This window comes from Brevibacterium sp. FAM 24630, from assembly GCF_049804075.1.
Taxonomy (GTDB): domain Bacteria; phylum Actinomycetota; class Actinomycetes; order Actinomycetales; family Brevibacteriaceae; genus Brevibacterium.
In genome coordinates this window covers 1-53,441 of sequence record NZ_JBNBZD010000025.1, presented here as the reverse complement: position 1 = coordinate 53,441, position 53,441 = coordinate 1, and the positions used below count along the sequence as shown (strand labels likewise).

Below are 53,441 nucleotides of genomic sequence, written 5' to 3'. Positions count from 1 at the left end.
TGAGTGAGGGGAAGACGAAGAAGGAGACGATTCGGTGTATGAAGCGTAGCTTGGCGCGTCATGTGTATCGGATTCTCGAGGCCACGAACCCGATCGGTAAAGCCGCTTGACAGACATAGAAGGATCCCGACGGCGGCCCAGCAACCTCGCGCGAGGTTGCTGGGCCGCCGTCACGTAGCAATGGGGGAGGGCGAGGGAGAAAAGTCCGCGCTAAACTGTTGGCGATGAGCAAAATGTCGAAGTCCAAACGGAAGGTGCTGACCACCAAGAACTCTGCGCGCTCGAATTCGCGGCGCCACAGAGAGTACTTCGACAGCCATGCGGTCTACGAACACGACGCTCATCACGTCTCCGAACATCCCATCCGGCTCGGCCTGTCGAGTTCCTCCGTGTCCCCGATGACCGTCGAGGAGACTTTCACACAAGCGGCGAAGCACGGCTACGACGGTGTCGAGATCATGGTCACCCACAATGCCGAGACACGAGATGTCGACCTCATCAACGGACTTTCCGCCGAGACGGGACTCGAGGTCATGTCCCTGCACGCACCGACGCTGCTCTTCCTGCCGCGCGTGCTTCACAAAGACCATTGGGAGAAGCTGCGGATCACCGCGAACCTTGCCAAGGCAGTCAACGCCGAGACCGTCGTCCTCCACCCGCCGTTCAGGTGGCAGGGGGACTACGCGCTGGGATTCGTCGACGGCGTTCGGGAGGTCTCCCGCGAGACCGGTGTGAGCTTGGCTGTGGAGAACATGTATCCCTGGCGGGCGGGCCTGCGCGAAGTCCAGGTCTACTATCCCGACTGGAACCCGCTGGACGAAGACTATGACGACCTCACCTTCGACTTCTCCCACGCTTCGACGGCCGGTGTGAATGCGCTGGAGACCGTGGCCGAGATCTTCGACCGACTCCGCCACGTCCACCTCACCGACGGGTCCGGATCCCTCAAAGACGAGCACCTCGTCCCCGGCGCCGGCAATATGCCCGTGGCCGAGACTCTGCAGTACCTGGCCAAACACAACTGGGCCGGTGACGTCGTGGTCGAGGTCAACACTCGTTTCGTGCGCAAGCAGTCGACCCGTGAGAAGATGCTCGCCGAGTCCATCGCCTTTGCCCGCCAACACCTCGGACTCAACGAGGATGCCCCGCGGCGAAACGGACACAGCCACAGCCGCACCTCGGAACGCCCTCGCTCCTCCGGGAACTGACCCGCATCATCACCGACGGCGCCTGCCGCGACCGCGCACCCGCCCCACCGACGCATGACAATCACTACGAAAGGTTGGTTCGCTTTGACCACTCTCGCCTCCATCGGAACCGGCAACATGGGCACGGCGCTGATCCAGGGAATCCTCAGCGCCGACGCGACCATCGCTGTTCGCGCGACGACTCACTCGGCCGCCTCAGCACAGCGTCTGAGCCGCGACCTGCCGTCGGCGACGGTGACTTCGGTCGAAGACGATGCGGAGGCGAACCGGAAGGCCGCGGCCGAAGCTGATTTCGTCCTCCTCGGCGTCAAACCCTGGATGATGGCCGAGACCCTGGCCGCTCTGGCCCCCGAGCTGGAGTCGAACACGGTGCTCGTGTCCATGGCCGCCGGAGTCTCGTCCGCCGACCTCGCGAAGCTCGCCCCGAAGAATCCCATCGTGCGGATCATGCCGAACACGCCGAGTTCGATCGGCCACGGCGTCATCGCGTTCGCCCCCGACGCCGAGGTGCCCGCCGACAGCGTCGATACACTCAAGACTCTGCTGTCCGGGGCCGGGCTCGTCGTCGACCTCGACGAATCCCAGATCCCGGCCATGACCGGCATCTCCGGGTCCGGAGTCGCTTACTTCTTCCTCCTCGCCGAGGCGATGATCGCCGCCGGAGTCAAGCAGGGGCTGAGCGAGGACACCGCTCGCCAGATGGTCGTCGCCACCGCCGACGGCGCCGGGCGGCTGCTGAGCGCGAAGCCCGACCCGGCCGCTCAGCGGCAAGCCGTGAGCAGCAAGGGCGGTACGACCTTGGCGGGCCTCCAGCAGTTCATCGACGCGGGGATCTTCGACATCGCCGAGGCGGCCGCGCAGGCGGCAGCGAATCGTTCCCTGGAGATGGAACGGGAGAATTCCGAGACCATCAACGGCTGAACGGAACCGTCCCCCGAGACGGAATCCGACCCCGGCAGGCACCGTGTGAGCGGCGTCGGCCGGGGTCGACTCGTTCGCGCTCAGGGCAGGACGTTCGACGACCGAGCGATCGACACCGCTTCATGCCGGGTGCGGGCCGAGAGCTTGACCATGGCGGTGTTGAGGTAGGACTTCACCGTGGACTCGCGCAGGCTCAGTGTTTCGGCGATGCGCGCATTCGACCAGCCCAGAGCCACATGGGAGAGGATGTCCGTCTCCCTGGGGGACAGGCGAACCGCCGGGACCGGTGTCTGGAAGTCATCCGGGTTGTGCCCGGAGAGGATATCGGCCAGCCGGGTCTCGACGACGGTGAGCTTCTCCCGCGTCTCCTCATCGAGGATGCCCGACCGGATGGCGCGCAGCTCGGCATAGGTATGGCGCAGCGCCTCCCGTCCCGAGGAATCCAAGTCGGGGTAGAGCCGCTCGGCGACGGGGACCGGCTGCGGTTCCCGTCGATAGCCGAGCCGAGCGAGATCGACCGAGAGCTGTCGGACTCGTCGGACGAGGTCTCCCGTCTGCGGGGCAGCGGCGTCGTAGTCCGTGCGGTGGCCGCAGTAGACCATGCCCGTGACTTCACCGCCGTGCAGGGTGGGGACGGCGACGAGGACCCGGATGCCTTCGCCGAGGACCTCTTCGTCGTAGTGGTGGGTGATGAGCGGGTCGACCTCATAGTCCCGGGTCAGCTGCGGAGTGCCTTCGGTCAGGGCTCGACCGCCGAGGCCCCGTCCGGTGCTGACGATGAGGGAGGAGAGCAGACCCTTGCCGGCACCGGCGACGGCTTCGACGTCGACCGCACCCCCGTCGACCATGCCGCCGAAGACGACATCGCCCGTACCGGCCTGATGCAGAGAATCGACGGCTTCGACGAATAGGCGGCGGGTCTCGGCCTTGAGAGCCCGCGTGTGCTTCGCATGCGCGTTCATGTGAACAAGCTACCAACTTTCGGTGGTATTCCCTAGTGCATGCTGAACGTTACCTTTGGACATGTGATTCAGGACACTGAAGTTCTGTCCATTCAAAGGAGAAAGAATGACTGACAATGTCAGCCTCGGGGTTGATTTCCTTGAGGAAGAGGAAAATCCCCAATTCAAAGCGCTCAAGCGCAAGAGGTTCTCGGTGGTGATCCCGCTGTCGATCGCGTTCCTCGTCTGGTACTTCCTCTACGTCATCCTCAGCACCTACGCCCACGATTTCATGTCCACCAAGGTGGTCGGTGAGATCAATGTGGGACTGGTGTTCGGACTGCTGCAGTTCGTGACGACGTTCGCGATCACGATGTTCTATGTCTCATTCGCCAACAAGAAGCTCGATCCTCCAGCGCAGGAGATCCGTGAGCGTCTCGAAGCCCAGTCGGGAGGACTGCATTCATGAGCACTCTGGCAATCGGCGACATGCTCGCCTCCGGCAAAGACCTGCTGACCGCGGCGACGACCGAGGTCGAGAACAACCCCGTCCTCAACATCGCGATCTTCGCTGCCTTCGTCGGGGTGACGATGTTCATCGTGCTGCGCGCCAGCCGGAACAACAAGACCGCCTCCGACTACTACGCAGGAGGCCGGTCCTTCACCGGTCCGCAGAACGGTTTCGCCATCTCCGGTGACTACCTCTCGGCCGCTTCTTTCCTCGGCATCTGCGGTGCGATCGCCGTCAACGGCTACGACGGATTCCTCTATTCGATCGGCTTCCTCGTCGCGTGGCTCGTGGCTCTGCTCATCGTCGCCGAACTCATGCGCAACACCGGCAAGTTCACCATGGCCGATGTGCTCTCCTTCCGGCTCAAGCAGCGTCCCGTGCGCATGGCCGCGGCCCTGTCGACCCTGGCCGTGTGCTTCTTCTACCTGCTCGCTCAGATGGCCGGCGCCGGCGGACTCGTCTCCCTGCTCATGGGAATCGACGGCAAGGTCGGTCAGTCCCTGGTCATCGCCGTCGTCGGTGCGCTGATGATCATCTACGTCCTCGTCGGCGGAATGAAGGGCACCACCTGGGTGCAGATCGTCAAGGCGATCCTGCTCATCGCCGGAGCCTTCGCCATGACCATCTGGGTGCTCGCACTCAACGGCTTCAACCTCTCGACTCTGCTCGCCTCGGCGGTGGAGAACGCGGCCGAAGGCGTCGGGGAAGGAGTCCTCAACCCGGGCCTGCAGTACGGTGAGAATCCGCTCGACTTCATCTCCCTGGCTCTGGCCCTGGTGCTGGGCACCGCGGGCCTGCCGCACGTGCTCATGCGCTTCTACACCGTTCCCACGGCGAAAGAGGCCCGCCGTTCGGTGGTGTGGGCGATCTGGCTCATCGGCGCCTTCTACATCTTCACCCTCATCCTCGGCTACGGCGCGGCCGCACTCGTCGGCGCCGATGAGATCAAGAACGCTCCCGGCGGCGTGAACTCGGCGGCACCGCTGCTCGCGCTCCACCTCGGCGGACCCATCCTCATGGGCTTCATCTCCGCGGTCGCGTTCGCGACGATCCTTGCCGTGGTGGCAGGCCTGGCGATCACCGCCGCGGCCTCGTTCGCCCACGACATCTACGCCAACGTCATCAAGAAGGGCAAGGTCGAGGACTCCGAGGCGGAGGTCAAGATCGCCCGTCGCACGGTCATCGTCATCGGTGCGATCGCGATCATCGGCGGAATCGGTGTGCAGGGGCAGAACATCGCGTTCCTCGTGGCCCTGGCCTTCGCCGTGGCCGCCAGCGCGAACCTGCCCACGATCCTGTACTCGCTGTTCTGGAAGGGCTTCACCACCCGCGGAGCCGTGTGGTCGATCTACGGCGGCCTGATCTCGGCGATGGTGCTCATCACGTTCTCGCCGGTCGTCTCCGGGTCCGAGACCGCGATGATCCCCGGTGCCGACTTCGCGATCTTCCCGCTGGCCAACCCGGGAATCATCTCGATTCCGCTGGGCTTCCTCCTCGGCTGGATCGCTTCGATCACCGACCGGACGGTGGAGAGTCCCGAGCTCGCAGCCGAGATGGATGTCCGAGCCCATACCGGGTTCGGCGCCGAGGAGGCCGTCGAGCACTGATCCGAACGTGACCCGATCACGTGGCGGGGACTCGAGATCGGACGTCGCTGGGTGTCCGTCGACCCGACACGCAGGAGGAGGGGCGGCTGCGGCCGCCCCTCCTCCTGCGTCGTGGGTGCCGGGCAGGGGAGGTGCCTGCGGTGAGAGACGGGGCGGGGGATGCGTGTGCGGTGAGACGAGGTACACTGGTTCGAGTCGCCGATCACGGCACGTCCTGACCGGGGTTCACCTGGGCAGACAGCTGCTGATCTGAGGTGACATGCGGGCGTAGCTTAATGGTAAAGCTTCGGCTTCCCAAGCCGATGACGCGGGTTCGATTCCCGTCGCCCGCTCTCTTTGTGCCCACTGCTCGGACGGTTTCCCGCCTCGTCCGTGACCGCAGTCCGTGACCGCAGAAGGGGCGGAATCTGCAGCCTACGGCCGACCGGCGAACCGTCCCAGCAGCTCCACGTGGCCGGCGACGATGAGCAGATCCTGTTTGCCCACCCGGGTCGTCGGGTCCGCATAGGTGAAGTCGCGGCCGGGACTCTTGATGCCCACGATCGTGACGCCGTATTTGTCGCGGACTCCGGATTCACTGAGCGTGAAGCCCTGGATCTCCCGCGGCGGACGCATCTTGACCACCGCGAAGTGGCCTTCGTCGAACTCGATGTACTCCATCATCCGCGAACTGACGAGGTGAGCCACACGGCGTCCGGCATCCGACTCCGGGTAGAGGACGTGGTGGGCTCCGATGCGGTGGAGGATCTTGCCGTGGGAGGGGGAGATCGCCTTCGCCCATACCTGCCCGACGCCGAGGTCGACGAGGTTCGCAGTCGTCAGCACGCTGTCTTCGATCGAGGTGCCGATGCCGACGACGGCTGTCGAGAAGTCACCGGCACCGACCTGGCGCAGCGCGTCGATGTTCGTCGAATCGGCTTCGACGACGTGGGTGAGCTTGCCGGACCAGTCCCTGACGAGCTCGGGGTTGTGCTCGATCGCCATGACCTCACGTCCCAGCCGGGCCAGGGTGGCCGCCGTCGAGGACCCGAAACGTCCCAGTCCGATGACGAGGATGGAGCTGTGTTCGTTAGCCAACGACGGGCCTTTCCTCGGGGTAGCGGTACAGGCGCACCGAATCCTGCATGGACAGTGCAGCCGCAAGTGTAATCGTACCGAGTCGGCCGATGAGCATGATCACCGACAGAACATAGAGCCCCGCATGCGGTGACGACGCGGACACCCCGGAGCTCAAACCCACCGTGCCGAAGGCCGAGATCACCTCGAACAGCACGCGGTCGAGCGGTTCGGCACTGATCTGCAGCATCGTCAGCGTGCCGACGAAGACGATCATCGCACCGGTGAGCAGGATCGAGATCGAGAGTTTGATCGTCGAGGAGGTCAGCCGCCGACCGAACACGTGGACATCCTGCAGGCCTCGGGCCTCCGCAAATGCGGCGAGGACGAGCACGGCCACGGTCGTGACCTTGATGCCGCCGGCTGTCGAGGACGAACCGCCGCCGATGAACATCATGAGATCCATGAGCAGGTGCGAGGCCTGACTCATGTCCGCGACGTCCATCGTCGCGAAACCCCCAGACCGGGGCATGACGGCCATGAACAGCACCTCGACGAAGGTGTGCCCGGCGTTCTTGTCGCCGAGCGTCGCCGGGTTCGCCGACTCGAACAGCGCCAACAGCAGCAGGCCGACCGCCAGCACCGTCGTCGTGGTCGTCAGCGTCAGCTTCGTGTGCAGGTCCCAGCGGCTCGGCCGATTCCAGAACATCGCGACCATGAGCACGACGGGAAAGCCGAGAGACCCGACGAACACACCGGCCATGAGCAGAGACAGGATCCACGGATCCGCAGCGAAATACGCGGCCCCGCCGGGGTGGATGGTGAAACCGGCGTTGTTGAATGCCGAAATCGAGTAGAACACCGAATACCAGGTCGCATCGCCGAAGGACTCCCCGCGCATGAGGAAGCGCGGGAACAGCAGCACAGCGAGGATCGATTCGGCCGTGAAGATCGTGATGACCACGGTCTTGAGCAGGGAGCCGACCTGACCCAGATTGAGCGCCGAGGTGGCCTGCTGGGCGATGAGCCGCTGCCGGACCCCCAGCCGACGTGAGACCGCCATGCCCAGCACCGAGGCGAGGGTGAGGATGCCGAGACCACCGACCTGGATGCCGGCGGTGATCACCGAGATCCCGAAATCCGACCAGTACTCCTCCGTCACGACCGGGCTGAGCCCGGTCACACACACCGCCGAGACCGCGACGAAGACGGAGTTCGCGATGTGCGTGACCCGATCCACCGAGCCCGGGTCGCGCATGCTTGCCGGCAGGATCAGCAGGATCGCGAAGAGAGCGACGACGGCGATGAACGAGCCGATCGCCAACCGGGCGGGCGAGGCGACGGCGAGGTCGTCGACGAAGTCACGGACCCACCGTCCCGGCCGCAGCAGCCGATCGAAGCGCGGTGCGGAATTCTTGGACACAAGCACCATGGTAGATCCGCAGGCCCCGGAACCGGTGCAGGTGAGCTGTGCCATATAGCATGGTGGGCATGGCCGAAAATGATGTCTATGTCGTGTGGGACGAAACGGTGACCGGTTACAACTTCGGTCCCAGCCACCCCATGCACCCCTTCAGGCTCGACCTGACGGCGAAGCTTGCCCTCGATTTCGGGCTCTTCGACGCCGAGAACGTCCACGTCCACCCGATCGATGACATCGACGAGGCCAAGCTCGCCCGACTCCACGACTCCGACTTCATCGCCGCCGTCAAACAGGCAGGAACCCCCGAGGGCCTCAGCGAAGAGGACGCGGACCGCTACGGCATCGGCACCGAGGATGTTCCCGGCTTCGAGAACATGCACACCGCCTCGGCACTGCTGTTCCAAGGCAACATCGATGCCGCCGACGCCATCATCTCCGGCGGCTACCGGCGCGCCGTGAACTTCTGCGGCGGAATGCACCACTCGATGCCGGGCAAGGCCAGCGGGTTCTGCGTGTACAACGATGCCGCCGCCGGAATCACCGAATTCCTCGACGCCGGCTTCGAGCGCATCGTCTACCTCGACCTCGACGCCCACCACGGTGACGGTGTGGAGACGTTCTTCTGGGACGATCCGCGGGTGCTGACCATTTCGATCCACGAATCGGGGAAGTTCCTCTTTCCCGGCACGGGCTATCCCGCGGACATCGGGGGACTGAAGGCGGCCGCCTCGGCGATGAATGTCGCTCTGCCCCCGCGCACCGGGGACGCGGACTGGCTGCGGGCCTTCGACGCCACGGTCCCGCAGGTCGTCGCTGCCTTCGAACCGCAGGTCATCGTCTCCCAGCACGGCTGCGACGGTCACCGCAGCGACCCGCTGACGCATATGCGGCTGAGCGTGGATGCGATGCGCATCGCCGCCGAACGGGTCCGGGACCTCGCGGTCGAACACGCGGAGGGGAGATGGCTGTCCGTCGGCGGCGGCGGGTACGCGATCATCGACGTCGTGCCCCGCGTATGGACGAATCTGTTGGCCATCGCCGCCGGCCGCGACATCGAACCCGGCGCCCGCATCCCGGGTCGCTGGGCGAACTACGCGCAGACGAAGACCGGGCGCGAAGCGCCGCTGTCGATGACCGACGGATTCGACGGAGCCTTCGAGCCGTGGTCGAAGGGATTCGACCCCGAAGCCGAGCTCGACAGGACCGTGATGGGAACACGGAAGAACATCTTCCCCTTCTTCGGACTCGACCCGTACTTCGACTGAGCCGCGAGCCCGCAGCTCACGCCCCGACCGGGCCGGCACCCCGCGGTGACGCGGCTGAGTCTTCCGGCCGCTGTGGATCTCGACACAGTTTTGGGAAAGCAGGCCGGCAGGCGATAGAATTGCACGGTTAGTTCAATGGGTGGGCACCTGGTGTTCACCCTCCACCGACAAGCACAAGGGGTACCCGAGTGGGCTCAGTCATCAAGAAGCGCCGCAAGCGTATGTCGAAGAAGAAGCACCGCAAGCAGCTTCGCAAGACACGTCACCAGCGTCGCAACAAGAAGTAAGACCCGACGGTCCTACGCCCCCGCTCGAGTGATTTCTCGGCGGGGTTTGTTGCACCCGATGAGGAGTGAGCCATGGTCGAGCTGACCTTCCTCACGCGCGTCGACTGCCATCTGTGCGCTCAGGCGCTGCAGACCGTCACCGAGGTGGCCGCCGGCAGAGACGTGAACGTGACCGAGATCGATATCGACACCGATGACGACCTGGCCGCGCAGTACGGCTGGGACGTTCCGGTCGTGCTCCTCAACGGGCGCCAGCACAGTTTTCATCGAGTCGAGAAGGATCGGCTGTCCAAGGCCCTCACGGCACTGGGCGCATGAGATCGATTGAAGGAGTGAGACGGATTCGTGGGCGAGATTCTGTCCGCCAACAGGATTGAGGGTGTTGTTCGCAAGGACGTACCCGAGCGCGTGATCTCCCGACTTCCGATCTACCTGCAGACCGTCGAGACCATCGCCGCAACAGGCCAGGAGACAGTGTCTTCGGATGACCTCGCTGCTCGCAGCGGGGTGTCCCCGTCGATCCTGCGCAAGGACCTGTCCCAGCTGGGACGCTCCGGCACCCGCGGCGTCGGCTACTCCTGCCCGGAACTGGCTGCGACCCTGCGGACCTTCCTCGGTCTCGACCGGGACCGCAGCGTCGCCATCATCGGCGCCGGTCGTCTCGGCTCCGCACTGGCCGACTACGCCGGATTCCGCCGACGCGGTCTGCGTCTGACCGCCATCTTCGATATCGACGAGGAGAAGATCGGCACCGCCATCGGCACACTGACCGTCTCCTCTCTGGACGAGCTGACCACCTGGCCCGAACACATCGACCTGGTGGTCATGGCCGTCCCCGCAGCCGCGGCACCCGCGGCGGCCCACACGGCCGTCGAAGCGGGTGTGCGCGGCATTCTCAATTTCTCACCCACCGTGCTCGACGCCCCGGACACCGTCCGTGTCCACCAAGTCGATCTGGCCAGTGAGCTGCAAGTACTCGCATACTATTCGGCGCTGGATACGGCACCGCTCAACCCTGGTTTTGAGGAGCACAGGAATTGACTCTCTTGGTTCTCGGCATTTCCCATCAGTCGGCCCCGATCGACATGCTCGACAAGCTGGCCTTCAGCGCCGGCGAGGTCGGCACCCTGCGAACTGATGCTCTGGCGGGAGACAACGTCGACGGACTTGCGGTGCTCTCCACCTGCAACCGGCTCGAACTCATCGCCGACGTCTCCGCCTTCCACGGGGGACTGGCCGACCTCGGCAACGCTCTGGTGTCCTCGATCGACAAAGAGTGGTCGGACATCGCCGGCCACTTCTATGCCCACTATGACAACCAGGCCATGGAGCATCTGCTCAAGGTCGCCTGCGGGCTCGACTCGATGGCCATCGGCGAGGCTCAGATCCTCGGCCAGCTGCGCTCGGCCTTCACCGATTCGCAGACTGACAAGGCACTGACCTCGGAACTGTCCCAGGCCCTCCAGCAGGCGCTGCGCGTGGGCAAACGCGCTCACTCGGAGACCGACCTCGGCGAGGTCGCCCGTTCGCTCTTCGGCGCGGCACTCGAAGCCTCGGCCGGACACATCGGTTCGCTGCGCGCGGCCAACGCCCTGGTCATCGGCGCCGGAGCGATGTCCGGTCTCGTCGTGTCCGGGCTGCACAGGGAAGGCGTCGGACGCATCACCGTGCTCAACCGCACCCTGGAGAAGGCCGAACGCCTCGTGGCCGAAGTGGGCGGGCGTGCCCGCGAACTGACCCCGCGTGTGATGGCCGAAGAGATCGCCGACGCCGACCTCATCGTCTCCTGCACCGGTGCCCGCGGCGTCGTCGTCTCCCGCGACGACATCGTCGCCGGCCTGTCCCAGAACCCCAAGGGTGCGGCGAACAAGGCCTTCATCGACCTCGCCCTGCCACACGACATCGACCCCAGCGTGCGCGAATTCGAGCACGTCGCCCTGTTCGGTCTCGGCGAGATCCGGGAGCTGCTGAAGAACTCTGACAAGGAACGCGATGCGAAGGTCGCCGGCACCGTCGACGCGGTTCGCACCATCATCGCCGCCGAAATCGAGAACATCGCCACCGGCAACAAGGAACGCTCGGTCGCCCCGACGGTGACCGCTCTGCGCACCCACGCCAAGGACGTGCTCGCCGCGGAGACGCAGCGTCTGGAGAAGAAGCTCGGTGCGGCCGTGGACGAGAAATCCTTCGCCGAGATCCGCAAGTCCCTGCACCGGGTGGCCGAGAAGCTCATCCACACCCCGACCGTGAAGGTCAAGGAACTGGCTGTGACCGAGTCCGAGGTCGACTACGCTCAGGCGCTCATGCAGCTGTTCGATCTGCCCGTGAACAAGGTCGCCCACGCCATGACCCCACCGGAGACGAAGGTCGCGAAGGCCGCCAGCGTCCACCATGTCGAGGCCGACGGTATCCGCCCGGTCGCCGATCACACGCTCGACATCGTCGAACCCGAACACTTCAGCGGCCGCACCGTGCGACTGGGCACCCGCCGGTCTCAGCTGGCCCGCTCCCAGTCCACGGCGATCGCCCACCAGATCGCCGCGCTCACCGGCTGGCGGGTCGAGATCGTCGAAGTCGTCACCGAGGGTGATGTCAACATGTCCCCGCTGGCCGGCTTCGGCGGCACCGGGGTCTTCGTCTCCGCCGTCCGTCAGGCCCTGCACCAGGGCAAGATCGACCTCGCCGTGCACTCGCTCAAGGACCTGCCCACCACCCCCGAGGCGGGCATCCAGATGGCGGCCATCCCGCCGCGCGTCGATCCTGCCGATGTGCTCATCGGCCGTGACGGTCTGAGCCTGGCTCAGCTGCCGGCAGGTTCCGTCATCGGCACCGGGTCGCCGCGCCGAGCCGTGCAGCTGCGTGCCGCCCGCCCCGATATCGAGGTCCGCGGGGTGCGCGGCAACGTCGACACCCGCATCGCCCACGTCCGCGACGGACGCCTCGACGCTGTCGTACTCGCCGCTGCCGGTGTGCGCCGCATCGGTCGTCTGGCCGAAGCCACCGATTCGATCGACTTCGATGTCATGCTGCCCGCCCCCGGCCAAGGCGCCCTGGCCGTGGAGACTCGCAGCGCCGACAGCAACTTCGCGAACACCGAAGGCATCCTCAACGCCGATGCCGAAGTGCGTGCCGCGCTGCGGCGCATCCACGACCAGACCACGGACCTGTCCGTCACGTGCGAACGGGCGATCCTCTCCCGCGCCGAGGCAGGATGTTCGGCACCGATCGGTGCCCTCGCGAAGATCGAAGGCACCACGTTCATCGTCGACGCCGTCATGGCCGACGACGACGGCAAGCTCGCCCGCACCCGACAGAGCACCGAACTGCCTGCCGTCCCGGATGTCGACTGGTCCGCCGGAACACAGCAGCAGCTGACCGTGGCCGCGAAGGAACTCGCCCGCGTCGCCGACGAACTCGGCACCGCAGCCGCCGAAGACCTGCTCGATCGGCTCGGCATCGACCCGGCGGCCAGCGCCGATCACCTCACCCCCGTCAAGGCACAGGAGCAGGGATGACCAACGCACCGACCACGGGCCGGGTCCAGCCCCGCCGACTCCTGCCGGCCGCACCGCGTGTCGTCTTCATCGGCAGCGGCCCCGGCGAATCCGGGCTGATGACGATGCGCGGGGCAGAGATCCTCGCCACCGCGGAGACCGTCGTCTACGACGCCGATGTGCACTCGGAGATCGTCACCGCGTATGTGCCGCAGGCGGCGAAGCTCATCGACGCCGCCGATCTCGGTGTCGCCGCGTCGACCCGCGGCCGCCGCCTGGCCGGACTCGCCCGCCCCGACAACACGGTGGTGCGGCTGAGCTCGGATGACGGGATCATCTTCACCACGACGACCGCCGAGGCCGCTGTGTGCCGCAAGGAACAGGTCGAGGTGGAGATCGTGCCCGGCGTCGGACTGTCCGCCTCGACGGCGGCCTTCACCGGCACCGCGCTGACGACGAACCGGGTGCGTTCGGTGCGCTTCATCGAAGCCGGACCGCAGACGCATGTCGACGTCTCCCGTCACCGCAACACCACTCATGTGCTCACCGGCTCCGCTGCCGCTCATGAACAGGCTATCGAAGCACTGCTGGCCGACGGCTGGGACGAGGACACGAAGGTCCTCCTCGGCTGGGGGATCTCCACGATCGAGCAGACGAGTGTGGAGACCACCCTGAAGCAGGCGCTGTCCATGGCTCAGACAGGTTCGGATCGTATGGTGGTGATCATGGGACAGGGAGTGGAATCCAGAGGAGAACTCAGCTGGTTCGAATCCAAACCCCTCTTCGGCTGGCAGGTGCTCATCCCGCGGACGAAGGAACAGGGAACCTCCACTGCCGAGGCGCTGGCCGAGCTCGGTGCCGTCGGCACCGTCGTCCCCACCATCGCCGTGCAGCCCCCGCGCACACCGACCCAAATGGAGAAGGCGATCCGCGGCCTCGTCGACGGGTCCTACGAATGGGTCGGCTTCACCTCGGTCAACGCCGTGCGTGCGGTGCGCATGTGGTTCGAGGACTTCGGACTCGACTCCCGGTCGATGGCCGGAGTCAAGGTCGCGGCCGTGGGCGGCCGCACCGCCGCCGCGCTCGTCGACTGGGGCATCACCCCCGATCTCGTCCCCGACGGTGAGCACTCGGCGCGTGGCCTGGCCGCGGCCTGGCCCGACTTCGTCGATGACATCGACCCGATGAACACCGTGCTGCTGCCCCGTGCCGACATCGCCACCGAGGTGCTCGTGGCCGGACTGCTGGAGAAGGGGTGGGACCCCGACGACGTCACCGCCTACCGCACAGTGCGGGCCTCCCCGCCGCCGGCGCCGATCCGCGAATCGATCAAGGCCGGCGACTTCGATGCCTTCCTCTTCACCTCCTCCTCCACGGTGCGCAACCTCGTCGGCATCGCCGGCAAACCCGCCCCCACCTCGGTGATCTGCTGCATCGGCCCGGCGACCGCGAACACCGCGGAAGAACACGGACTGCGCGTCGACGTCCTCGCCGAGGAAGCCAACCTCACTTCGCTCATCGACGGACTCGTCGAATTCGCTCTCACCAAGCGGGCTGAAGACGTGGACGCCGGGGTCTCCCCGAAGCGTCCGAGCCAGAAGCGCCGCAGAAGGAAGGCCTGACATGTCATTGGTTCCCGGATCCGTTCGTCCCCGCCGGCTGCGCACGACCCCGGCGCTGCGCCGCCTCGTCTCCGAGGTCCGCCTCCACCCCGCCGACCTCGTCCTGCCGATGTTCGTCAAAGAGGAGCTGAGCGAACCGGCTCCCTTGGGCGGGATGCCCGGAGTCGTCCAGCACACAGTGGACTCGCTGCTCGACGCCGCCCGCGAAGCCGTCGCAGCCGGAGTCGGCGGACTCATGCTCTTCGGGATCCCCGAACACAAGGATCCGATCGGCTCCCAGGCCGACGCGCCCGAGGGGATCCTCAACCGTGCGCTCGCGCTTCTGCACGAGCACCTCGGCGAGGACACGGTCATCATGTCCGATCTGTGCCTCGACGAGTTCACCTCGCACGGTCACTGCGGAGTCCTCGACGACTCCGGAGCCGTCGACAACGACGCGACCCTCGACCGCTACGCGTCGATGGCGCTGGCACAGGCTCGCGCCGGAGCCGAGGTGCTCGGACTCTCCGGCATGATGGACGGTCAGGTCGCCTACTGTCGGGAGGCACTCGACGCGGCCGGGTTCACTGACACCGTCATCATGGGCTACACCGCGAAGTACGCCTCCGCCTTCTACGGGCCGTTCCGCGAAGCCGTGGATTCCGAACTCCAGGGCGATCGCAAGACTTACCAGCAGGATCCCGCCAACGGCCGCGAGGCGATGCGCGAACTCGGCCTCGACCTCGCCGAGGGTGCTGACGTCGTCATGGTCAAGCCCGGACTGCCCTACCTCGACGTTCTCGCCGAAGTCGCCCGCGAATCCATCGTGCCCGTGTGGACCTACCAGGTCTCGGGGGAGTACGCGATGATCGAATTCGCGGCCGCGGCCGGAGCCATCGACCGTGAGAAGGCGATCGAGGAATCCCTCATCTCCTTCAAACGGGCCGGCACCGATGCGATCCTCACCTACTGGGCCACCGAGGTCGCCCAGCGCCTCCAGACCGAAGCCGCCGGCACCACCGCGTCAGGCGCAGCCGTCGGGGCGGCGACCGGAGCCCGGCGATGACCGAACCCCGCTGGCTCAATCCTGCGGACCAGAAGGCGTGGCGCAGCTACCTGAGCGGCTCCCAGCTGCTGAGCGCGCAGCTGGACAAGGAGCTGCGGGAGAAGCACGGCATCGGTCTGCCCGAGTACGAGATCCTGGTGCGCCTGTCCGAACACGAGGACAGAACGATGCGCATGGCCCTGCTCGCCACGGACACGACGATGTCGAGGTCCCGGCTGACGCACAGTGTGGCCCGGATGGAGAAGCGCGGACTGCTCGAACGCTCGGCCATCCCCGAGGACGGACGCGGAGTCAACTGCGTGATGACGGCAGCCGGATGGCAGCTGCTGAGCACCGCGGCCCCCGACCATGTCGCGGGAGTCCGCAACCACCTCGTCGACCTTCTCGAACCCGAGGAGATGGCGGCGCTGGGCCGCGTCTTCACCAAAGTCTTCGAGCATTTGAGCCACACCGGCGAGACCGACCACACTGGTGAGAACGTCCACACCGGCGAGACCGGCGGCGCCTGAGGCGCACCGACCGCGTATCCGACCACGATCCGTGACGACACCGACCCGGCCAGACGCACCGACCCGGGCAGAAGCAGAGGAGACCCCATGACGACAGCACCGACGAACTCTCACCCCACCGATGAGTCAGCCGCCCTGTTCACCCGCGCCGAGGCGGTCATCCCCGGCGGAGTCAACTCCCCGGTCCGCGCGTTCAAAGCCGTCGGCGGCACCCCCCGATTCATCACCGAGGCGACCGGAGCGTGGCTGCGCGACGTCGACGGCAACGACTACATCGACCTCATCGGATCCTGGGGCCCGATGATCATGGGCCACTCACGCCCCGAGGTCGTCGCGGCCGTGCAGGAAGCCGCGGTCAAGGGCTTCTCCTTCGGCACCCCCTCGACCGGTGAGGTCGAACTCGCCGAGGAGATCGTCTCCCGCATCGACCCCGTCGACCAGGTGCGACTCGTGTCCTCGGGCACCGAGGCGACCATGTCCGCGATCCGACTGGCCCGCGGGTACACGGGCCGGTCCAAGGTCGTGAAGTTCGCCGGCTGCTACCACGGCCACGTCGATTCGCTGTTGGCCCAGGCCGGATCCGGTCTGGCCACGTTCTCCCTGCCCGACACCCCCGGAGTCACCGGAGCTCAGGCGCAGGACACCATCGTCGTCGACTACAACGATGCCGCGGGGCTCGAAGCCGTCTTCGCCGAGCATGGTGAGGACATCGCCTGTGTCATCACGGAAGCCAGCCCCGGAAACATGGGCGTCGTCCCTCCCCGCGACGGGTTCACCACCACCATCCGCCGACTGACGAAGGCTCACGGTGCGCTCATGATCAGCGACGAAGTGATGACCGGATTCCGCGTCTCCGCGGCGGGCTGGTACGGTTTCGAATCCGAGTCCCTGGGCTACCCGGAGGGACCGGCCGACCTGTTCACCTTCGGCAAGGTCATGGGCGGCGGATTCCCCGCCGCGGCCTTCGGCGGTCGCACCGAGATCATGGCCCACCTGGCACCCGCCGGGCCCGTCTACCAGGCGGGAACGCTCTCGGGAAACCCGGTGGCCACCGCCGCCGGCCTCGCCACGCTCAAACTCACCACCGAACTCGACGTGTACTCCCACATCGAACGGGCCGCGGACGTTCTGCGCCCGGCCGTCGCGTCCGCGCTCGAGGCCGAAGGCGTCGCCCACGTCATCCAGTCCGCGAACTCGATGTTCTCCGTGTTCTTCACCGACAAGGACGTGACGAACTACGACGATGCCCGCAGCCAGAACGTCGACCGCTACTCCGCGTTCTTCAACGCCATGCTCGACCAGGGCATCCACATGCCGCCGTCCGCGTTCGAAGCCTGGTTCCTGTCCTACGCTCACACCGATGAGATCCTCGACCGGATCATCTCCGCCCTGCCCGCAGCGGCGAAGGCGGCGGCCGGAGTGCCGGAGACCGAGAAAGCGCAGTCATGAGCACCATCCACCTGGTCCGACACGGAGAGGTCGACAATCCCGAGGGGATCCTCTACGGGCGGCTGCCGCACTTCGGGCTGACCGACCGCGGGCACGAGATGGCCGCCCGCGTGGCGAGGCATTTCGCCGAGACGGCCACGACCCCCGTCGAACTCGTCGCCTCCCCGCTGCTGCGGACTCAGCAGACCATCGCGCCCTTGGCCACGAGCCTCGACCTGCCGGTGTTCACCGATGACCGGGTCATCGAAGCCGCGAACTCCTTCGAAGGACAGAAGGTGGGGGTGCGTCACCTCGCCGAGCCGAAGAACCTCGTGCGGCTGTACAACCCGCTCACGCCCTCCTGGGGTGAGCCGTACAAGCAGATCGTGCTGCGGATGCGCGCGGCGATCGCCAGCCTGCGTGCGAAGCTCTCCCACCACGGTCCCGACGCCGAAGGCGTCATCGTCTCCCACCAGCTGCCGATCTGGATGACCCGTCTGTCGGGGGAAGGCCGGTCCCTCGTCCACGACCCGCGTCGCCGCGAATGTGACCTGGCTTCTATCACGAGTTTCACATTCGATTCCTCCACACTGGTGTCCGTGAGTTACGAAAGCATCTGCGCCGATCTGCAGCCCGGCACCCCGGTGGCAGGAGCATGAGTTCCGATCGCCCACTGAACCGCCGCGCGCTCTTCACCTCGGCCCTCGCCGTCGGCTCGGCCCTGGTGCTCAGCGCCTGCAGCGAGAACGATGACCTAGCCGATCAGGCCGGCTCCGACCAGGGCTATGTGTCCGGTTCGGGAGTCGTCTCGCAGGTGGCCGCGAAGGATCGCGGACAGCCCCTGGACCTCGAGTTCGAAACCTTGGACGGCAAGAAGATGTCCCTGGCCGATCTGCGGCCGACTCCGGTGGTCATCAACCTCTGGTACGCGGCCTGCCCGCCGTGCCGGAAGGAAGCCCCGGACCTGAAGTCCGTGTCGGAGGGCTTCGGAGACAAGGCCCAGTTCATCGGCGTCAACGTCCGTGACCAGGCGGCCGCGGCGAATGCGTTCGTCCAGAACTACCAGGTCCCGTACCCGAACATGCTCGACAGCGACGGGGACATGGTTGCCCTGCTCTCGGGAATCCTGCCGCCGCAGGCCACCCCGTCGACCGTCGTCCTCGACGGCAAGGGCCGTGCCGCGGCCCGGGTCGTCGGTGAGATCGATGCCTCGACGCTCAAGGGACTCATCGAGGACGTGCGATCCGAGTGAGTGGGCTCGGGGCGGAGTTCGCCCAGACCATCCTCTCGGGCCCGCTGCTGCTGGCCGCCGGTGCGGCGGCTCTGGCGGGTCTCGTCTCGTTCGTCTCCCCGTGTGTGCTCCCGCTCGTGCCCGGTTACGTCGGGTACGTCACCGGTCTGTCCGGATCCTCGCTGAGAGACAAAGAGACATGGCGCGTGGTCGTGGGCATCGGCTTGTTCGTGCTCGGATTCACCGTCGTGTTCGTACTGCTGGGGACCGGCTTCTCCGCGCTCGGGGCGCTGTTCTCCCAATGGCAGTCGGTCATCATTCGCATCCTCGGCATCATCGTCATCCTCGCCGGCTTCGTGTTCATGGGCGGGTTCGGTCTGCTCCAGAACGAACACCGGATCCGGGCCAAGCCGAAAGCGGGGCTGTGGGGCGCACCTGTCCTCGGCGCGACCTTCGCCCTCGGCTGGGCCCCCTGTGTCGGCCCGACTCTGTCGGCCGTGCTGAGCATGTCGGTGAGCTTCGGCGGTGACGGGATGATCTGGCGCGGTGCCTTCCTCGCCTTCGTCTACTGTCTGGGACTCGGCGTGCCATTCATCCTCTTGGCGGTGGCGATCCACAAGGGTGCGGGGCGACTCGAATGGGTCCGGAAGCACCAGACCTCGATCGTGCGCGCCGGGGGCATCATGCTCATCGTCCTCGGTGTGCTCATGGCCAGCGGCGTATGGAATATGTGGATGACCTCTCTGCAAGGTCTGATCAATGGATTTGAAGTGGTGATCTAGTGACGGGCAGGACCGAAGGCTCGGAGAACACGCAGGCGGACGCGCACACGACCGCGAACGCCGGTGCCGAGCCGACCGCGAAGCAGGGGGCGAAGTCGTCCGCGAAGTCGACCGTGACACAGCCGCAGCTGGGCTTCTTCGGCATGTGCCGGTGGGCCTGGACGCAGCTGACGACGATGCGCGTGGCACTCATCCTGCTGCTCGTCCTCGCTCTCGCCGCGATCCCCGGTTCTCTGCTGCCGCAGCGCATCCAGGACCCGGGACGGGTGAATACGTTCCTTGAGGCCAACGGTGCGTGGGGCAGGTTCCTCGACACCATCCAGATGTTCGACGTCTACTCCTCCGTCTGGTTCTCCGCGATCTACCTTCTGCTGATGATCTCGCTCGTCGGCTGCGTTGTTCCGCGCACCAAGCAGCACTGGAAGGCGATGCGCTCGGCCCCGCCCAAGGCGCCGAAGAGGCTGACCCGGATGCCCGGATACGCCTCCTTCACCTCTGCGCAGGCAGACGCGGATTCGCGGGAGGACGCGGACGAGACGTTCCTCGACGCCGCCGAAGCTCGACTGAAGAAGTCCGGATACCGCATCAATCGGCAGGCCGACCATGTCGCCGCCGAACGCGGCTACCTGCGGGAGACCGGCAACCTCGTCTTCCACATCGCCCTGCTCATGGCCACCCTGACGATGGCGATCGGCTCTCTGTTCGGCTACGAAGGGCAGCGCATCCTCGTCGAGGGGGAGACGTTCACGAACTCGCTCGTGTCCTACGATTCGTTCGAACCGGGCTCCTACTACGATGCGGACAATCTGCCGGATTTCCGGCTCAGACTCGACACCTTCACCTCGACGTTCGACGATCGGGCGGCGGGAAATCAGTTCGGTCAGCCGCGCAGCTTCGACGCGAAGGTCACGACCACCGTCGACGGGCAGCAGGACTCGCATGTGCTCAAGGTCAACGAACCGGTGCGGGTCAACGGCGTCGGTGTGTACCTCACCGGCAACGGCTACGCCCCCGAGGTGACCGTCCGTGATGCGCAGGGCAAGGTCGTCCATTCCGGGCCGCAGGTGTTCATTCCCGACGGCGGCGACCCGGGATACTCCTCCGAGGGTGTCATCAAGGTCCCGGATGCGGCCGGAAGCCAGATGGGATTCGTCGGCGTGTTCCTGCCGACTGCCGCCCAGAACGAGGACGGCGAGCTGGTGTCGAGCTTCGCCGAACTGCGCAATCCGTACCTCGTGATGAGCGGCTACACCGGCGACCTCGGCCTCGACTCCGGAGCTCCGCAGTCGGTGTACTCCCTCGACGCGGACAACATGACCGAGATGACCGATGAGTCCGGCAACCCGCTCGTCATCCAGCTGGCCGAGGGTGAGACGCAGCAGCTGCCGAATGGTGGTTCGGTGACCTTCGACGGGGTGAAGAAGTACATCGCCGTCGACATCTCCCAGGATCCGACACAGGCCCTCATGCTCATCAGCGCCATCCTCATCCTGCTCGGACTCGGCCTGTCCCTGTTCATCCCGCGCCGTCGCGTGTGGGTGCGGATCAAGGACGGAAACGCCGAGGTGGCCGCCCTGGCTCGGGGAGAAGATCCCATGGTCGGACGCGCCGTCGAAGACCTGGTCAAAGACCTGCGCGATCGGCCGAACGAAGACGGGAGTCGATGACTGCGATCACGAAAGGTGAGTCGGACCTACTACGCGGAGTAGAATAGCCGCGGAGTGTGAGCAGCTCGCACGAGATCGACGGCGGCGGGCGCCTGCACCGGCACGAACAGCACACGATTTGAAGGCACCGAAGAGTGCGGAGGATGAATGGACGTCAACACTGACCTCGCAATGTGGTCGAACCAGTTGATCATCTCGGCGATGATCGTCTACGCCTTCGCCATGATCTTCTACGCTTTCGACCTCTTCGGCGCTCGTGAGCTCAAGACCGCTGAGACCAGCGTCGAGAGCACCGCCAAGGCGAGCACCGTCCGACGGACGAACCGGAAGACCGCGTCGACCGCGGTCCTCGACCGCCCAAACGATGATGACGCTTCCGTGCCGTCGGAGAAGTCGCGGACCAAACGGCATCGCGGAGCGCGCATCGGCACCTCGCTGCTCGTGCTTGCCGGTCTTCTGCACGTCGCAGCCGTGCTCACCCGGGCCCTGTCGGTGTCCCGCGTGCCGTGGGGCAACATGATGGAGTACGTCCTCACGGCCACGGCGATCACCCTCATCGTCTACCTCGTCGTGCTCACGAAGAAGGACGTGCGCTACCTGGGCACCTTCGTGTCCGGGGGAGTGCTGTTGTGTCTGGGACTGGCGATCACCGTCTTCTACACCCCTGCGGCGAAGCTCATTCCGGCGCTCGACTCCTACTGGATCGCCATCCACGTGCCGATCGCGATCCTTTCGACCTCGCTGCTCTACATCTCCGCGATCCTCGCGGTCTTCCAGATCCTCAAGAGCGTGCATGAGACCAAGGACCCGAAGTGGCTGCGGTTCCTGCACCGTCTGCCTTCGAGCACCGATCTCGAACGGCTCTCCTACACGATCGCGGCCGTCGGGTTCATCACCTGGACGTTCACGCTCATCGCCGGTGCGATCTGGGCTGAGGTGGCGTGGAGCCGCTACTGGGGTTGGGACTCAAAGGAGATCTGGACCTTCGTCGTGTGGGTCATCTACGCCGCGTACCTCCACGCTCGTGCGACCCGCGGCTGGGGCCCGACGAAGGTGGCCGTGCTCAACCTCATCGGCATCGCCTCGGTGATCTTCAACTTCACCGTCGTCAACATGTACTTCAACGGCCTGCACTCGTATTCCGGACTCGACTGAGCCCGACTGCAGCAACCTCGGATGCTCGTGGGCTCCAGCGAGCCAACCGCAGCAACCCCGAATGCTCGAGGGGTTGAGTGACGATGCTCGCGAGGCAGCACCTGCGATGGCGTCAGGACGCGGCGTTGGGATCTGGTGTCGCAGCGCCCACGTTCTTCAGCGGTTCTGCTGGGTGAGTGTCTCGGCGACCGGTGAGGAGGCTCCGTGTGCCCTGTGGGCGGGCAGTTTCAGTCCGAGCGGCCGCGGCCATCGCCCTTGTTGGTGCCGCGGTCATCGCTGTCGGCTGAAGTGTCGGCCGGACTTTCGGCGGAGGAACCCGCGGAATCGTCTCCGTCAGCGGGCGGTGCGGAATCCTTGTCCGGAGTGGTCGGCTCATCGTGACGCTCGGCTTCCGGTGCATGCTTGCCGAGCTTGACGTCGCGATCGACCTGGCGCAGGTATTCGACGTCGTCGTCGGGAGCCGAGGGTCCGCGCCGGCGTCCGGCTTTGGGAGGCTTGTCTTCGGAGCCGCGTCCGAAGAGGTACCAGAGGATGAAGCCGAGGACGGGGATGAAGAGGATGATGAGCGCCCACGCGGGTTTGGGCAGGACTCGAATCAGACCCCGATCGCGCAACAGGCAATCGAAGAGTCCGTACAGTGTCACCGCAGCCGCCAGGACGATCGCGGCTATGAGAAATCGAGCCATGCATCAAGGATAGTCCACGAACCTGAGCGCAGACCCAGGCGGGCGGTGACGAGACGGTCACGATCGGCGGCTAAAATAGGCTCAATGCGCACCTTCTGGCTTTACACTCTCGCACGCCTCGGCATCATCATCGCCGTCGGCCTCGTCCTGTTCCCGTTCCTCGGCTTCAACATGGTCATGGCACTTGCCGCGATCATCATCGGAGCTCTGCTCAGCTACCTGTTCCTCGGGCGGATGCGCGCCCAGGTGGCCACCGACATCGAAGAGCGCGTGGCGAAACAGGCCGCGAAGCCCAAGCGCAAGGGTGCCGATGAGGAAGCCGAGGACCGGATCGTCGCGGATCGCGTCGGCGACGATGACAGCACCGACGGTGACAAGCCCGAATAGGGCGACCGAGCCCAGACGGGCCTGCAGCGCCTCAGAGTGCCAGGCCCAGCCCCATCAGGGCGGAGAAGGCCAGGCCGGTCAGTCCCGTGGACTTGATCGGCGGGACCAGGCCCGGCCCTGTGGTGCCGCTGAGCACGGTCTTCAGCGGGCTCAGCGCAGGGACCATGGCAAGGATCGCCAACGCCACGGCCGGATGTCCGTCGAGGATCGCCAGCGCCAACAGCGCGAACGGCAGCAGCACGAGCACCGCGTAGGCGATGCGGGCGGCGTTGTCGCCGAGCCGCACGGCCAGAGTGATCTTGTCGGCCTCGATGTCGGTGGGGATGTCGCGGAGGTTGTTGACCATGAGCACCGCCGAGGCGAGCGAACCGATCGCCACGGCACCGGCCCAACCGCTGAGGCTGAGGTGACCGACCTGCATCCACATCGTGCCCAAGGTGGCGACGAGGCCGAAGAAGACGAACACGAACACTTCACCCAGCCCCATGTACCCGTAGGGTTTCTTCCCGCCCGTGTAGTACCAGGCCGCGGCGACTGCGGCAGCCCCGACGATGAGGAACCACCAGGCCTGTGAGACGAGGACGAGCACGATGCCGGCGAGACCGGCGATGCCGAAGAAGAGGAAGGCCGCTCGCTTGACCGCATGCGGCTCCGCCAATCCGGTGGCTGTCAGCCGAACCGGTCCGACGCGTTCGTCATCGGTGCCGCGGATGCCGTCGGAGTAGTCGTTGGCGAAGTTCGATCCGATCTGCAGGCACAGCGAGACGATGAGGGCCAGAAGACCGCGCAGCAGGATCTGAGCCATGCTGACGTGGTCGCTGCTGCCGGCGAGATCGTCGAGGATGAAGGCGGTGAAGCCGCCGAGCGATCCGATAGCGGCACCGGTGCCGATGAGGACGGGGGCGAGAGCCAGGGGGAGAGTTCTCAGTCGAGCTCCCGATATCCACTGGGCGGCATCAGCCATAGGTCTCGCTCACCTTCCTGTCATGTCCTCGAACCGTCTCATATTACCGATTGTTCACCGGCAACGGTATTCGGTGTCTCAAGGACCAGACCCGGCCTCGAGTTCGGCGGCGACTTCCGCTGCCGCCTTCCTGTCGGGTTTGCCGATCGACCGGCTCGGAATCTCCTCGACGGCGAAGACGAGCTGCGGCAGGAGCTGCCCGGTCATGTCCCGGTCGAACCCATTGAGGTGCCGTGCCAGCTGCCGCGGAGTCTCCTCCGCACCGAATGGGCAGTCATCGGCGAGTCGGACGAGGGCGACGATCTTCTTCCCCCACTCCGCGTCGGGCACCCAGGTCACGAGCATCTCCGTGACACCGGCGCGCTGCCAACTCGGCAGCAGCCCGGTCTCCAAGGCGTGCGGGGAGACGTTCTCACCGCCGGAGACGATGATGTCATCCGCGCGCCCGAGCACGCTGAGCACTCCGTTGTCGAGTCGACCGAGGTCGCTCGTGTGCATGAGTGCCCGCCCCTGCTCATCGGTGGTGAGTGCCGCCGACTCGATGGGAGTGATGGTCCCGTCGTCGTCGATGCCGACGTAGGCGTCGGCGACGACGGGTCCGCGCAGGTCGATCGTGCCCGCCTCGGTGATGGTGATGTCGACCCCGTCGAAGGGGACACCGTCGTAGACGCACCCACCCGCTGTTTCGCTCATCCCGTACGTCCGCACGATCGCCAGTCCGGCTTCGTCGGCCCGGTCGAGCAGTGCCGGTGAGATCGCCGCCCCGCCGAGGAGGATGTGGGAGATCTGCGCGGCCGCCCGCGTCGCTCGGTCATCGTCGAGGATCCGGTGCAGCTGAGTGGGCACGATCGAGGTGTATGTGGGCCGCCCGCCCGCCCGCTGCAGCAGCGAGTCGACAGCGGCTGCGAATGATTCTGCGGTGAACCTCGCCGAGGCGGCCCGCACGGGGGCCCGCCCCGCCAAGCGGGCGCGCAGCTCCACTTGGAATCCGGCGATGTGGTTGACCGGCAGACATAGGTGCCAGTCTCCGGGTCCGGACAGGAACCGTTCGGTCGCCCGCGCCGAGGTGGTCAGGGCGTGGGAGGACAAGGCGACGGCCTTCGCCTGCCCGGTCGATCCCGAGGTGAAGAGGACGAGCGCCGGCGACGAGCCGGGACCGGCCCACATTCGGGGATCCGCTTCGGTGACGGCACCGGCCCGGGAAGCCGGGAGGATGAGGATCGACGTCCCCGCAAGGGCACGGTCGATGGCCTCGGGCAGATCGGCGGCGCTGAGTTCGCGACTGGTCACGGTCGACCTCGGTGGCTCAGTAGTACCAGGGGAACGGGGACCAGTCGGGGTCACGCTTCTCGAGGAAGGCGTCACGGCCTTCGACGGCTTCGTCGGTCATATAGCCCAAGCGGGTGGCCTCGCCGGCGAAGACCTGCTGCCCCATGAGTCCGTCATCGGCGAGGTTGAACGCGAACTTGAGCATGCGCTGCGCGTTCGGGGACTTGCCGAGGATCTCACGCGCCATCGTCAGGGCTGCCGATTCGAGTTCGGCATGGTCGACGACCTCGTTGACGGCGCCCATATCGGCCATCTGCTGTGCCGAATAGGTGCGGCCGAGGAAGAAGATCTCGCGCGCCTTCTTCTGCCCGACCATCTTCGCGAGATACGCCGAACCGTAGCCGGCGTCGTAGGAGCCGACATCGGCATCGGTCTGCTTGAACTTCGCATGTTCGCGTGAGGCGATCGTCATATCGCACACGACGTGCAGGCTGTGTCCGCCGCCGGCCGCCCACCCGGGGACGACGGCGATGACGACCTTCGGCATGGTGCGGATGAGGCGCTGGACCTCGAGGATGTGGAGGCGTCCGGCCCGTGCCGGGTCGACGGACTCCCGGGTCTCACCGGCAGCGTACTGGTAGCCCGACCGTCCGCGGATGCGCTGGTCGCCGCCGGAGCAGAACGCCCAACCGCCGTCCTTCTCACTCGGGCCGTTGCCGGTCAGCAGCACGGCTCCCACGTCCGAGGTCTGGCGGGCGTGATCGAGGGCGCGATAGAGCTCATCGACGGTGTGGGGGCGGAAGGCGTTGCGGACCTCGGGGCGGTCGAAGGCGATGCGCACGCAGCCGATGTCGTCACCGGTCGTCGGGTCGATCGCCCGGTGGTAGGTGATGTCGGTGAAGTCGAAGCCGGAGACCTCACGCCAAGCAGAGGGGTCGAAGATGTCTGAAACCGTCATGATCCCAAGCCTAACCCGTGGCCCGGACGGTTCGCTGGTCTGCCTGGACGTGGTCCGCCGCGGGGCGGACGCTAGTCTGGGCTCATGTCTGAGACAGCGCGACGACTCTCCGCCACTGCGGCCGCACCGTTCGATCTGCCTGAACGGTTCGAAGACATGCTCGAACGGCTCCACGTGGTGCGGCTGCCGATGGTCACCCGGTTCAGAGGCATCACCGAACGCGAGGTCGCGCTCTTCGCCGGACCGGCCGGGTGGGCAGAGTTCTCCCCGTTCACCGAGTACGGCACCGCGGAGGCGAGCCGGTGGCTGCGGGCGGGACTCGAATTCGCAGGGTTCGTTCCCACCCTCGCCGAGGCGGCTCCAGCTGCCGCTTCTTCCCGCGGTTTCGTGCCGGAGAGGGTGAGCGTGAATGGGACCTTGCCCGCCTGCGCTCCAAACGAGGTCGAGTCGATTCTCTCCCGCTATGGAACGGTGTCCACGATCAAGGCGAAGGTCGCCGAACACGGCATCGACTCCCTCGACGAGGATCTCGAACGGCTGCGGGAGCTGAGGCGTCTGTTCCCGGACACGACCTTGCGCCTCGACGCGAACGCCGGGTACTCGCTTCCGGACGCACTGGAGGCGTGCGAGGCCTTCGCCGGTTTCGAACTCCAATACTTCGAACAGCCCGTGGCAGGGGTCGAGGGGCTTGCGCAGCTGCGCGAAGCACTCACCCGACGGGACATTCCGATCGTTCTCGCCGCCGACGAGTCGATCCGCAAGGCCGAGGATCCGCTGCGTGTGGCCGAACTCGGTGCCGCCGAGGTCATCATCGTCAAGGTCCAACCGTTGGGCGGGATCGGGCAGGCTCTGTCCGTCATTGCCGCCTCGGGCTTGCCCGCGGTCGTGTCCTCAGCGCTCGAATCCTCCGTCGGGCTGGCTGCGGGGGCCGAACTCGCCGCCCGGCTGCCGCGCACTCGGGCCAGTCGGGACATCCTCGGCGAGTCGGTAGCCTGCGGTCTGGGCACCGGGCGTCTCTTCACCGCCGATGTCGTGTTCGAATCAGCGAGCCTGACCCCGGTCGACGGGAGCATCCCCGCAGCGCGAATCACCCCGGATCCTGACCGTCTGCAGCAGCTGGCGGTGGATCCGGGGCGATTCGACTGGTGGACGCGGCGACTTCAACAATGCTGGACGTTCCTGCGCCGCGGAGGGACAGCAGAGGTCTAGACCCCCGGCCGGCCCATGTCTGGGCCACGGACTGCGGGGCCACCGACGGCCCGGACCTGTGCTGAGTGGGCGAGCTCAGCCGGCGTTCTTCACGGCCTCGACGAAGGCGTCGGCGGTCTTGGTCACCGTCGCCTCTTCGACATCGGCGACATTGGACACGGAGACGAGATTGTTGTCGACCTGAGCGTAGACCATCCTCATCTCCATCGCGGTCTGCCCGGCGGCATCGAAGGAGGCGACGACTCCGGCGGTCGCATCGGCCCCGGCGACCTCTGGATCGAAGGTCTGATAGTTCATCGTCATCTCCAGGCCCGCGGTCTTGAGCTTGACATCGCTGCACTCTTCGGCGATCTTCGACGGCCCATCGAGCTGGGTCTGCGGACCCTCAGGATCGTCGAAGCTCGTGATGCCTGCGGACAGGACATTGTCGGTGGAGGTGGCGGCCACTGTGGTGCCGTCCGAGGCAAGGTTCGCGTTGAGGATGTCGAGAGTGATGTTCTTGCACTTGGCCGGTTCGAACTCCGAGCCCTCGATGGCCTTCACCGACTCACTGTTGGCCTGGCCGGCCCCCTCGACGACCTTGAACGACTGGCCCTCGGCAGAGGTGGACTCGAGGATGTCCTTCAGCTGCGCCTCATCGAGCTTCTTCGCCTCCGGCGTCTGCTCGGCGGTCGGCGAGGAGTCTCCGCTGCCGTCGGGCTTGTCTGCACTCTGGTCACCGCCCGTGCATCCGGTCAGGGACAGTCCAGCGATGAGAGCGATGGCTGGGAGTATGCGTTTCATGTTGGGCCTCTCGAGTCAGCGTTCAGTGAAGATCAGCGTTCAGAGGAGTCAGCAGTCGTTGATTCATGACCGTTCTCAATATAGTCGCCGACGGTCTCAGTTGAGGCTGCTGTCTGTGTCGGATCTGGAACATCACCACTGACCTGGTCGTGGCCCACGTCGTCCGTGGGGTGTCGATCGTCGGTCACGGTTCGTTCGTCGCCGCTCGCGGCATTTCTGTCGTCGGCTGCCGCGTCGGCCAGCGCCGAGGTGATCCACACCGCGGTCACCTCGTCCTGTCCCAGCGCGGTGAAGTGTGCGGTGCGCTTGCCGGGGATGATCGGGTCGTGCATGGCCGCGGCCAGCTGACCGGTGAACGTCAGCCGCCCCTTCTTGTCCGCCTTCTGCTGGTAGGCATTGCTTCCGCCGGGACCGGACACGCTGATGTCATAACGACGGCCGGGATCGAAGAGCCCGGGCGTTCGGACACGGAAGCTGCCGGTGCCGGTCAGGGAGAAACCCGCGGCGCTGACGCCGTCGAAGCGTACGATCTGTGGCCGACGCCGGGAGATCTCGACGCGCCACCCGTGAATGTCGAAGAGGGCGTGACCGGTGAGGTAGGTGAATCGGCCGCCATCGGCCACGCGATCGGTGAGGCCTCGATCCGAGCTCGCATAGTTCCGCCGTCTGGCAAGCGTCTTCAGCCACGCACCGAGCTCGCGTTCCCAACTGGTCCAGTTGTGCAGCCCGCTGGTGCGGGGGAACCAGGAATGACGGATGCCGAGTGCGTTGAGTCGGGCGGCGAAGCGCTCGCCCTGAGCGTTGATCATCTTCTCCACCAGGTCCCGATCCTTCGTGCCCTCGAGGCTGCCGGATCCGGCGCTGAACCACAGGTCGAGGCCGGCGAGGTTCTCGGCCAAGGCATACGGGGAGTTCGCCAGCCATTCGCCGCGATCGGAGACCGGATCACCGAAGAGCGTCATCGACCGAGCACCTTCACGCATTGCGATGATGTCGAAGGCCGGTACGGTCGACAGCGGGTCCAAGGGGGAGGAGAACGCGGCTGCCGCCCCGTATCGGTCGGGATGCCAGGCCGCGTATTTCATCGCTCCGTACCCGCCCATCGACAGTCCGGCCAGTCGTTGGTTCTCCGGGGCGAAGTCCACGGAGAAGTTCGCCTTGAGGAACTCGGGGATCTCCTCGGTGTGGAATCGGGGCCAATCGTGGACTTCGCTGCCGACAGCCAGCCGCGAGTACGTCCCGGCGCCGCCGTCGGGCATGACGATGAGGGAGGGGGAATCGAGAGTGAGCTCTTCGGCGGACCCGAGATCCGTCCACGACCGGAAATCGTCGCCACCCCCGTGGAAGAGGTGGATGACGGGGCTGACCTCGGCGGGAATGCCCGGCAGCAGCACCCGCACCCCGACGGTCCGGCCGAGAGCGGGGGAGTAGAGGAAGAATTCGCGCAGCCTCGGAGAGAGTTTCCGCTTGTCTCGGATGTGCCAGGTCCGTGCGTCCTTGCCGCGGGGTTCGGGTCCGAGGAAGGAGCTGTTCTGGTCGAGGGCGGGGTACAGTCCGCGTTGGGAGCGAGCCGCGGTCAGGGTGCGGATGGCACGAGCTCCCATCGCGATGATCAACGAGCGACGCATGCGTCGAGGCTAGAGGGTGGAGATGAACCGCAGGTGGGTAAGTGGTTGAATATCAGGTGATGTCGAATTCGAGCGCGGCGGCGCAGCAGATAGCCCGGAGCCTGATCCGATCGCGGGTCACGGACGTGGTCATCGCCCCCGGGTCCCGGTCGGCCCCCTTGGTCTACGCCCTGGCACCGCTGAACGAGGCGGGGCTCATCCGCACGCACGTGCGCATCGATGAGCGTGACGCCGGGTTCCTCGCCCTCGGTCTTGCGCGCGGTCTGCGCGTGCGGGGCGGGGAAGCGGCCGTGGCGATCGTGACGACCTCCGGCTCGGCCGTGGCCAACCTCCACCCGGCCGTTCTCGAAGCCTCCTACGGACACCTGCCGCTGCTGGCCCTGACCGCCGACCGGCCCGCCCGACTGCGCGCCACCGGCGCGAACCAGACCATCGACGACCAGTCCCAGGTCCTCAGCGATGTCCGCGCCCGCTTCGACATTCCCGCGGGTGAGAGTTCGGACGTGATCGAGCGCGCCGTGATCGAGGCAGTGTCCGCGACCGCGGGCACGACCGGTGGAACCGGCACCGAGGCGGCCGGTCCGGTCCAGTTCAACGTGCAGTTCGACACCCCGCTCGTGCCCACCGTCGACGAGCTGAAGGCGTGGGCCGAAGAGATCGGCACCCTGCGGGCCGGACCGATGCGAGCGCGTGAGCCCCTGTGTTCGGAGGTGCACGTCACCGTCACCGATGGAACGGTCATCGTTGCCGGGGACGCCGGCGGACACTCGGCCGAGACCGTGCGAGCGCTCGCCGCCGACCACCATCTGCCGGTGCTCGCCGAACCCTCGAGTCCGCTGTCGCGGTCCACCCAGGCGACCTCGACATTCGTGCCCGCCCATGCGCGTGTGCTCGGCGAACACATCGAGCTGCGGGACGCGATCCGCACCGTCATCGTCCACGGCAAACCGACGCTGACGAGGCCCGTCGCCGCACTGCTGGCCGACGATTCCGTGCACGTGCAGCATGTGCCCGATGACATCGACACGGTCGGAATCACCGTGTTCGACGAGGCAGCCGTCACAGGCGAGGCAATCGACTCGGGGTCGGCAGAAGCCGACGCCTCATCGGGACCCGCCTGGGTGCGGAACTGGGTCGAGACGGGGGCCTCGATCGTGGCGGACGTCCGGGCCGAACGGGCTGAAGAGGCGGGCGCATCCTCACCTGTGAGCCTGCCCTCGGCGGAGAGGTTCCAGACGACGGCGCGGAGGATCACCGAACACCTCGCCGAGCAGGAGATCACGCTGTTCGTGGCGAGCTCGAACTCGGTGCGCTACCTCAGCGACGCCGAGACCATCCGGGCCCGCATCCACGCCTCTCGCGGTCTGGCCGGCATCGACGGGCTCGTGTCGACCGCAACCGGTCTGTCTCTCGGGCTGGGGGAACCGGTCGTCCTCCTCATCGGCGATATCGCGATGCTCCACGACGTCGGCGGACTGCTCACTCCGACCGCTGAGGCAGCCGGTGACGTGACGATCGTCGTGCTCAACGACGATGGGGGCGCGATCTTCTCCGGACTCGAACACTCACAGCCCCACCTCGAGGCCCACCTCGAGCGATACTTCACCGTCCCGCACGGTCGCGGATTCGCCGAACTGGCAGCCGCCTACGGCTGGGACTACGCGCAGGTGAGCGACGCTCCGGGCCTGAGCGCTGCACTGGCAGCCGAGGGTTCCACGACCGGGCGGCGGATCGTCGAAGTGACACCTCTCGGCTGACGTCACACGAGTCCTCCCGATCGGATCATCCGTCCGACCGGGCCGGCAGCCTGACCGGATCGTCAGCCCGGCTCGCGTCTCAACTCAGACCGAGCGCCCTGCGCATCGGTTTGAGCTTCGCATTCGTCTCGGCCACCTCGGTGTCGGGATCCGAATCGGGCATGATCCCGGCCCCGGCGTACAAGCGGATCCGATTGCGCTCCTCGAGCTGGCCGCAGCGCAGGGCGATGCCGAACTGCCCGTTGCCGCGCCCGTCCATCCACCCGACAGGACCCGAGTACCGGCCCCGGTCGAGGGGTTCGAGCTCATCGACGTGGGCCACAGCGCTCGCCTGCGGATACCCGCCGACGGCCGCGGTCGGGTGGACGGCGGCGGCGACGTCGAGGGCGTTGAGACCGGAGTCGGCGGCCAGCGTCGCCTGCGCGTCCGAGGCCGAATGGATGACATTGGCCAAAGGCAGCAGGTGCGGGCGCTCATCGACGGTGACATCCTCGGCGACCGATCCCAGGCTGCGCTGCAGGGAGGCGATGGCGAAGGCGTGCTCGGTGCTGTCCTTGTGTGCGCTCAGCAGCTTTCTCGCCGCCGGCAGCTCGTCCATCGGGTCGGCCTCGACCCGGTAGGTGCCGGCGAGGACGCGGGAGGTCACCCGATTGTTCTCCACCCCGATGAGCAGCTCCGGGGTCGATCCGATGAGACCCGCGACATCGAAGGTCCAGCAGCTCGGGTAGCTGCGGTTGAGCGCACCGAGCACCGATCGGACGTCGATGTCGCCCTCGGTGGTCACGACTTCGTCGCGGGCCAGGACGATCTTGCGCAGCGAGGGATCGTCGGAGAACGCGTCGACTTCGTCGGAGGTCTCGACGGGAGTGAGCATGTCCGCGACCTGCGCGACGAGCTGCGACCACCGCGTCGGGTCGAGGTCACCGGGTTCGGCATGGGCCGATTCCACCCGTCGCAGCGGTTCGGGACGCAGCAGCGGGGGCAGGGGAGGTTCTGCGGCGGTGGTGATCGAGGTCAGCCACACGCGGCCGCCGCGGCGACCAAGGACGAATTCGGGGACGTGGATGATCGAATCGACCGTGGATTCGCCCGAATAGGCGACCGTGGCGAAGCACATCAGCCCGGATCCGAGGAGGTCGACCTCATCTTCGACGGTGGCCGCCTCGGTGATGGCCTTCCAGGCCTGGGACAGTTCGGCGAAGCGTTCAGGGCCGCTGGCGCGGATGCGCAGCACTCGGCCGAAGCCGATGAGCCCGGAGGTGTCACGCACCCAGCAGGAGAACCCGGAGGTGGGCAGCAGCTCGAGTGTCTGCTCGACGGTGGTCGGCAGGCCGGATTCGAAGGGGAAGCCGGGCCCGGGATCGACGTCATCGACGAAGCGGGAGCGCACGTTCAGGCGCGGGGCGGCGGCCAGGATGTCGGAGGTGCCTAGAGTCGTAGTCATGTCGCCTCGAGTCTAGACGAGGATGCGGGCTCGCGGCCTCCCCGCTGGAGTCGCGGTGAGCACTCGGGGCAGGAAGTGTGGCCATGTCCACACCGTCTGCCGCATGTCCGCGGTCGTGCGGATTCGCCCTCCCGCCGCAGGTGTTGAGACAATATGGTCATGAATCGTGCCAAGCTGGACAAGCAGCCCGCTGACGTCGCGTCGATGTTCGATGATGTCGCCTCCCGTTACGACCTCACGAACGATGTCCTCACCTTCGGGCTCGCCCGTGCATGGCGTCGCACCGTCGCCCATTCCGTGGCCGCAGGGCCCGGCGAACGTGTGCTCGATCTGGCGGCGGGAACCGGCACTTCGTCGATGACGTTCACTCACCACGGCGCCGAGGTGGTCGCCGGGGACATCTCCACCGGGATGCTCGCCGAGGGGCGCCGACGGCACCCGAAGATCGACTTCATCTACGCCGACGCGATGGATCTGCCCTTCGCCGATGCCAGCTTCGACGTCGTCACGATCTCCTTCGGCATCCGCAACGTCAACGACGTCGACACGGCACTGGCCGAGATGCTGAGGGTGCTCAAGCCCGGCGGCCGTCTCGTCATCTGCGAATTCTCCACCCCGACGCTCGACGCCTTCAGCCTCGTGTACAAGGAGTACCTGATGAAGGCGCTGCCGGCCATCGCCCGGGCCGTGTCCTCGAACCCCGAGGCCTACGTCTACCTGGCCGAATCGATCCGCGCCTGGCCGAACCAGGACGCTTTCGCCCACCAGATCCTCGATGCCGGCTTCGACCAGGTGAAGTACCGCAACCTCACCGGCGGAATCGTCGCTGTCCACCACGCCCTCAAACCCGCCGAGCCGGCAGCGAATGCCGGGGCGTCGGAGCCGACCGACCGGGCGGAGCACGGTGGCGAAGCGGAGACGCACACGCCTTGACGATGAATGAGTTCGATGCCGAGGTCGTCGTCGTCGGAGCCGGCCCCGCCGGATCGGCGATCGGCGCCTACCTCGCCCAGGCCGGCCACGAGGTCATCATCCTCGAGAAGTCAGGTTTCCCGCGCGACAAGATCTGCGGCGATGCCCTGACCCCGCGTGCGGTCAAGGAAGCCGGATTCCTCGGCATGGATCTGCCGGCCTCCGACGGCTGGCATCCGAACAAGGGGCTGCGCCTCATCGGCGGCGGGCACCGCCTCGAACTCGACTGGCCGGACATCGACGGCACCCCGAACTACGGGCTCACCCGCCCGCGCATGAGCATGGACGAGGCCTTCGCCCGGCATGCTCAGCGCAGCGGAGCCCGACTCTTCGAACAGGTGCGGGCCATGTCCCCGGACATCGGCGACGACGGGTGGATCAGGGGCGTGCATGCCTCCGGCACCGACCACCGAGGCCGCCGCGTCGGACCCGAAGCCCACTTCCGGGCCCCCATCGTCATCGCCGCCGACGGCGTGTCCTCCCGTCTGGCCGTGTCGATGGGGTTGGAGAAGCGCGACGACCGGCCGATGGGAATCGCCGCCCGTGCCTATCACACGACGCCTCGGCACGCCGATGACTACATCGAATCCTGGGTCGAGATGCGGTCGACGAACCAGGCCGGAGAGGCGGAGACCCTGCCCGGATACGGGTGGATCTTCCCCCTCGGCGACGGCACGGTGAACATCGGTGCCGGCCTCCTCGACTCCTCCCCGCAATTCAGATCCGTCGACCTGCGCAAGGTGATGGGGCAGTGGATCGCCGACATGGGCCACGAGTGGGGCATCGACGAATCGACCTCGCTGGGTCCGATCAAATCCGCCGCCCTGCCCATGGCGTTCAACCGCACTCCGCACTTCCACCGCGGTCTGCTGCTCGTCGGCGACTCCGGCGGTATGGTCAACCCGTTCAACGGCGAAGGCATCGACTATGCCTTGGAATCGGCGCGCATCGCCGCCGAGGTGATCTCCACGTACTCCCGTTACCCGCAGGCCGTGATGCGCCGCCGACTCGAGGAATACCCGGCACTGCTCGGAGACTCCTTGGGCGGTTACTTCACTCTCGGCCGTGTTTTCGCCGCGATCATCGGCCACCCTGCGCTCATGCAGTTCGGAATCAAGTACGGTATGGGTGTTGACGTTGTGATGGAGTTCGTCGTCAAATTGTTGGCGAACCTCTACCGCGACCCGAAGGTCTCCGAGGCCGATCTCATCGACAGGGTGATCTCCGCCCTGGCCCGAATCGTCCCGGCCACCAGCAATGTCTGAGCACATGGGCGAAGACTCTGAGCGCAAGGGCAAGGACAACGGCATGCCGACACCGACTACGACGAATGACGAGGACATGAGCCACCTAGCCTCTCCGGCCACCTTCACCGGTGACGACGCCCAGCTCGCGGCGGAGATCTCGACTCAGTTGGAAACCGTGGAGGCCAAACTCTACGAGGTGACCGAACAGACCCGCAGGCTCCCCGACGAGACCTCGAAGCACCTGTTGGCCGCCGGCGGCAAGCGGGCGCGCCCGAACCTCGTCCTGCTCACCGCCCGCCTCGGCGACGCCGAGAACGAGGACATCATCGATGCGGCCGTGGCCGTCGAACTCATTCACCTCGCCTCGCTCTACCACGATGACGTCATGGACGATGCTCCCGTGCGCCGCGGTGCGAAGGCCGCTCATGAGGTGTGGGGCAATTCGGTGGCGATCCTCACCGGCGATCTGCTCTTCTCCAAGGCCTCGGGGGTCACCGCGAAGCTCGGTCCCGAGGCCGTGCGCATCCAGGCCGAGACCTTCGAACGTCTCGTCCTCGGCCAGCTCAACGAATTCGCCGGACCGCCCGAAGACGCCGACGAGATCGAGCACTACATCCAGGTGCTCGCCGATAAGACCGGATCGCTCATCGCCACCTCGGCGCGGTTCGGTGTCATGTTCTCCGGCGCCGATCAGGCACTCGCCGAACCCGTCAGGATCTTCGGCGAACGCGTCGGCGTGGCCTTCCAGCTCGCCGATGACATCATCGACCTGACCACGACATCCTCGGAATCGGGAAAGACCCCGGGCACGGACCTGCGCGAACGCGTCCCCACCCTGCCCGTCCTCTACGTGCGTGCCGCTGCCGCCGCCGGCGATGACTCCGCGACCGAGGTGGTCCGACTCCTCGACGCCGACCTCACTTCCGATGCGGCTCTGGAGTCCGCTCGCGCGGCCCTGGCCGCTCATCCCGTGACCGAGCGAGCACGCACCGAGGCCGTGCGGTGGGCCGATGACGCCAAGGAGGCACTGGCCGCGCTGCCCGCCGGGCGGGTGAAGGAAGCGCTGTTCGCCTTCGCCGACTCCGTCGTCGCACGCAGCTCCTGAGCGTCCTCACACTTCTCAGTCTCTGCCGTTTCGGCCAGGCCGCAAAGGAACCTCATCGATGACCGTCGACTCGGCAGCCTCACCGTCTCCGAGTGCGAAGACACTCACACCGGCCGACTGGGTCGGCCTCGGCGTGCTCGCCGTGTTCCTCCTGGTGGGCCTGAGCTGGTCGAAGTGGCTGCCCTACTGGGACAAGGCGTGGGCGCTGAGCAGAACCTCCCTGTGGGACGGTGCTCCGCTCTTCGATGCTGCCGGGGAGGCCGTGTCGCTGTCGGGAGCCTGGGACTTCACTCTTGTGTACTTCACCGCAGTGTGGAAAGCCCTGCTCGTGGCGCTGCTCGTCGCCGCCGTCATCGACGCTCTCGTGCCGCGCGACTGGCTGCTGCGGCTGCTCAATCGGCGCAGCCATGCCGGTCAGTCTCTCGTCGGTGCCGCCCTGTCGATGCCGTCGATGATGTGCACCTGCTGTGCGGCCCCGGTGGCCGCGGGACTGCGTGAGACGGGGGTGCGTCGTTCGGCGGCACTGGCCTACTGGGTGGGCAACCCGCTGCTCAACCCCGCTGTGCTCATCTTCTTGGCCTTCGTCCTGCCGTGGCAGTACACGGCCGTGCGCCTGGTCTTCGCTGTTCTCATCGCTGTGGGTGCCAGCGCCCTCATCGGACGGTGGGTGACCGGACGCAACGATCCGGTGCCCGACCCGAGCCCCGCCTCGGCGACGGTGTCGTCTCTTCCCGTGCGCTTCCTGCGCTCCCTGGGGCGGTTCACGCTCATCCTCGTGCCCGAGCATATTCTGCTCGTCTTCCTCATCGGACTGCTCGCTCCGTGGCTGACCGGCGTCTTCGGTCTCGAAGCGCAGCTGGGCGCCGGTGCCGTCCTCGTCGTCGCGGTCGTCGGCACCCTGCTCGTCATCCCCACCGGCGGAGAGATCCCGATCATTCTCACCCTCGTGCCGCTGGGCGTCGGAGCCGGTGTCACCGGCGCCCTGCTCGTCGCGCTGCCCGCGCTGAGCATCCCGTCGATGGTCATGGTCGGCAAGGCGATGGGATGGCGGACGACCGCGGCCATGGGAGTCGCCGTCGCCGTCTCAGCGGTGCTCGCCGGTGGGATGCTGGCGCTGCTGAGCTGAAGTGCCGCACTGCCTCGTCGGGCTCGTCAGTCCTGATCCGATATCAGGTGGTCAGGCGACGCAGTGTGAGATAGGAGCCGAGGGCGAAGACCGCGCACAGCCCCAGCGCCCAGAAGGTGAGCCCGAGGGCTGAGGACTGAGCGAACCACATCCACACTTCGGCCCAGGCCCGATTGACGCTCACGATCGCCGCTGCTCCCATGAGGAGAAGCGCGATTGCCAGAAGCGAGATGGTGAGGACGAGGAACCCGAATCGCTTGTTGACGATGGCGAACCAGAAGCCGAGGATGAACGTCAGCATGGTGAGGACGAAGTAGGTCAGTCCCGCAGCCAAGGGCCCACCCTCCCAAACCCAGGGCAGGTAGGCGAAGTAGCCGTTGATGCCGTAGCCGTTCGTGGCCTGCTCGATGAGGCCGAGGAGGACGAAGACGAGGGAGATCCCGAACGCACTCAGCGCCGCGGCCAGGAGCGAGCCGAGGTAGAACTCGCGGCGGGTGAGGCTCATCGCCTGGGAGAAGTAGAAGGTCAGATTCATTGCTTGGGCGCCCACTACAGCGAAGTACCACAGGGGTGCCTGCGACCCACCGCTGTACATCGGCCCCTCGACACCCGAAGAGGAGATGATCCAGTAGACGCTCAGGGTGATGAGCCAGATCCCGCCGAGGACGAGGACGGGGACCCAGACGAAGGTCTGCGTATTGGTGAATTGGAGTCGGACGACACCCCAGGTCCGGTTCTTCGGCCCGGCAGCGGGTCGGATGCTGGCGGCGGAGGCGGTGGCGGTCATGGCTGAAGGCTCCTGTGTTCGGTGTCGGGCACGGATCGGCCGTCGGCCCCACTCTGAGTGGTGCGCACGACGAGCTGCTGCAGAGAGACGGGAGTGAGATCCAGGTTGGCCTCGGCGATGAATTCGCGGTCGAGGGTGCTGAGGTGTCCGAGCATCGTCACAGACGACACCCGCCCCAATGTCTCGCTGTGGATGACCTCACGTCCGGCGACAAGACGTCGGATCGCATCATCATCGCCGACGATGTTGACAGCGCGGCCGCGGACCGCCTCGGCGGATTCGTCCATGATGATCCGGCCGCGGTCGATGACGATGACGTTCTCGATGAGGTTCGCCACCTCGTCGATGAGGTGGCTCGAGAGCACGATAGTGCGCGGGCATTCCGCGTAGTCGGCGATGAGGCGGTCGTAGAAGAGCTGCCGGGCCACGGCGTCGAAACCCAGGTACGGTTCGTCGAAGAAGGTGACTTCGGCCCGCGAAGCCAGACCGATGATGACGCCGATGGCGGACTGCTGACCGCGGGAGAGCTTCTTGATCGGGGTCTTCAGGGGAAGGCGGAAGTCATCGACGAGCTCCTCGGCGAACGACCGGTCCCAGTGCGGGAAGAAGCGCCGGGCATTGGCAAGTGCGTGCTTGGCGGTCGCATCCTCCGGGTATTTCTGGCTCTCCCTGACGAAGCACATGCGGTTGAGTACGCGGGCGTTCTCGTACGGGTGCTCGCCGAAGACGTCGATGTCACCGCTGGTGGCGAAGTCCTGTGCCGTGAGGATCGACATCAGTGTGGTCTTGCCGGCTCCATTGCGGCCGAGCAGTCCGTAGATCGCGTCCTGTTCGATGGTGAGGGAGACATCGTCGAGTGCCTTCGTCTTCTTGTAGGTCTTCGTGAGGTGGCGGACTTCGATGACGGCATTCATGTCTCATCCTTTCGTGGTGACCGGATCGATGGCACTGGTCAGTCGGAGCTCTCGGGAGCGCTCTGTGATGAGCGCGATCACGTCCTCGGATCCCAGCCCCAGCCGATCGGCCTCATTGAGCAGGGGAGCGATGTAGGTGTCGGAGAACGTGGTGCGGTGCTCGTTGATGAGGAGGCCGCGAGCGCCTTCGGTGACGAACATTCCGATTCCGCGTCGCTTTTCGAGCACGCCCTTGGCGACGAGGAGATTGATCCCCTTGGCCGCCGTGGCGGGATTGATCGAGTAGAAGCTCGCGAGTTCGTTCGTCGACGGGGCCCGGGACATCTCGGACAGGGTCCCGTCGATGATCGAGTCCTCTACGCGCTCGGCGATCTGCGCGAACAGGGGTCTGCCGTCGTCGATCATATTCAACTCCATGTCTGTTGGTTAGTTACTCAACTAATGAACCATGGGGGTGAGGATGATGTCAAGGGCTTCCGGCGGAATCCGTTGGACTCTGAACCCGGCAGCCAGCGGATGGGCGCCGACGGGCTGGTGTTTGGCATGATCGGATCACGGGTTTCGGGTGGTTCCGAGGGGGCTGCCGACTCCGGCGGAAGTGGCGTCCACCGACTCCGGCGGAGGCGGTGTCACGGACGACGACGGCTTGTGCGCACGAGATCGGTGCAGAGCAGGATGACGGCGATCCAGATGATGAAGAAGCCGATCCACCGCGGTGTCGACATCAGCTCACCGAGCACCGTGACGCCGAGGATGAACTGGAGGGTCGGAGTGAGGTACTGGAGCATGCCCACCCAGGACAGGGGGATGCGGCGCGCCGCGGCGCTGAAGAGGATGAGCGGGATGGCCGTGGCGGGACCGGTGATGATGATGACGAACACGTGCCATCCGCCCAAGCCGCTGAACGTCTGCAGACCCAGCGAGCCGAGGACGATGAGGTAGATCGCTGAGGGCACGGCGAGGACGAGGCTCTCGACGGTCATGCCCTCGAGCGCACCGACACGGGAGCCGACCTTGTTCTTCACGAGCCCGTAGAGGCCGAATGACAGGGCCACCGTGAACGCGAGGTAGGGGATGCGGCCGAGGCTGACCCCGACGACGATCACAGCCAGGAGGCCGAAGCCCACGGCCGTCCACTGCAGCGGGCGCAGCTTCTCACCGAGGAAGACCACGCCGAGGCCGATCGACAGCAGCGGATTGAGGTAGTAACCGAGCGAGATCTCGACGAGCTGGTTGGTTTCGACGCCGTAGATGAACGTCGTCCAGTTGATCGCGATGAGCACCGAGGCGAGCAGCAGGAGCCCGAAGGTGCGCGGTGAGCGAAGGATCTGCCAGGTGCGGGCGTACCCGCCGGTGAAGACGAGGAGGAGGGCGCAGAACACCAGCGACCAGATGACTCGGTGGGAGACGAGCTCGAGCGCACCCGTGGGAGCTGCGGCTGCGAAGAGCAGCGGCATGACTCCCCACAGCAGGTAGGCGGAGAATCCGTTGATCAGGCCGGCACGGCGGATTGCGCTCTCATCGGGTCCTGGGTCTGTGCTCACTCGCCCCAGTCTACTGAGAGTCGGGCAGCGACCGGGCGGGGCCCCGCACATGAGACGCAATCGAACCCGGCGCGGCTGGTTGGGAGCCAGCTGGGTGCGAAGTGCGAGCTTGGTCACGTCATTGTAAGGATCACCTACATTGACGATAGACTCGCTGTGACTGAATAGAGAGGTGTGAGAATGACTCGACCCTTCCGGGTGGCCATCGTCGGCGCCGGTCCTGCCGGGATCTACGCTGCCGATCTCATGATGAAGGCGGAACGCGATTTCGATCTGAGCATCGATCTCTTCGACCGCCTGCCGACTCCCTTCGGCCTCGTCCGCTACGGCGTCGCACCCGACCATCCGCGGATCAAGGGCATCATCAATGCCCTGATCAAGGTCCTCGACCGTGGTGACATCCGCCTGTTCTCGAACGTCGAATACGGCGTCGATCTCCACCTCGAGGAGCTCACCGACCGCTACGATGCCGTGATCTTCTCCACCGGCTGCTTCGTCGACGCCGCATTCGACCTGCCCGGCATCGACCTGCCCGGCTCCTACGGGGCCGCAGAGTTCGTCAACTGGTACGACTCGCATCCCGATGTCAGCCAGGAATGGCCGTTGGACGCGCAGCGCGTCGCCGTCATCGGCAACGGCAATGTCGCCCTCGACGTCGCCCGGGTGCTCGCGAAGCAGGCCGATGACCTCCACACCACCGAGATCCCCGACCATGTCTACGAGGGACTCAAGACCTCGCAGGTCACCGACGTCCACATCTTCGGCCGCAGGGGACCGGCCCAGGCGAAGTTCACCCCACTCGAGCTGCGGGAACTCGGACAGGTCAAAGACGTCGACGTCATCGTCTACCCCGAGGACTTCGAATTCGACGAAGGCTCTATGGCCGCCATCGAATCGAGCAACCAGACCAAACAGGTCGCGAAGACGCTCACGGACTTCACCATGCGTGAACCGACAGGGGCGAAGCGTCGCCTCCACCTCCACTTCCTCCACGCACCGGTGGCCATCCTCGGCGAGGATCGGGTGACCGGACTGCGGACCGAACGAATGGAACTGGACGGTGCCGGAGGAGTCAACGGAACCGGAGACTTCCACGATTGGGAGCTCGACGCCGTCTACCGTGCCGTCGGCTACGCCGGCACGAAGCTGCCGCAGCTGCCCTTCGACGAGCGCAAGCGCGTCATCCCCAACCATGAGGGGCGCGTCGTCGACTCTGACGACCAGACGAAGGCGGCCGAGGCCGACGTCGTCCAGGGCGTCTACTCGACCGGGTGGATCAAGCGCGGACCCGTCGGGCTCATCGGTCACACGAAGGGCGATGCGCTCGAGACCATCGGGCATATCCTCGACGACCGGGCCGCCGGTGTGCTCACCGACCCCGTCTACCCGGACGAGTCGGCCATCGTCGAACTCTTCGAATCCAAGGGCATCGACTATGTCGATTGGGAGGGCTACCACCGGGTCGAGTCCGCTGAGAAGGCCGCCGGCGAAGCCGAAGGTCGTGAACGGATCAAACTCGCCACCCGCGAGGCGATGCTCGCCGAGGCGCGCGGCCACGTCACCGCCGAATCCGTGGGCCAACCCTCCGGCGGCCACTGACCACCCTGGGCGCGGATCACTCCGGGTGCTGATCACTCCGGGTGCTGAACCCCTCGGTCACTGACCTCCTGGGGTGCTGACGCCGCCGGGGCATCCCGCACCGCCGGCGTCACCGCCTCCCGGCAGCGTCACCGCCTCCGCTGAGCGGCCAAACGCCCCGGCAACGTCATCTCCTCCCGGCGCACCGAGAGGACGAGTCGCTGCCGGGGCGTGATGCGTCCACCGCGTAGAGTCGAATACAGCTGACCGGCACCGAAAGGGTCGCCGGCACGCACCGGAACCAGACCGTCGGCAGGCAGGGGAGACCTCGTGAGAAACGAATCGCTGCTCAGAGCGATCGTCGAACGTGCTTATGCCGAACGACTTGATGCCTGGCAGGCGGCAGCCGTGCGGATCAAGCACTGGCTCAAGGAGCAGCAGAAGGGTCTGCTCAAAGACAAAGACATCTCGCGCCTCGATGTCGATGGGCACCGGATCAAGGATGCCGCACGGACCCTGGCGAAACTCAGCGAGAAGTCCGAAGAGGACCCGCAGCTGACGGTCGACAGCGCCGAGGACGTCGAGGACCAGATCCGTGACATCGTCGGCATCAAGGTGCTGTGCAAGTCACCGCGGGACCAGCGGATGATGTTCGATGCTCTGCGCGACCCCGAACAGCTCGGCACCTTCGAACTCATCGAATCGAAGGACTATACGGACCCGCCGAAGGCCAGCGGCTACCGTGCCTGCCATGTCATCCTCCGCATCCCCTCCGACCTCGGACAGCCGGTGTTCGCCGAGATCCAGGTGAAGACCCGTCTGCAGGATGCGTGGAGCGAGCTGACCCACGAGGACATGTACAAGCCCGGTGCGGCGATGAAGCCGAGCAAGCTGCACGGCGAGTTCGCTCGTGCGATGGCGAATATGCTCGCCACCGTCGATGACATGGCCGACACCCTGGCCCTCGAGCTCACCGCGCTGACCAACCCCGAGCCGGTCCTCGAGCTCGACGAGCTGCGCGAACAGGACACCGGGATCGAGGTCCGGGTCCGCGCGACGGGCCCGAAGTATGCGCTCGCCGTCGACGGGGACGGGCGTCAGGGCCTGGTGCCTGCCTTCGCGATCCGTCGCCTCAGCGAGACGAAGGGCACGATCAAAGTCAACGACTACGTCCGCATCGACGACCGGCTGCGCGTCAGCGTCGAAGAGGATTCGAAGGGCCTGTACTACATTCCCCTCGATCTGCCGCGACGCTGACGCAGCAACCGTCACCCTCACCGAGGCGGCTGACCGGCTCCCACGAGGGCGTGATCTCCGCGTCCCCGATCGGCACGCGTGGTCAGGACTTCATCGCGCGCGGCGACGAGGTTGGCCAGCGCGGCACGCACCTCCGGATAGCCGCGCGTCTTGAGCCCGCAGTCCGGATTGATCCACAGACGGTCGGCGGGCACATGCCGCAGCGCAGCCTCGATGAGTTCGACGAGTTCAGGCACCGCGGGCACCCGTGGGGAATGGATGTCATAGACTCCGGGACCGATCTCGCGTTCAAAACCGTACTCCGCGATGTCATCGAGGACCTCCATTCGGGAGCGGGCCGCTTCGATGCTGGTGACATCAGCGTCGAGGGCATTGATCGCGTCGATGATCTCCCCGAATTCCGAATAGCACAGGTGCGTGTGGATCTGGGTGCGCGGACTCACCTGTGCAGCGACGAGCCGGAACGAACGCACGGACCAGTCGAGGTAGTCCGCGCGGTCGGATTCGCGCAGCGGCAACAGCTCCCGCAGGGCGGGTTCGTCGACCTGGATGACACCGATTCCGGCCGCTTCGAGGTCGAGGACCTCATCGGCGAGAGCCAGGGCGATCTGGTCGGCGGATTCGCGCAACGGCACGTCGTCGCGAACGAACGACCAGGCGAGGATCGTCACCGGACCGGTGAGCATGCCCTTGACAGTCCTCGACGTCTGCTGGGCGGTGTAAGCCGACCATTCCACGGTGATCGGATTCGGGCGGGACACATCGCCGAAGAGAATCGGGGGACGGGTGCATCGGGATCCATAGGACTGCACCCACCCGTTGTCGGTGGTCGCGAAGCCGTCGAGGTTCTCGGCGAAGTACTGGACCATGTCATTGCGTTCGGGTTCGCCGTGGACGACGACATCGAGTCCCAGTTCCTCCTGCAGACCGACGACTCGGTCGATCTCGTCCTTCATCAGCGCGGTGTAGTCGGTATCGTCGATGCGGCCCGACCGGTGATCTGCACGGGCGCGGCGCACCTCGGGCGTCTGCGGGAACGAACCGATGGTCGTCGTCGGCAGCTCGGGGATCCCAAGCGTCTGCTGAGCCGCATGACGCGTTGCGAAATCGGTGCGGAAGCCGGTGTGTGCCGCAGCCGCCTCGGTGCGGGCCAGAACCGCATCGTTGTGGACTCGAGCCGATTCGGACCGGGTGCGCCGGGCCCGGTCGGCGCGTTCGAATGCCGCTGCACGCGCCTCGGGAGCCTCGGTGATCGCCGCGGCGAGAGCCTCGACCTCGGTGACCTTCTCCTCGGCGAATGACAACCAGGACGCGACATCGACCGGCAGCGCCGTCTCCTGCTCCACCGTATAGGGCACGTGGAGCAGTGATGTCGAAGTCGACACGCTCACCGTCTCTCGGTTCAGTTCCCGGAGCACGTCGAGGCTGGTGCGCAGATCATCGGCCCAGATATTGCGGCCGTCGATGATGCCGGCGACGAGGCGGACGTGGTCCGGCACCTGTGTGCGCAGACGCTGCACATACTGCGGATCCACGGCTCGGGTGGCGGACGAGATGTCGACACCGAGGGCATCGATGCCGGACCCGGCGAGCCCGTTCAGACCTGCCCGCAGGCTCCCGTACGGGGCGGTGACGAACAGCCGCGGCCGGACCTCGGTCGCGGACAGGGCCGAATAGGTGTGCCGGGCCGCCTCGGCGAGTTCCTCATCGCTCGTGCCGGGAATGTCGGCGACGAGGGCCGGTTCGTCGAACTGGATCCAGTCGACGCCGGCCGCGGCGAGCGAGCCGATGATCTCACGGTAGACGGCGGTGAGCTCGTCGAGGCGGTCGAGCGGACGGGTGGTGGTGCCGGGAGCCGGTTTGGTCAGCGCGAGCAGAGTCAACGGCCCGACGAGTACGGGGCGGACGCGATGACCGGCCGCTTCGGCCTCAGCCACGAGTGCGAGCAGGTGCTGCGGGTGCGCGGTGAACGCGGTGTCGTCGGCGAGTTCGGGCACAAGGTAGTGGTAGTTCGTGTCGAACCATTTCGTCATCTCCAAAGGCGGCGTGGACGCGGTGCCGCGGGCGAGGGCGAAGTACTCCGTGAGGTCGAAGTCAGAGCCGTTGGAGGACGAAGGGATTAGACCCACCGTCAGCGCGGTGTCGAGGACGTGGTCGTAGTGGCTGTAGGAGGCCGGAATCGCATAGTCCTCACTCAGCCCCAGCCCCGCCAGACGGTGATAGGTCTCGATGCGGAGGGTGTGCACGGAACGGGAGAAGTCATCGGCGTCGATCCGGCCGGACCAGAAGCTCTCCAGTGCCCTCTTCAGTTCACGGCGGGCGCCGATGCGGGGGTATCCGGTGATGGTGGCGGTCGGGAATGGTGCGGTCATGAGCGGGTGTCCTTGTCTGTCGTCGTTGCGGTCGGTTGTGTTGGCGGCCATCGCCGAGGCGGTGGTGGTGGAAGAAGTGAGGTCACTGAGATTCCTTTCTCGTCGAGTGCGGTGAGCACGTCTTCGGTCGTGTTCTGGTCATTGAAGGTATAGAAATGCAGGCCGTCGGCGTCCTGGTCGAGGAGCGCAGCGGTGTGCTCCGCCGTGATCTCGAGCCCGATGCGCCGCGCCGAGGCGGGGTCGGAGATTCCGTCGAAGCGCGCAAGCAGGCCGTCCGGGATGGGCAGGCCCGAGAGGCGAGACATGGTGTGGAGACGGCGGGCGTCGGTGATCGGCAGGATGCCGGGGATGATCGGCAGGGTGATTCCTGCGTGCTCGGCGCGGCGTCTCAGCCGGGAGTACGCGGTGGGGTCGAAGAAGAGTTGGGTGATCGCGAAGTCGGCCCCGTTGCGCTGTTTTGCCGCAAGCACGTCGAGGTCCTCGTCGGGGCCGGCCGACTCCGGGTGGCCGGAGGGGTAGGCGGCGACGCCGATGCCGAGACGTCCGGCGGCCAGGCAGGCGACATTCTCGCTTTCGATGCGGCGCAGGAGGCCCACGAGGTCATCGGCGTGGGGCAGGTGACCGGCTGGAAGCGAGGTCTGACCTGCGGGGATGTCGCCGCGTATGGCGAGGAAACCGCGCACGCCGGCACTGAGGAGATGCTCGATCCAGGTGAGGAGCTCGACTTCGGTGCCGGCGGTGCAGGCGAGGTGCGCCAACGGTCTGAGCGAGGTGGTGTCGGTGACTTCGCTGATGAAATCGGCGGTGCCCTGCAGCCAGTCGCTGTTCGCCGAAGAGGTGACGGCCAGATAGTCAGGGTGCAGCGAGTCGAGGAACCTCAGCAGCTGCGGCATTCGGGCCGCCTGCGCCGCTGATCGGGGCGGGATGACTTCGAACGACAGCGCTCGCCGCAGCCGGCCGCGAGCGGGCGGGAGACCATCGGCGACGCTGTCGGGCGCCGAGGCCGAGATCCTTGGGGTGAGATGAGTGGAAGGCATGCGGCCATCCTGACAGCGGGGACAGGACGACTCGGTGTCAACGCCACATCGGCGTCACGACCCGTCATCTGAGGGTCAAGCAGCGTCCACTGACGTCAGACGGGGACGTGTTCCGTCATGTTCGCTGCGGCAAGGGTATGGGGACCGGCCCGGCTGCTGCCCGGTGAGGAGGGGGAGGAAGGAGGGACGGAAGGTGAGGGGAGGTGGCGGGTGAGGAGGGGAGTGCTGCGTGCCTCGGGTGCGGCGCGCGGATCAGCGGTAGTTCGTGAACTGCAGGTCGACCTCGAGGTCCTGGGACTTGAGCAGGGCGATGACTTCCTGCAGGTCATCACGCTTCTTCGAACTCACACGCAGCTCATCACCCTGGATCTGGGCCTTGACGCCCTTGGGGCCTTCGTCGCGGATGATCTTCGAGATCTTCTTCGCATTGTCCTTGTCGATGCCTTCCTTGAGGGACGCATCGATGCGGTACTCCTTGCCGGAGGGGTAGGGCTCACCGTCTTCGAGGGACTTCAGCGAGATTCCGCGCTTGACGAGCTTCGACTGGAAGACGTCGAGGATGGCCTTGACCCGGTCCTCGCTGTTGGCCTTCATCTGTACGGCTTCACCGCTCCAGGCGATGGAGGCGTCGGTGCCGCGGAAGTCGTAGCGTGAATTGATCTCCTTCGCGGCTTGGTTGAGGGCGTTGTCAGCTTCCTGACGGTCGACCTTGCTGACGATGTCGAATGAGGATTCGCTGGCCATGGATGCTCCTTCGTGAGTATTCGTTCGTGCCCGCGGGAAACGGGCGTGGCTTCTGTCGCCGAGTCTAGTCGAGACGCGAGAATGTGACCTGCGACAACCGAGTTGGCGAATCGGACTCGGGCCTTGTATTCTTTTCAGGTGCTCATCGAGCGCCTACTGCGGCAGATTGCCCGAGCGGCCAAAGGGAGCTGACTGTAAATCAGCCGGCATTGCCTTCGAAGGTTCGAATCCTTCATCTGCCACGCAGAACGAGAGAAGCTCCGTGACCGAACGGTCACGGAGCTTCTCTCGTCTCGCACACTTCCCACATTCCCTTGCCAAGCCTGAACCTCGCCTCTAACGTTGAAGGACACCACCCGGCGGACGCGGTGGAGGAGAGGCGAGACGATGGGCGACGATCCGACTGACGCAGGGCCGCCTCGGCGCCTGAATTCGCTGGAGGACCGCAACGCTGTGGTCGAATCCGCCCTCGACAAGGCCATCAGACGCGGTGATTTCGATGATCTGCCCGGCCTCGGCAAACCGTTGACAGGTCTGCACGGTTCGTCCGATCCCGATTGGTGGATCAAGCAGAAGATGGATACCGAGGGCATCAGCGGAGTCGCCCCGGCCGCGTTCCAACTCCGGAAGGAGAACGCTGTCCTCGAAGACACTGTCGACGCCTTCACCGAAGAGGCAGATGTCCGCGACTACCTCGCAGGATTCAACGCTCGAGTGCGAGATGCCGTGATGGACCTGCGCGAAGGCCCGCCGGTCTTCACCCCGCCGCGCAACATCGACGACGAGGTCGCGGCATGGCGCCAACGCCGTGCGCAAGCGACGACCGACATCGGCGCCGGATTGGGGCCGGGAGGGCGCGGAGCGGAACCGGGCACCACGGGCAGGTCTGCGGAAGCCGGCGGTGGCAGTCAGGGGCGCGGTGGCCGACAAGCCGACGAAACGAGCGCGGAGAGGAAGCAGCCGCCTCGGCGATGGTGGCGCCGTCTTCGTCGGTGATAGCGGCCCTGGGGCGAAGCCTCAGCAGGCCGGCGCCGGTCAGGGCCAGGGCGGTGACCGTTGGGGGTCCGAAGCCGTCATGCACGTTCGCCCTATCAGGGCATAGGGTGAACCCATGAGCTTTCTGCAGTTCCTTCACGAACGAGGCATGGCCGAACGGCCCGGGGCCGGCAGCCGACCGCTGGTGATCGCGCACCGCGGATATTCGGCAGTTGTGCCCGAGAACAGTCTGGCCGCCGTCGATGCCGCGCGTGCGCTCGGGGTCGACTTCATCGAGGTCGACACATCGACGAGCGCCGATGGCGTGCCCGTGATCCTCCACGACCCTGACCTGGACCGGACCACGAACCGCAGAGGCCCCGTAGCCAACCTCACCGCCGAGGAGCTGTCGTTCGTCGACGCCGGGTCCTGGATGGGGCCCGGATTCCACGGAGTGCGGATCCCCACCCTGTCCGCCGTGATGCGCGACATCCAGCATCGAGGCGGGGAGCTCCTGCTCGAGCTCAAAGGGGAGTGGTCTTCCGGCGCGGTGGCGAGGATCTCCGAGCTCGTGGTCGAGACCGGCATCGCCGACCGGATGATCGTTCAGTCCTTCAACCTCGAAACCCTCGAAACCTGCCGCGACCTCCTGCCCATGGTCGCCCGATTCCTGCTGCGCATGGTGCCCAAGCCCGAAGACATCGAGATCGCCCGTGATCTCGGGGCGGTGGCGATCAATCCCTCCTATAAGGGCTTCACCATGCGGAAATCGGTCGTCACCGAGATCAGGGACAACGACCTCGGGGTGTTCGTCTGGACGGCGGATGAGATGAACGAATGGCGAGAACTTCTTGACGCCGAGGTCGACGGGATCATCACCAACCAACCGGGCCGTTTGCAAGGGTTCCTGGCGGGGCGTTTTGACCCGGTGAGATGATCGTTTCCACTGGTGACAGCTGTGACGGCAGAAGAATTGCGCCGGAACTCGCTGCCGAAACGAGGTCGTGTGAGTGACGTCACTCCGGGCCGATTTGCCCTGGCTGTGCGAACCCGTGTAAATTCTTACCTGTTGCCCCGATAGCTCAGTCGGCAGAGCATCTCCATGGTAAGGAGAAGGTCAAGGGTTCGATTCCCTTTCGGGGCTCTCGTGCCGCCTGGAATGCGGCGCTGGGGCGGGGTAGCTCAGCTGGTTAGAGCGCACGACTCATAATCGTGAGGTCGGGGGATCGAGTCCCCCTCCCGCTACTTTCAAGCCCCTCACCAGGGATAGCGTCCCGGTGAGGGGCTATTTTTCTGCCCAGAGACGGCCACCGACACGGTTACGACACGCTTTGCATCCACTTGTCGAGCACCCCAACCACACCCTGCGGGCCAATGTTGAGCTTCTGCACGTAGTGCTTCGCCGTCACCCCGACCTCAGAATGTCCAAGCTGCTTGGCGGGTGTTCGTCGGATTCTTCCCACCGTTTCAACCAGTCGTTTGCGAATGAAGCCAGAGTCGTCGTGCTCGAGGTTTCGCCGGCGATCGTTTGGCCCCGCAGGTCGGTCAGCGGCTCGAGGAGCGCGTTGCGTGCGGCTTCCTTTGTGGCACCGGTTCGGAACCGCGGCACAGTCTTGCCGTTCACCTGTTGGGATCGTGCTGTCGCCCGGTAGTTCTCGCGTTTTCCGGAGACGCTGGTGTTGCCCATGCGGACTGGCTGATGCCGTCACATGTACGGTCGATCATCAAAGTCGAACGGAAGAACCGCCTGTCGAAGGTTGGGCCGATCAACCCGTCCCTGGCCGACATGAACGACGCCGGCACCGAACTGACAACGGCTCGGGAGCTCACGGCGGCGATCGCATCCGGGCAACTCACCCCCGACCAGCACGACGACTATCTGCACAGTGGCACAGCGTGGTCGGCGTGTACCGCCGCGGGATCCTCGCGCTCAGGGGCGCCGCATGATTACCGCCCTGATAGCCGCCATCGTCACAGGATGCGCCACGGCGACGATACCAACCGTTATCCCACACATTGAGTCGTATGTGACTCGTAAGCGCCTACAACGGGCACACAAGGACACGGCCGGAACCTCACCAAACGTTGCCACCAAAACCGAACCTCACCAACCGCGTGTCGACACTGGGAAAAGTCCCGTGCATGGAAGGAAGCTACGAGCATGAACCAGCAGCAGAAAGGCACGACGATGAGCACACCGAAGAAGTGCATCGATCTACTTCCGACAATGCTCGCCGAGATGCCGGCATATGAGACCGATATTCGTCGCGTCCTCAAATGGCTCGATGAGAACCCCGACCAGGTGCCCGGACGGACGATCACGGAGAGCGAACTTGGCGAGGTTGTTCGAACCCATGAGAGCATCCGCGACCTGGTGGGAATGCTTGGCTTCACCATCGTCGAAGACTCGGAGCCGACGACCTCACAGCATATATTCGCGGACTTGGACGAGCTGAACGGCGACGGGTTTCTGATTCGTGACCGGCACAAGGAGAAGATCGCTCATCACCTCGCAGACCTGGGATGGGTGAAGGCACCCGAGGCCGGTGGCGACGATGAGTGATTGATACCGAAATGAAAGTTTCGCATGGCGCCAGCGAAGCTACGTTCTGAGAACATCAGATCATGAACGACGACGTAGCCGAATCCCTCAATCTCAACGATCCCGACTTTGCCAAGGCAGTGAACTACTCGATGAACGCCCTGAGAATTGAGATCGCCAAACTGGACCGATCAAGCGACATGACAAGTTCAGTCGGACGCACACAACTCGAATGGATCGAACAACGACTCGGACCTTACTCGTACGTCAAGATGTTTCGCCGACACATGACACTTGCCCGGGAGACCATGCGCGACGGTGTCCGCTATTTGAAGCGTGATCCCAAGAAGTCTCTCGTCCCCGTAATCGCAGCGCGATGCGCGATCGAGAATGCAGGTATCGCTCGGTGGGTGTCCGAGGCATCGCCCAAAGTGATAGTTGAACGGGTCATCGAGAGAGAACTTGGAAACATAGCAGACGAACAGCGGATGATGGGGCTATTCGGCGGGGACGCTACCAAGTACACGAAGCGAAAGAACGCGGCACTACTTGAGTATGTTGCCGAGAATGACATCGACCTCAGCGAAATTACCACGAAGAAAGGTGAGCTGCGCCCGAGCACTCTTACCAGCATCATGAACACCATCGACGCTCACTATGAAGCACCTGATGATGGAGCAATGTACAAGCCTCGCTCTCCGTGGTCGTTGTCCAGCGCAATCATTCACGGAAGTGAATACCCCGGTCGCATTCTAGACGGACTCACGATCAAAGATGACCACGGCCAGCTCATCGGCATTCACCCACTCGTGCTTAGCGGTTTCCTCGAAGCCGCAAAGAACACATACCAGGAAGCTATGAAGCTTTATCAGAACCTTTACCTGACGAACCAAGAGAAGGAAACCTGAAGTGATTGACCAGCACGAACGGCTCCGCGGCCACCGCATCCGCCCCGAACCGGGCAGGAAGTACTTCAACCACATGGCCAAGCACACTAGAGGCGAATGGCACCGGCACATGCTGCTCTCGAGCGGGCAGTACATCAAAACCAGCGACCCCGACACGCGCAAAGGCTACGGATGGGCGGCCGTCGGGGAGGCCGGGCCGGAACTGATCAACTTCCGCCCCCACCACAAAGGCACCGCCATCGGGATGGGCGACGAACACTGGCCCGGATGCGGATGCGGGTGCGAATGAGAGGTGGGCTCACTCGTCTCGAAGCTTTCGGTCCTCCTTGACCGGGTTCTCCACGCTCGGCCCCTTGATCTCTTTCATCTTGATGCGACGCCATTTTCCACGCTTGAATTTCTCCGTCTTATTGACATCGTCTCTGTAAGTATGGCGTGGGATGGCGTACCGATAATGCACGGCCGATGCACCCCTGCGGAAACGCCTGGGCCGGTCGAATGACAAGATCACATACAATCCGTGCTTACTAACTCGGCCTTCTAGGAAGATTTCGACGATACCCGACCCGGCAGTGAGTATGTCGTCCTTCCGTAGGTAGGTCCATTTGATGTCGCCATCATCGACTCGCGTGTCGTCCACCGTGACTGTCGGGTCATAGACAGCGCCTGGCCCTAGGAGTTTGAAATCAATCGAATAGTCTTTCGGCCCGTAGACAGTTCCCGAGCCCCTGCCTGAAGTTCCATATGGTCTCGCCCCGTGCTCCGGGTTGAAGCTCGCGAACACTATCGGGTTCTGGGCGAGTGATCTGTCTTGAGCTAGCGCGAGAGCCGCCACAATGAGCGCTACTGCGGACACCGCGACGCTAGAAACAGCAGCCAAGTCGATACACATCCCAGCATCCTATCCCGATAGACTACAGTTGAGGCTCCTGCTTCTCACTCCGCCGCGTCCCCATCATCGAAGCGCTTTGGACTGTGTCAAGTTGTTTCGACAGGAGAACACTATTTCCTCAAGCAGCCCGGTCGGCTGCCGATGATTCCGTCTCGGTGCGATCGAAGAACGACTCCATCGCCCGGGCAGGGATCTCATAGCCCA

General features: G+C 65.6%; 52 protein-coding genes and 4 tRNA genes. 37 read left to right on the top strand and 19 right to left on the bottom strand.

What is annotated here, in order from left to right:
- Positions 1 to 224: 224 nt before the first annotated feature.
- Together ACPUD7_RS15545 and proC are read left to right on the top strand one after the other, a co-directional pair.
- The gene (locus ACPUD7_RS15545; protein ID WP_240689514.1) at positions 225 to 1,208 is read left to right on the top strand and encodes a sugar phosphate isomerase/epimerase family protein; all 984 of its coding nucleotides are present in this window, start codon (positions 225 to 227) and stop codon (positions 1,206 to 1,208) included.
- Positions 1,209 to 1,292: 84 nt separating this feature from the next.
- On the top strand, positions 1,293 to 2,129 hold the full coding sequence (gene proC / locus ACPUD7_RS15540) for a pyrroline-5-carboxylate reductase (protein WP_425120402.1): 837 nt from the start codon (positions 1,293 to 1,295) through the stop codon (positions 2,127 to 2,129).
- A gap of 80 nt (positions 2,130 to 2,209) precedes the next feature.
- On the opposite strand, the gene ACPUD7_RS15535 is transcribed toward proC, so the two are convergent.
- The gene (locus ACPUD7_RS15535) at positions 2,210 to 3,091 is read right to left on the bottom strand and encodes a helix-turn-helix transcriptional regulator (RefSeq protein WP_135537205.1); all 882 of its coding nucleotides are present in this window, start codon (positions 3,089 to 3,091) and stop codon (positions 2,210 to 2,212) included.
- A gap of 106 nt (positions 3,092 to 3,197) precedes the next feature.
- On the opposite strand from ACPUD7_RS15535, the gene ACPUD7_RS15530 reads away from it, so the two are divergent.
- The 3 genes from ACPUD7_RS15530 to ACPUD7_RS15520 all read left to right on the top strand — a co-directional run bounded on the left by ACPUD7_RS15530 (position 3,198) and on the right by ACPUD7_RS15520 (position 5,520).
- Positions 3,198 to 3,539, top strand: coding sequence for a DUF485 domain-containing protein (locus ACPUD7_RS15530; protein ID WP_135537204.1), 342 nt, complete (start codon positions 3,198 to 3,200; stop codon positions 3,537 to 3,539).
- Positions 3,540 to 3,559: 20 nt separating this feature from the next.
- Positions 3,560 to 5,188, top strand: a complete 1,629-nt coding sequence (locus tag ACPUD7_RS15525; protein ID WP_135537483.1) for a solute symporter family protein — start codon at positions 3,560 to 3,562, stop codon at positions 5,186 to 5,188.
- A 261-nt stretch (positions 5,189 to 5,449) separates the two neighbouring features.
- A tRNA-Gly gene (locus ACPUD7_RS15520) sits at positions 5,450 to 5,520 on the top strand.
- An 82-nt stretch (positions 5,521 to 5,602) separates the two neighbouring features.
- On the opposite strand, the gene ACPUD7_RS15515 is transcribed toward ACPUD7_RS15520, so the two are convergent.
- Both ACPUD7_RS15515 and ACPUD7_RS15510 read right to left on the bottom strand, forming a co-directional pair.
- Positions 5,603 to 6,265, bottom strand: a complete 663-nt coding sequence (locus ACPUD7_RS15515) for a potassium channel family protein (protein ID WP_135537203.1) — start codon at positions 6,263 to 6,265, stop codon at positions 5,603 to 5,605.
- Positions 6,258 to 7,676 (bottom strand): TrkH family potassium uptake protein, encoded by a 1,419-nt coding sequence (locus ACPUD7_RS15510; RefSeq protein ID WP_425120401.1) that lies wholly within the window; start codon positions 7,674 to 7,676, stop codon positions 6,258 to 6,260. The genes ACPUD7_RS15515 and ACPUD7_RS15510 overlap by 8 nt, the downstream gene beginning before the upstream one ends.
- Positions 7,677 to 7,735: 59 nt before the next feature.
- Here ACPUD7_RS15510 and ACPUD7_RS15505 point away from each other — a divergent pair, with 59 nt between their 5' ends.
- The 14 genes from ACPUD7_RS15505 to ccsB all read left to right on the top strand — a co-directional run bounded on the left by ACPUD7_RS15505 (position 7,736) and on the right by ccsB (position 22,152).
- A complete protein-coding gene (locus ACPUD7_RS15505; protein WP_425120400.1) occupies positions 7,736 to 8,932 on the top strand; it encodes an acetoin utilization protein AcuC in 1,197 nt (398 codons plus the stop codon).
- Positions 8,933 to 9,120: 188 nt separating this feature from the next.
- The gene (locus ACPUD7_RS15500) at positions 9,121 to 9,219 is read left to right on the top strand and encodes a 30S ribosomal protein bS22 (RefSeq protein WP_009882927.1); all 99 of its coding nucleotides are present in this window, start codon (positions 9,121 to 9,123) and stop codon (positions 9,217 to 9,219) included.
- A gap of 72 nt (positions 9,220 to 9,291) precedes the next feature.
- Positions 9,292 to 9,537, top strand: a complete 246-nt coding sequence (locus tag ACPUD7_RS15495) for a glutaredoxin family protein (RefSeq protein WP_135537200.1) — start codon at positions 9,292 to 9,294, stop codon at positions 9,535 to 9,537.
- 27 nt (positions 9,538 to 9,564) lie between these two features.
- Positions 9,565 to 10,260 (top strand): redox-sensing transcriptional repressor Rex, encoded by a 696-nt coding sequence (locus ACPUD7_RS15490; RefSeq protein ID WP_135537199.1) that lies wholly within the window; start codon positions 9,565 to 9,567, stop codon positions 10,258 to 10,260.
- Positions 10,257 to 12,734: a glutamyl-tRNA reductase gene (hemA, locus tag ACPUD7_RS15485; protein ID WP_135537198.1), complete on the top strand. Its 2,478-nt coding sequence runs from the start codon at positions 10,257 to 10,259 to the stop codon at positions 12,732 to 12,734. The genes ACPUD7_RS15490 and hemA overlap by 4 nt, the downstream gene beginning before the upstream one ends.
- Positions 12,731 to 14,335, top strand: coding sequence for a uroporphyrinogen-III synthase (locus ACPUD7_RS15480; protein WP_135537197.1), 1,605 nt, complete (start codon positions 12,731 to 12,733; stop codon positions 14,333 to 14,335). Before hemA ends, ACPUD7_RS15480 begins: the two co-directional genes overlap by 4 nt.
- A gap of 1 nt (position 14,336) precedes the next feature.
- Positions 14,337 to 15,380 (top strand): porphobilinogen synthase, encoded by a 1,044-nt coding sequence (gene hemB / locus ACPUD7_RS15475; RefSeq protein ID WP_135537196.1) that lies wholly within the window; start codon positions 14,337 to 14,339, stop codon positions 15,378 to 15,380.
- Positions 15,377 to 15,889 carry a MarR family winged helix-turn-helix transcriptional regulator gene (locus ACPUD7_RS15470; RefSeq protein ID WP_425120399.1) on the top strand — a complete coding sequence of 171 codons (513 nt, stop codon included), beginning with the start codon at positions 15,377 to 15,379 and terminating at the stop codon, positions 15,887 to 15,889. Before hemB ends, ACPUD7_RS15470 begins: the two co-directional genes overlap by 4 nt.
- 87 nt (positions 15,890 to 15,976) lie before the next feature.
- A complete protein-coding gene (gene hemL / locus ACPUD7_RS15465; protein WP_425120398.1) occupies positions 15,977 to 17,338 on the top strand; it encodes a glutamate-1-semialdehyde 2,1-aminomutase in 1,362 nt (453 codons plus the stop codon).
- The gene (locus ACPUD7_RS15460; protein WP_135537193.1) at positions 17,335 to 17,976 is read left to right on the top strand and encodes a histidine phosphatase family protein; all 642 of its coding nucleotides are present in this window, start codon (positions 17,335 to 17,337) and stop codon (positions 17,974 to 17,976) included. Before hemL ends, ACPUD7_RS15460 begins: the two co-directional genes overlap by 4 nt.
- Positions 17,973 to 18,569, top strand: coding sequence for a TlpA family protein disulfide reductase (locus tag ACPUD7_RS15455; protein ID WP_135537192.1), 597 nt, complete (start codon positions 17,973 to 17,975; stop codon positions 18,567 to 18,569). Before ACPUD7_RS15460 ends, ACPUD7_RS15455 begins: the two co-directional genes overlap by 4 nt.
- A complete protein-coding gene (locus ACPUD7_RS15450) occupies positions 18,566 to 19,330 on the top strand; it encodes a cytochrome c biogenesis CcdA family protein (protein ID WP_135537191.1) in 765 nt (254 codons plus the stop codon). The genes ACPUD7_RS15455 and ACPUD7_RS15450 overlap by 4 nt, the downstream gene beginning before the upstream one ends.
- On the top strand, positions 19,330 to 20,997 hold the full coding sequence (gene resB, locus ACPUD7_RS15445; protein WP_240689511.1) for a cytochrome c biogenesis protein ResB: 1,668 nt from the start codon (positions 19,330 to 19,332) through the stop codon (positions 20,995 to 20,997). Before ACPUD7_RS15450 ends, resB begins: the two co-directional genes overlap by 1 nt.
- A gap of 147 nt (positions 20,998 to 21,144) precedes the next feature.
- Positions 21,145 to 22,152 (top strand): c-type cytochrome biogenesis protein CcsB, encoded by a 1,008-nt coding sequence (gene ccsB / locus ACPUD7_RS15440; protein ID WP_135537190.1) that lies wholly within the window; start codon positions 21,145 to 21,147, stop codon positions 22,150 to 22,152.
- A gap of 227 nt (positions 22,153 to 22,379) precedes the next feature.
- Here the strand turns inward: ccsB and ACPUD7_RS15435 are convergent, their stop codons facing one another.
- The gene (locus ACPUD7_RS15435; protein WP_425120397.1) at positions 22,380 to 22,838 is read right to left on the bottom strand and encodes a PLDc N-terminal domain-containing protein; all 459 of its coding nucleotides are present in this window, start codon (positions 22,836 to 22,838) and stop codon (positions 22,380 to 22,382) included.
- 84 nt (positions 22,839 to 22,922) lie between these two features.
- Between ACPUD7_RS15435 and ACPUD7_RS15430 the strand changes: the two genes are divergently transcribed.
- On the top strand, positions 22,923 to 23,225 hold the full coding sequence (locus ACPUD7_RS15430; RefSeq protein WP_135537188.1) for a DUF4229 domain-containing protein: 303 nt from the start codon (positions 22,923 to 22,925) through the stop codon (positions 23,223 to 23,225).
- Between the two features lie 31 nt (positions 23,226 to 23,256).
- On the opposite strand, the gene ACPUD7_RS15425 is transcribed toward ACPUD7_RS15430, so the two are convergent.
- From ACPUD7_RS15425 to ACPUD7_RS15415, 3 genes are all read right to left on the bottom strand, one after another.
- Positions 23,257 to 24,189, bottom strand: a complete 933-nt coding sequence (locus tag ACPUD7_RS15425) for a 1,4-dihydroxy-2-naphthoate polyprenyltransferase (protein ID WP_135537187.1) — start codon at positions 24,187 to 24,189, stop codon at positions 23,257 to 23,259.
- A gap of 78 nt (positions 24,190 to 24,267) precedes the next feature.
- Positions 24,268 to 25,479: an AMP-binding protein gene (locus ACPUD7_RS15420; protein ID WP_425120396.1), complete on the bottom strand. Its 1,212-nt coding sequence runs from the start codon at positions 25,477 to 25,479 to the stop codon at positions 24,268 to 24,270.
- 16 nt (positions 25,480 to 25,495) lie between these two features.
- Positions 25,496 to 26,416, bottom strand: a complete 921-nt coding sequence (locus tag ACPUD7_RS15415) for a 1,4-dihydroxy-2-naphthoyl-CoA synthase (RefSeq protein ID WP_425120395.1) — start codon at positions 26,414 to 26,416, stop codon at positions 25,496 to 25,498.
- 84 nt (positions 26,417 to 26,500) lie between these two features.
- Here ACPUD7_RS15415 and ACPUD7_RS15410 point away from each other — a divergent pair, with 84 nt between their 5' ends.
- Complete coding sequence (locus tag ACPUD7_RS15410) at positions 26,501 to 27,625, top strand: o-succinylbenzoate synthase (protein WP_425120394.1); 1,125 nt, start codon at positions 26,501 to 26,503, stop codon at positions 27,623 to 27,625.
- A gap of 75 nt (positions 27,626 to 27,700) precedes the next feature.
- Here ACPUD7_RS15410 and ACPUD7_RS15405 read toward each other — a convergent pair whose 3' ends face one another.
- Positions 27,701 to 28,408 (bottom strand): hypothetical protein, encoded by a 708-nt coding sequence (locus tag ACPUD7_RS15405; protein WP_135537182.1) that lies wholly within the window; start codon positions 28,406 to 28,408, stop codon positions 27,701 to 27,703.
- A gap of 32 nt (positions 28,409 to 28,440) precedes the next feature.
- Positions 28,441 to 30,036: an alpha/beta hydrolase gene (locus ACPUD7_RS15400; protein WP_425120393.1), complete on the bottom strand. Its 1,596-nt coding sequence runs from the start codon at positions 30,034 to 30,036 to the stop codon at positions 28,441 to 28,443.
- Between the two features lie 59 nt (positions 30,037 to 30,095).
- On the opposite strand from ACPUD7_RS15400, the gene menD reads away from it, so the two are divergent.
- A complete protein-coding gene (gene menD / locus ACPUD7_RS15395) occupies positions 30,096 to 31,793 on the top strand; it encodes a 2-succinyl-5-enolpyruvyl-6-hydroxy-3-cyclohexene-1-carboxylic-acid synthase (protein ID WP_425120392.1) in 1,698 nt (565 codons plus the stop codon).
- Between the two features lie 79 nt (positions 31,794 to 31,872).
- Here the strand turns inward: menD and ACPUD7_RS15390 are convergent, their stop codons facing one another.
- Complete coding sequence (locus tag ACPUD7_RS15390) at positions 31,873 to 33,237, bottom strand: isochorismate synthase (protein ID WP_135537180.1); 1,365 nt, start codon at positions 33,235 to 33,237, stop codon at positions 31,873 to 31,875.
- A gap of 159 nt (positions 33,238 to 33,396) precedes the next feature.
- On the opposite strand from ACPUD7_RS15390, the gene ACPUD7_RS15385 reads away from it, so the two are divergent.
- From ACPUD7_RS15385 to ACPUD7_RS15370, 4 genes are all read left to right on the top strand, one after another.
- A complete protein-coding gene (locus tag ACPUD7_RS15385) occupies positions 33,397 to 34,170 on the top strand; it encodes a demethylmenaquinone methyltransferase (RefSeq protein ID WP_135537179.1) in 774 nt (257 codons plus the stop codon).
- Between the two features lie 2 nt (positions 34,171 to 34,172).
- The gene (locus tag ACPUD7_RS15380; protein WP_135537178.1) at positions 34,173 to 35,474 is read left to right on the top strand and encodes a geranylgeranyl reductase family protein; all 1,302 of its coding nucleotides are present in this window, start codon (positions 34,173 to 34,175) and stop codon (positions 35,472 to 35,474) included.
- Between the two features lie 76 nt (positions 35,475 to 35,550).
- Positions 35,551 to 36,561: a polyprenyl synthetase family protein gene (locus ACPUD7_RS15375; RefSeq protein ID WP_135537481.1), complete on the top strand. Its 1,011-nt coding sequence runs from the start codon at positions 35,551 to 35,553 to the stop codon at positions 36,559 to 36,561.
- A gap of 58 nt (positions 36,562 to 36,619) precedes the next feature.
- On the top strand, positions 36,620 to 37,687 hold the full coding sequence (locus tag ACPUD7_RS15370; protein ID WP_135537177.1) for a permease: 1,068 nt from the start codon (positions 36,620 to 36,622) through the stop codon (positions 37,685 to 37,687).
- 43 nt (positions 37,688 to 37,730) lie between these two features.
- Here ACPUD7_RS15370 and ACPUD7_RS15365 read toward each other — a convergent pair whose 3' ends face one another.
- The 4 genes from ACPUD7_RS15365 to rarD all read right to left on the bottom strand — a co-directional run bounded on the left by ACPUD7_RS15365 (position 37,731) and on the right by rarD (position 40,932).
- Positions 37,731 to 38,474: a hypothetical protein gene (locus ACPUD7_RS15365; protein ID WP_135537176.1), complete on the bottom strand. Its 744-nt coding sequence runs from the start codon at positions 38,472 to 38,474 to the stop codon at positions 37,731 to 37,733.
- Positions 38,471 to 39,388: an ABC transporter ATP-binding protein gene (locus ACPUD7_RS15360; protein ID WP_135537175.1), complete on the bottom strand. Its 918-nt coding sequence runs from the start codon at positions 39,386 to 39,388 to the stop codon at positions 38,471 to 38,473. The genes ACPUD7_RS15365 and ACPUD7_RS15360 overlap by 4 nt, the downstream gene beginning before the upstream one ends.
- A 3-nt stretch (positions 39,389 to 39,391) precedes the next feature.
- Entirely contained in the window at positions 39,392 to 39,793 is a 402-nt protein-coding gene (locus ACPUD7_RS15355) for a GntR family transcriptional regulator (RefSeq protein ID WP_425120403.1), read from the bottom strand.
- 224 nt (positions 39,794 to 40,017) lie between these two features.
- The gene (gene rarD / locus ACPUD7_RS15350; protein ID WP_240689509.1) at positions 40,018 to 40,932 is read right to left on the bottom strand and encodes an EamA family transporter RarD; all 915 of its coding nucleotides are present in this window, start codon (positions 40,930 to 40,932) and stop codon (positions 40,018 to 40,020) included.
- 180 nt (positions 40,933 to 41,112) lie between these two features.
- Here rarD and ACPUD7_RS15345 point away from each other — a divergent pair, with 180 nt between their 5' ends.
- Positions 41,113 to 42,531 carry an FAD-dependent oxidoreductase gene (locus tag ACPUD7_RS15345; protein WP_425120391.1) on the top strand — a complete coding sequence of 473 codons (1,419 nt, stop codon included), beginning with the start codon at positions 41,113 to 41,115 and terminating at the stop codon, positions 42,529 to 42,531.
- Between the two features lie 309 nt (positions 42,532 to 42,840).
- Complete coding sequence (locus tag ACPUD7_RS15340) at positions 42,841 to 43,767, top strand: GTP pyrophosphokinase (RefSeq protein ID WP_135537173.1); 927 nt, start codon at positions 42,841 to 42,843, stop codon at positions 43,765 to 43,767.
- A 17-nt stretch (positions 43,768 to 43,784) separates the two neighbouring features.
- Here ACPUD7_RS15340 and metE read toward each other — a convergent pair whose 3' ends face one another.
- From metE to ACPUD7_RS15325, 3 genes are all read right to left on the bottom strand, one after another.
- Positions 43,785 to 46,139, bottom strand: coding sequence for a 5-methyltetrahydropteroyltriglutamate--homocysteine S-methyltransferase (gene metE, locus ACPUD7_RS15335; RefSeq protein WP_425120390.1), 2,355 nt, complete (start codon positions 46,137 to 46,139; stop codon positions 43,785 to 43,787).
- The gene (locus ACPUD7_RS15330; protein WP_425120389.1) at positions 46,136 to 47,176 is read right to left on the bottom strand and encodes a methylenetetrahydrofolate reductase; all 1,041 of its coding nucleotides are present in this window, start codon (positions 47,174 to 47,176) and stop codon (positions 46,136 to 46,138) included. The genes metE and ACPUD7_RS15330 overlap by 4 nt, the downstream gene beginning before the upstream one ends.
- Positions 47,177 to 47,428: 252 nt before the next feature.
- Positions 47,429 to 47,920, bottom strand: a complete 492-nt coding sequence (locus tag ACPUD7_RS15325) for a YajQ family cyclic di-GMP-binding protein (RefSeq protein WP_425120388.1) — start codon at positions 47,918 to 47,920, stop codon at positions 47,429 to 47,431.
- Positions 47,921 to 48,080: 160 nt separating this feature from the next.
- Here ACPUD7_RS15325 and ACPUD7_RS15320 point away from each other — a divergent pair.
- The 5 genes from ACPUD7_RS15320 to ACPUD7_RS15300 all read left to right on the top strand — a co-directional run bounded on the left by ACPUD7_RS15320 (position 48,081) and on the right by ACPUD7_RS15300 (position 50,140).
- Positions 48,081 to 48,162, top strand: a tRNA-Tyr gene (locus tag ACPUD7_RS15320).
- Positions 48,163 to 48,307: 145 nt separating this feature from the next.
- Entirely contained in the window at positions 48,308 to 48,916 is a 609-nt protein-coding gene (locus ACPUD7_RS15315; RefSeq protein WP_425120387.1) for a DUF1992 domain-containing protein, read from the top strand.
- Positions 48,917 to 49,031: 115 nt separating this feature from the next.
- Positions 49,032 to 49,832 (top strand): glycerophosphodiester phosphodiesterase, encoded by an 801-nt coding sequence (locus ACPUD7_RS15310; protein WP_425120386.1) that lies wholly within the window; start codon positions 49,032 to 49,034, stop codon positions 49,830 to 49,832.
- Between the two features lie 134 nt (positions 49,833 to 49,966).
- A tRNA-Thr gene (locus ACPUD7_RS15305) sits at positions 49,967 to 50,039 on the top strand.
- Positions 50,040 to 50,066: 27 nt separating this feature from the next.
- Positions 50,067 to 50,140, top strand: a tRNA-Met gene (locus ACPUD7_RS15300).
- Between the two features lie 160 nt (positions 50,141 to 50,300).
- On the opposite strand, the gene ACPUD7_RS15295 is transcribed toward ACPUD7_RS15300, so the two are convergent.
- The gene (locus tag ACPUD7_RS15295; RefSeq protein ID WP_425120385.1) at positions 50,301 to 50,582 is read right to left on the bottom strand and encodes a hypothetical protein; all 282 of its coding nucleotides are present in this window, start codon (positions 50,580 to 50,582) and stop codon (positions 50,301 to 50,303) included.
- A 12-nt stretch (positions 50,583 to 50,594) separates the two neighbouring features.
- On the opposite strand from ACPUD7_RS15295, the gene ACPUD7_RS15290 reads away from it, so the two are divergent.
- From ACPUD7_RS15290 to ACPUD7_RS15275, 4 genes are all read left to right on the top strand, one after another.
- The gene (locus tag ACPUD7_RS15290; RefSeq protein WP_425120384.1) at positions 50,595 to 50,915 is read left to right on the top strand and encodes a hypothetical protein; all 321 of its coding nucleotides are present in this window, start codon (positions 50,595 to 50,597) and stop codon (positions 50,913 to 50,915) included.
- Between the two features lie 168 nt (positions 50,916 to 51,083).
- Positions 51,084 to 51,458 (top strand): hypothetical protein, encoded by a 375-nt coding sequence (locus ACPUD7_RS15285; RefSeq protein WP_425120383.1) that lies wholly within the window; start codon positions 51,084 to 51,086, stop codon positions 51,456 to 51,458.
- Positions 51,459 to 51,520: 62 nt separating this feature from the next.
- Positions 51,521 to 52,345, top strand: coding sequence for a hypothetical protein (locus ACPUD7_RS15280; RefSeq protein ID WP_425120382.1), 825 nt, complete (start codon positions 51,521 to 51,523; stop codon positions 52,343 to 52,345).
- 1 nt (position 52,346) lies between these two features.
- A complete protein-coding gene (locus ACPUD7_RS15275; RefSeq protein ID WP_425120381.1) occupies positions 52,347 to 52,634 on the top strand; it encodes a hypothetical protein in 288 nt (95 codons plus the stop codon).
- 9 nt (positions 52,635 to 52,643) lie between these two features.
- Here ACPUD7_RS15275 and ACPUD7_RS15270 read toward each other — a convergent pair whose 3' ends face one another.
- Positions 52,644 to 53,237, bottom strand: coding sequence for a hypothetical protein (locus ACPUD7_RS15270; RefSeq protein ID WP_425120380.1), 594 nt, complete (start codon positions 53,235 to 53,237; stop codon positions 52,644 to 52,646).
- Positions 53,238 to 53,441 lie beyond the last annotated feature (204 nt).

Bases quoted from the DNA above. Each gene is read 5' to 3' on its own strand.
- ACPUD7_RS15410 (WP_425120394.1), top strand. From the start codon at position 26,501: ATGTCTGAGACAGCGCGACGACTCTCCGCCACTGCGGCCGCACCGTTC.
- ACPUD7_RS15355 (WP_425120403.1), bottom strand. From the start codon at position 39,793: ATGATCGACGACGGCAGACCCCTGTTCGCGCAGATCGCCGAGCGCGTA.
- hemL (WP_425120398.1), top strand. From the start codon at position 15,977: ATGACGACAGCACCGACGAACTCTCACCCCACCGATGAGTCAGCCGCC.
- ACPUD7_RS15325 (WP_425120388.1), bottom strand. From the start codon at position 47,920: ATGGCCAGCGAATCCTCATTCGACATCGTCAGCAAGGTCGACCGTCAG.
- ACPUD7_RS15455 (WP_135537192.1), top strand. From the start codon at position 17,973: ATGAGTTCCGATCGCCCACTGAACCGCCGCGCGCTCTTCACCTCGGCC.
- ACPUD7_RS15370 (WP_135537177.1), top strand. From the start codon at position 36,620: ATGACCGTCGACTCGGCAGCCTCACCGTCTCCGAGTGCGAAGACACTC.
- ACPUD7_RS15405 (WP_135537182.1), bottom strand. From the start codon at position 28,408: ATGAAACGCATACTCCCAGCCATCGCTCTCATCGCTGGACTGTCCCTG.
- ACPUD7_RS15525 (WP_135537483.1), top strand. From the start codon at position 3,560: ATGCTCGCCTCCGGCAAAGACCTGCTGACCGCGGCGACGACCGAGGTC.
- metE (WP_425120390.1), bottom strand. From the start codon at position 46,139: ATGACCGCACCATTCCCGACCGCCACCATCACCGGATACCCCCGCATC.
- ACPUD7_RS15360 (WP_135537175.1), bottom strand. From the start codon at position 39,388: ATGAATGCCGTCATCGAAGTCCGCCACCTCACGAAGACCTACAAGAAG.
- ACPUD7_RS15460 (WP_135537193.1), top strand. From the start codon at position 17,335: ATGAGCACCATCCACCTGGTCCGACACGGAGAGGTCGACAATCCCGAG.
- ACPUD7_RS15285 (WP_425120383.1), top strand. From the start codon at position 51,084: ATGAGCACACCGAAGAAGTGCATCGATCTACTTCCGACAATGCTCGCC.
- ccsB (WP_135537190.1), top strand. From the start codon at position 21,145: ATGGACGTCAACACTGACCTCGCAATGTGGTCGAACCAGTTGATCATC.
- ACPUD7_RS15495 (WP_135537200.1), top strand. From the start codon at position 9,292: ATGGTCGAGCTGACCTTCCTCACGCGCGTCGACTGCCATCTGTGCGCT.
- ACPUD7_RS15385 (WP_135537179.1), top strand. From the start codon at position 33,397: ATGAATCGTGCCAAGCTGGACAAGCAGCCCGCTGACGTCGCGTCGATG.
- ACPUD7_RS15280 (WP_425120382.1), top strand. From the start codon at position 51,521: ATGAACGACGACGTAGCCGAATCCCTCAATCTCAACGATCCCGACTTT.
- ACPUD7_RS15365 (WP_135537176.1), bottom strand. From the start codon at position 38,474: ATGACCGCCACCGCCTCCGCCGCCAGCATCCGACCCGCTGCCGGGCCG.
- ACPUD7_RS15390 (WP_135537180.1), bottom strand. From the start codon at position 33,237: ATGACTACGACTCTAGGCACCTCCGACATCCTGGCCGCCGCCCCGCGC.
- ACPUD7_RS15535 (WP_135537205.1), bottom strand. From the start codon at position 3,091: ATGAACGCGCATGCGAAGCACACGCGGGCTCTCAAGGCCGAGACCCGC.
- ACPUD7_RS15415 (WP_425120395.1), bottom strand. From the start codon at position 26,416: ATGACGGTTTCAGACATCTTCGACCCCTCTGCTTGGCGTGAGGTCTCC.
- ACPUD7_RS15380 (WP_135537178.1), top strand. From the start codon at position 34,173: ATGAATGAGTTCGATGCCGAGGTCGTCGTCGTCGGAGCCGGCCCCGCC.
- ACPUD7_RS15295 (WP_425120385.1), bottom strand. From the start codon at position 50,582: ATGGGCAACACCAGCGTCTCCGGAAAACGCGAGAACTACCGGGCGACA.
- ACPUD7_RS15345 (WP_425120391.1), top strand. From the start codon at position 41,113: ATGACTCGACCCTTCCGGGTGGCCATCGTCGGCGCCGGTCCTGCCGGG.
- ACPUD7_RS15315 (WP_425120387.1), top strand. From the start codon at position 48,308: ATGGGCGACGATCCGACTGACGCAGGGCCGCCTCGGCGCCTGAATTCG.
- ACPUD7_RS15375 (WP_135537481.1), top strand. From the start codon at position 35,551: ATGAGCCACCTAGCCTCTCCGGCCACCTTCACCGGTGACGACGCCCAG.
- ACPUD7_RS15270 (WP_425120380.1), bottom strand. From the start codon at position 53,237: ATGTGTATCGACTTGGCTGCTGTTTCTAGCGTCGCGGTGTCCGCAGTA.
- ACPUD7_RS15400 (WP_425120393.1), bottom strand. From the start codon at position 30,036: ATGCGTCGCTCGTTGATCATCGCGATGGGAGCTCGTGCCATCCGCACC.
- ACPUD7_RS15480 (WP_135537197.1), top strand. From the start codon at position 12,731: ATGACCAACGCACCGACCACGGGCCGGGTCCAGCCCCGCCGACTCCTG.
- hemB (WP_135537196.1), top strand. From the start codon at position 14,337: ATGTCATTGGTTCCCGGATCCGTTCGTCCCCGCCGGCTGCGCACGACC.
- menD (WP_425120392.1), top strand. From the start codon at position 30,096: ATGTCGAATTCGAGCGCGGCGGCGCAGCAGATAGCCCGGAGCCTGATC.
- ACPUD7_RS15310 (WP_425120386.1), top strand. From the start codon at position 49,032: ATGAGCTTTCTGCAGTTCCTTCACGAACGAGGCATGGCCGAACGGCCC.
- ACPUD7_RS15530 (WP_135537204.1), top strand. From the start codon at position 3,198: ATGACTGACAATGTCAGCCTCGGGGTTGATTTCCTTGAGGAAGAGGAA.
- ACPUD7_RS15545 (WP_240689514.1), top strand. From the start codon at position 225: ATGAGCAAAATGTCGAAGTCCAAACGGAAGGTGCTGACCACCAAGAAC.
- ACPUD7_RS15425 (WP_135537187.1), bottom strand. From the start codon at position 24,189: ATGGCTGATGCCGCCCAGTGGATATCGGGAGCTCGACTGAGAACTCTC.
- ACPUD7_RS15510 (WP_425120401.1), bottom strand. From the start codon at position 7,676: ATGGTGCTTGTGTCCAAGAATTCCGCACCGCGCTTCGATCGGCTGCTG.
- ACPUD7_RS15330 (WP_425120389.1), bottom strand. From the start codon at position 47,176: ATGCCTTCCACTCATCTCACCCCAAGGATCTCGGCCTCGGCGCCCGAC.
- ACPUD7_RS15430 (WP_135537188.1), top strand. From the start codon at position 22,923: ATGCGCACCTTCTGGCTTTACACTCTCGCACGCCTCGGCATCATCATC.
- ACPUD7_RS15470 (WP_425120399.1), top strand. From the start codon at position 15,377: ATGACCGAACCCCGCTGGCTCAATCCTGCGGACCAGAAGGCGTGGCGC.
- ACPUD7_RS15290 (WP_425120384.1), top strand. From the start codon at position 50,595: ATGCCGTCACATGTACGGTCGATCATCAAAGTCGAACGGAAGAACCGC.
- ACPUD7_RS15435 (WP_425120397.1), bottom strand. From the start codon at position 22,838: ATGGCTCGATTTCTCATAGCCGCGATCGTCCTGGCGGCTGCGGTGACA.
- ACPUD7_RS15505 (WP_425120400.1), top strand. From the start codon at position 7,736: ATGGCCGAAAATGATGTCTATGTCGTGTGGGACGAAACGGTGACCGGT.